At 51.1% G+C, this 56,663-nt stretch carries 55 protein-coding genes, 4 tRNA genes and 1 pseudogene (2 of these 60 cut by a window edge); 39 read left to right on the forward strand and 21 right to left on the reverse strand.

Annotated elements, in window-relative coordinates; all coding sequences use genetic code 11:
* From RSJ68_01305 to RSJ68_01415, 23 genes are all read left to right on the forward strand, one after another.
* Positions 1-1,203, forward strand: partial view of a peptidoglycan DD-metalloendopeptidase family protein gene (locus RSJ68_01305; protein WNU97431.1) — the 3' portion only. It extends 555 nt beyond the left edge of the window; only the last 1,203 of its 1,758 coding nucleotides appear in the window; its start codon lies beyond the left edge, outside the window; the stop codon is at positions 1,201-1,203.
* 265 nt (positions 1,204-1,468) lie between these two features.
* A complete protein-coding gene (locus tag RSJ68_01310; GenBank protein WNU97432.1) occupies positions 1,469-2,971 on the forward strand; it encodes a S41 family peptidase in 1,503 nt (500 codons plus the stop codon).
* Positions 2,972-3,064: 93 nt separating this feature from the next.
* The gene (gene radA, locus RSJ68_01315) at positions 3,065-4,444 is read left to right on the forward strand and encodes a DNA repair protein RadA (protein WNU97433.1); all 1,380 of its coding nucleotides are present in this window, start codon (positions 3,065-3,067) and stop codon (positions 4,442-4,444) included.
* Between the two features lie 484 nt (positions 4,445-4,928).
* Positions 4,929-5,375: an SsrA-binding protein SmpB gene (gene smpB / locus RSJ68_01320; protein ID WNU97434.1), complete on the forward strand. Its 447-nt coding sequence runs from the start codon at positions 4,929-4,931 to the stop codon at positions 5,373-5,375.
* Positions 5,376-5,553: 178 nt separating this feature from the next.
* Entirely contained in the window at positions 5,554-5,892 is a 339-nt protein-coding gene (locus RSJ68_01325) for a hypothetical protein (protein ID WNU97435.1), read from the forward strand.
* 125 nt (positions 5,893-6,017) lie between these two features.
* Positions 6,018-7,583, forward strand: coding sequence for a glutamine-hydrolyzing GMP synthase (gene guaA / locus RSJ68_01330; GenBank protein WNU97436.1), 1,566 nt, complete (start codon positions 6,018-6,020; stop codon positions 7,581-7,583).
* Positions 7,584-8,028: 445 nt separating this feature from the next.
* On the forward strand, positions 8,029-9,615 hold the full coding sequence (locus RSJ68_01335) for an L-lactate permease (protein ID WNU97437.1): 1,587 nt from the start codon (positions 8,029-8,031) through the stop codon (positions 9,613-9,615).
* A gap of 131 nt (positions 9,616-9,746) precedes the next feature.
* Positions 9,747-10,391: an imidazole glycerol phosphate synthase subunit HisH gene (hisH, locus tag RSJ68_01340; GenBank protein WNU97438.1), complete on the forward strand. Its 645-nt coding sequence runs from the start codon at positions 9,747-9,749 to the stop codon at positions 10,389-10,391.
* Positions 10,392-10,552: 161 nt separating this feature from the next.
* Positions 10,553-11,290, forward strand: coding sequence for a 1-(5-phosphoribosyl)-5-[(5-phosphoribosylamino)methylideneamino]imidazole-4-carboxamide isomerase (gene hisA / locus RSJ68_01345; protein WNU97439.1), 738 nt, complete (start codon positions 10,553-10,555; stop codon positions 11,288-11,290).
* A 357-nt stretch (positions 11,291-11,647) separates the two neighbouring features.
* On the forward strand, positions 11,648-11,965 hold the full coding sequence (locus RSJ68_01350) for a multidrug transporter MatE (protein ID WNU97440.1): 318 nt from the start codon (positions 11,648-11,650) through the stop codon (positions 11,963-11,965).
* Positions 11,966-12,109: 144 nt separating this feature from the next.
* Complete coding sequence (gene hisF / locus RSJ68_01355; GenBank protein ID WNU97441.1) at positions 12,110-12,877, forward strand: imidazole glycerol phosphate synthase subunit HisF; 768 nt, start codon at positions 12,110-12,112, stop codon at positions 12,875-12,877.
* A gap of 122 nt (positions 12,878-12,999) precedes the next feature.
* The gene (gene hisI, locus RSJ68_01360) at positions 13,000-13,398 is read left to right on the forward strand and encodes a phosphoribosyl-AMP cyclohydrolase (GenBank protein ID WNU97442.1); all 399 of its coding nucleotides are present in this window, start codon (positions 13,000-13,002) and stop codon (positions 13,396-13,398) included.
* Entirely contained in the window at positions 13,379-13,558 is a 180-nt protein-coding gene (locus RSJ68_01365) for a hypothetical protein (protein ID WNU97443.1), read from the forward strand. The genes hisI and RSJ68_01365 overlap by 20 nt, the downstream gene beginning before the upstream one ends.
* Positions 13,559-13,590: 32 nt before the next feature.
* The gene (locus tag RSJ68_01370) at positions 13,591-13,914 is read left to right on the forward strand and encodes a phosphoribosyl-ATP diphosphatase (protein WNU97444.1); all 324 of its coding nucleotides are present in this window, start codon (positions 13,591-13,593) and stop codon (positions 13,912-13,914) included.
* A gap of 161 nt (positions 13,915-14,075) precedes the next feature.
* Positions 14,076-14,399, forward strand: coding sequence for a histidine triad nucleotide-binding protein (locus tag RSJ68_01375; GenBank protein WNU97445.1), 324 nt, complete (start codon positions 14,076-14,078; stop codon positions 14,397-14,399).
* Between the two features lie 45 nt (positions 14,400-14,444).
* Positions 14,445-14,639, forward strand: a complete 195-nt coding sequence (gene tatA, locus RSJ68_01380) for a Sec-independent protein translocase subunit TatA (protein ID WNU97446.1) — start codon at positions 14,445-14,447, stop codon at positions 14,637-14,639.
* A gap of 3 nt (positions 14,640-14,642) precedes the next feature.
* Positions 14,643-15,320: a Sec-independent protein translocase protein TatB gene (gene tatB / locus RSJ68_01385; protein WNU97447.1), complete on the forward strand. Its 678-nt coding sequence runs from the start codon at positions 14,643-14,645 to the stop codon at positions 15,318-15,320.
* 8 nt (positions 15,321-15,328) lie between these two features.
* Entirely contained in the window at positions 15,329-16,105 is a 777-nt protein-coding gene (gene tatC / locus RSJ68_01390; protein WNU97448.1) for a twin-arginine translocase subunit TatC, read from the forward strand.
* Between the two features lie 157 nt (positions 16,106-16,262).
* Positions 16,263-16,547 (forward strand): PepSY domain-containing protein, encoded by a 285-nt coding sequence (locus RSJ68_01395; protein WNU97449.1) that lies wholly within the window; start codon positions 16,263-16,265, stop codon positions 16,545-16,547.
* A 232-nt stretch (positions 16,548-16,779) separates the two neighbouring features.
* Positions 16,780-18,744: a DUF5706 domain-containing protein gene (locus RSJ68_01400; GenBank protein WNU97450.1), complete on the forward strand. Its 1,965-nt coding sequence runs from the start codon at positions 16,780-16,782 to the stop codon at positions 18,742-18,744.
* A gap of 512 nt (positions 18,745-19,256) precedes the next feature.
* Positions 19,257-19,910: an isochorismatase family protein gene (locus RSJ68_01405; protein ID WNU97451.1), complete on the forward strand. Its 654-nt coding sequence runs from the start codon at positions 19,257-19,259 to the stop codon at positions 19,908-19,910.
* 324 nt (positions 19,911-20,234) lie between these two features.
* Positions 20,235-20,310 (forward strand) — tRNA-Ile (locus RSJ68_01410).
* A 261-nt stretch (positions 20,311-20,571) separates the two neighbouring features.
* Complete coding sequence (locus tag RSJ68_01415; protein ID WNU97452.1) at positions 20,572-21,909, forward strand: sodium-dependent transporter; 1,338 nt, start codon at positions 20,572-20,574, stop codon at positions 21,907-21,909.
* Between the two features lie 119 nt (positions 21,910-22,028).
* On the opposite strand, the gene RSJ68_01420 is transcribed toward RSJ68_01415, so the two are convergent.
* The 6 genes from RSJ68_01420 to hemN form a co-directional block, all read right to left on the reverse strand.
* Positions 22,029-23,036 carry an FAD:protein FMN transferase gene (locus RSJ68_01420; protein ID WNU97453.1) on the reverse strand — a complete coding sequence of 336 codons (1,008 nt, stop codon included), beginning with the start codon at positions 23,034-23,036 and terminating at the stop codon, positions 22,029-22,031.
* A 300-nt stretch (positions 23,037-23,336) separates the two neighbouring features.
* Entirely contained in the window at positions 23,337-24,413 is a 1,077-nt protein-coding gene (gene prfA, locus RSJ68_01425) for a peptide chain release factor 1 (protein WNU97454.1), read from the reverse strand.
* Between the two features lie 138 nt (positions 24,414-24,551).
* The gene (locus RSJ68_01430; GenBank protein ID WNU97455.1) at positions 24,552-25,238 is read right to left on the reverse strand and encodes a methionine ABC transporter permease; all 687 of its coding nucleotides are present in this window, start codon (positions 25,236-25,238) and stop codon (positions 24,552-24,554) included.
* A gap of 1 nt (position 25,239) precedes the next feature.
* A complete protein-coding gene (locus RSJ68_01435) occupies positions 25,240-25,977 on the reverse strand; it encodes a methionine ABC transporter ATP-binding protein (protein ID WNU97456.1) in 738 nt (245 codons plus the stop codon).
* A gap of 227 nt (positions 25,978-26,204) precedes the next feature.
* On the reverse strand, positions 26,205-26,405 hold the full coding sequence (locus tag RSJ68_01440) for a hypothetical protein (GenBank protein ID WNU97457.1): 201 nt from the start codon (positions 26,403-26,405) through the stop codon (positions 26,205-26,207).
* A gap of 77 nt (positions 26,406-26,482) precedes the next feature.
* Positions 26,483-27,904 (reverse strand): oxygen-independent coproporphyrinogen III oxidase, encoded by a 1,422-nt coding sequence (gene hemN, locus RSJ68_01445; GenBank protein WNU97458.1) that lies wholly within the window; start codon positions 27,902-27,904, stop codon positions 26,483-26,485.
* A gap of 143 nt (positions 27,905-28,047) precedes the next feature.
* Between hemN and fnr the strand changes: the two genes are divergently transcribed.
* Positions 28,048-28,782: a fumarate/nitrate reduction transcriptional regulator Fnr gene (gene fnr, locus RSJ68_01450; protein ID WNU97459.1), complete on the forward strand. Its 735-nt coding sequence runs from the start codon at positions 28,048-28,050 to the stop codon at positions 28,780-28,782.
* Between the two features lie 223 nt (positions 28,783-29,005).
* On the opposite strand, the gene RSJ68_01455 is transcribed toward fnr, so the two are convergent.
* From RSJ68_01455 to ampD, 7 genes are all read right to left on the reverse strand, one after another.
* Positions 29,006-29,317, reverse strand: coding sequence for a hypothetical protein (locus tag RSJ68_01455; GenBank protein ID WNU97460.1), 312 nt, complete (start codon positions 29,315-29,317; stop codon positions 29,006-29,008).
* Positions 29,318-29,489: 172 nt separating this feature from the next.
* Entirely contained in the window at positions 29,490-30,149 is a 660-nt protein-coding gene (locus tag RSJ68_01460) for a hypothetical protein (GenBank protein WNU97461.1), read from the reverse strand.
* Between the two features lie 29 nt (positions 30,150-30,178).
* Positions 30,179-30,589, reverse strand: coding sequence for a hypothetical protein (locus tag RSJ68_01465; GenBank protein ID WNU97462.1), 411 nt, complete (start codon positions 30,587-30,589; stop codon positions 30,179-30,181).
* Positions 30,522-30,824: a hypothetical protein gene (locus RSJ68_01470; GenBank protein WNU97463.1), complete on the reverse strand. Its 303-nt coding sequence runs from the start codon at positions 30,822-30,824 to the stop codon at positions 30,522-30,524. Before RSJ68_01470 ends, RSJ68_01465 begins: the two co-directional genes overlap by 68 nt.
* A gap of 161 nt (positions 30,825-30,985) precedes the next feature.
* Positions 30,986-33,457 carry an NAD-dependent DNA ligase LigA gene (ligA, locus tag RSJ68_01475; GenBank protein ID WNU97464.1) on the reverse strand — a complete coding sequence of 824 codons (2,472 nt, stop codon included), beginning with the start codon at positions 33,455-33,457 and terminating at the stop codon, positions 30,986-30,988.
* Between the two features lie 302 nt (positions 33,458-33,759).
* Entirely contained in the window at positions 33,760-35,016 is a 1,257-nt protein-coding gene (locus RSJ68_01480; GenBank protein ID WNU97465.1) for a cell division protein ZipA C-terminal FtsZ-binding domain-containing protein, read from the reverse strand.
* Between the two features lie 234 nt (positions 35,017-35,250).
* Complete coding sequence (gene ampD, locus RSJ68_01485; GenBank protein ID WNU98327.1) at positions 35,251-35,823, reverse strand: 1,6-anhydro-N-acetylmuramyl-L-alanine amidase AmpD; 573 nt, start codon at positions 35,821-35,823, stop codon at positions 35,251-35,253.
* A gap of 128 nt (positions 35,824-35,951) precedes the next feature.
* On the opposite strand from ampD, the gene mltG reads away from it, so the two are divergent.
* Positions 35,952-36,947 (forward strand): endolytic transglycosylase MltG, encoded by a 996-nt coding sequence (mltG, locus tag RSJ68_01490; protein ID WNU97466.1) that lies wholly within the window; start codon positions 35,952-35,954, stop codon positions 36,945-36,947.
* Positions 36,948-37,027: 80 nt separating this feature from the next.
* Here the strand turns inward: mltG and recJ are convergent, their stop codons facing one another.
* From recJ to RSJ68_01505, 3 genes are all read right to left on the reverse strand, one after another.
* A complete protein-coding gene (gene recJ, locus RSJ68_01495; GenBank protein WNU97467.1) occupies positions 37,028-38,728 on the reverse strand; it encodes a single-stranded-DNA-specific exonuclease RecJ in 1,701 nt (566 codons plus the stop codon).
* 146 nt (positions 38,729-38,874) lie between these two features.
* Positions 38,875-39,150, reverse strand: a complete 276-nt coding sequence (locus RSJ68_01500) for a DUF1289 domain-containing protein (GenBank protein ID WNU97468.1) — start codon at positions 39,148-39,150, stop codon at positions 38,875-38,877.
* 407 nt (positions 39,151-39,557) lie between these two features.
* Entirely contained in the window at positions 39,558-39,929 is a 372-nt protein-coding gene (locus RSJ68_01505; GenBank protein ID WNU97469.1) for an adhesin, read from the reverse strand.
* A gap of 542 nt (positions 39,930-40,471) precedes the next feature.
* Here RSJ68_01505 and RSJ68_01510 point away from each other — a divergent pair.
* Entirely contained in the window at positions 40,472-41,740 is a 1,269-nt protein-coding gene (locus RSJ68_01510; protein WNU97470.1) for an Nramp family divalent metal transporter, read from the forward strand.
* A 229-nt stretch (positions 41,741-41,969) separates the two neighbouring features.
* Here RSJ68_01510 and RSJ68_01515 read toward each other — a convergent pair whose 3' ends face one another.
* Entirely contained in the window at positions 41,970-42,434 is a 465-nt protein-coding gene (locus tag RSJ68_01515) for a universal stress protein (GenBank protein ID WNU97471.1), read from the reverse strand.
* A gap of 193 nt (positions 42,435-42,627) precedes the next feature.
* Between RSJ68_01515 and RSJ68_01520 the strand changes: the two genes are divergently transcribed.
* The 5 genes and pseudogenes from RSJ68_01520 (at position 42,628) to pncB (ending at position 46,691) form a co-directional block, all read left to right on the forward strand.
* Positions 42,628-43,404: a tRNA threonylcarbamoyladenosine dehydratase gene (locus tag RSJ68_01520; GenBank protein ID WNU97472.1), complete on the forward strand. Its 777-nt coding sequence runs from the start codon at positions 42,628-42,630 to the stop codon at positions 43,402-43,404.
* A gap of 37 nt (positions 43,405-43,441) precedes the next feature.
* A complete protein-coding gene (locus RSJ68_01525; GenBank protein WNU97473.1) occupies positions 43,442-43,864 on the forward strand; it encodes a hypothetical protein in 423 nt (140 codons plus the stop codon).
* 105 nt (positions 43,865-43,969) lie between these two features.
* On the forward strand, positions 43,970-44,857 hold the full coding sequence (locus tag RSJ68_01530) for a ScpA family protein (GenBank protein ID WNU97474.1): 888 nt from the start codon (positions 43,970-43,972) through the stop codon (positions 44,855-44,857).
* A gap of 220 nt (positions 44,858-45,077) precedes the next feature.
* Positions 45,078-45,227, forward strand: a pseudogene (locus RSJ68_01535) (branched-chain amino acid transport system II carrier protein).
* Between the two features lie 240 nt (positions 45,228-45,467).
* Positions 45,468-46,691: a nicotinate phosphoribosyltransferase gene (gene pncB, locus RSJ68_01540; GenBank protein ID WNU97475.1), complete on the forward strand. Its 1,224-nt coding sequence runs from the start codon at positions 45,468-45,470 to the stop codon at positions 46,689-46,691.
* 387 nt (positions 46,692-47,078) lie between these two features.
* Here pncB and RSJ68_01545 read toward each other — a convergent pair.
* A tRNA-Pro gene (locus tag RSJ68_01545) sits at positions 47,079-47,155 on the reverse strand.
* Positions 47,156-47,405: 250 nt separating this feature from the next.
* Between RSJ68_01545 and RSJ68_01550 the strand changes: the two genes are divergently transcribed.
* The 3 genes from RSJ68_01550 to RSJ68_01560 all read left to right on the forward strand — a co-directional run bounded on the left by RSJ68_01550 (position 47,406) and on the right by RSJ68_01560 (position 49,901).
* A complete protein-coding gene (locus tag RSJ68_01550; protein ID WNU97476.1) occupies positions 47,406-48,785 on the forward strand; it encodes a mechanosensitive ion channel in 1,380 nt (459 codons plus the stop codon).
* Positions 48,785-49,234 carry a dihydroneopterin triphosphate diphosphatase gene (gene nudB / locus RSJ68_01555; protein ID WNU97477.1) on the forward strand — a complete coding sequence of 150 codons (450 nt, stop codon included), beginning with the start codon at positions 48,785-48,787 and terminating at the stop codon, positions 49,232-49,234. The genes RSJ68_01550 and nudB overlap by 1 nt, the downstream gene beginning before the upstream one ends.
* A 133-nt stretch (positions 49,235-49,367) precedes the next feature.
* Positions 49,368-49,901, forward strand: coding sequence for an inorganic diphosphatase (locus tag RSJ68_01560; GenBank protein WNU97478.1), 534 nt, complete (start codon positions 49,368-49,370; stop codon positions 49,899-49,901).
* 216 nt (positions 49,902-50,117) lie between these two features.
* On the opposite strand, the gene RSJ68_01565 is transcribed toward RSJ68_01560, so the two are convergent.
* Both RSJ68_01565 and RSJ68_01570 read right to left on the reverse strand, forming a co-directional pair.
* Positions 50,118-50,192 (reverse strand) — tRNA-Glu (locus RSJ68_01565).
* Positions 50,193-50,210: 18 nt separating this feature from the next.
* Positions 50,211-50,287, reverse strand: a tRNA-Arg gene (locus RSJ68_01570).
* Positions 50,288-50,405: 118 nt separating this feature from the next.
* Here RSJ68_01570 and RSJ68_01575 point away from each other — a divergent pair.
* The 3 genes from RSJ68_01575 to thiD all read left to right on the forward strand — a co-directional run bounded on the left by RSJ68_01575 (position 50,406) and on the right by thiD (position 53,912).
* Positions 50,406-51,809 carry an exonuclease domain-containing protein gene (locus RSJ68_01575; GenBank protein ID WNU97479.1) on the forward strand — a complete coding sequence of 468 codons (1,404 nt, stop codon included), beginning with the start codon at positions 50,406-50,408 and terminating at the stop codon, positions 51,807-51,809.
* 209 nt (positions 51,810-52,018) lie between these two features.
* Complete coding sequence (locus tag RSJ68_01580; GenBank protein WNU97480.1) at positions 52,019-52,816, forward strand: Cof-type HAD-IIB family hydrolase; 798 nt, start codon at positions 52,019-52,021, stop codon at positions 52,814-52,816.
* 289 nt (positions 52,817-53,105) lie between these two features.
* The gene (thiD, locus tag RSJ68_01585) at positions 53,106-53,912 is read left to right on the forward strand and encodes a bifunctional hydroxymethylpyrimidine kinase/phosphomethylpyrimidine kinase (protein WNU97481.1); all 807 of its coding nucleotides are present in this window, start codon (positions 53,106-53,108) and stop codon (positions 53,910-53,912) included.
* 79 nt (positions 53,913-53,991) lie between these two features.
* Here thiD and RSJ68_01590 read toward each other — a convergent pair whose 3' ends face one another.
* A complete protein-coding gene (locus RSJ68_01590; protein WNU97482.1) occupies positions 53,992-54,873 on the reverse strand; it encodes a carbohydrate kinase in 882 nt (293 codons plus the stop codon).
* 458 nt (positions 54,874-55,331) lie between these two features.
* On the opposite strand from RSJ68_01590, the gene alr reads away from it, so the two are divergent.
* Both alr and RSJ68_01600 read left to right on the forward strand, forming a co-directional pair.
* Positions 55,332-56,390, forward strand: a complete 1,059-nt coding sequence (gene alr, locus RSJ68_01595; protein WNU97483.1) for an alanine racemase — start codon at positions 55,332-55,334, stop codon at positions 56,388-56,390.
* A 27-nt stretch (positions 56,391-56,417) separates the two neighbouring features.
* Positions 56,418-56,663, forward strand: partial view of a topoisomerase DNA-binding C4 zinc finger domain-containing protein gene (locus tag RSJ68_01600; GenBank protein WNU97484.1) — the 5' end (the start) only. The gene runs 291 nt beyond the window's last position; the window shows 246 of its 537 coding nt (coding positions 1-246); the start codon lies at positions 56,418-56,420; its stop codon lies off the right edge, out of view.

The following is a 56,663-nucleotide window of genomic DNA, read 5'->3' on the forward strand; positions in this document are numbered from 1 at the left end:
TTCAAAGCCGCAGTAACTGCCGCCGCCAATGATTTGGAAAGCAAAAAATCGCTGCGCAGCCTCAACGAAGGTTTCATCATTCACGTCAATACCACGTTGAAACAGTTGCAGCAAAGCCGTATCAACTTATCCGCCATCAACCGCCAACAGCGCGACGCATGGGACAAGTTTCAAAAACTCAATGCTGATTTGAACCACCTGAAAACTCAGGTTTCCAACACGCGCGCGCAAATTTCCCGCTTTGTTTCGGGCAATTATAAAAACAGCCAGCCCAACGCCGTTGCCCTGTTCCTGAAAAATGCCGAGCCGGGTCAGAAAACCCGCTTTCTGCGTTACACCCGCTATATCAACACCGCCAACGATCAAGTCATCAAAGACCTTGAGAAGCAGCAAAAAGAGCTGGCAGCGCAAGAGCAGAAAATCAACAACGAGCTGGCATACCTGAAAAAACTTCAGGTCAACGTCCAGTCCTCGCTGCGCCGCCAAGGTGTAACCAACACTGCCGAACAGGCGGAAAGCCGCCGCCAAAACGCGCAGATGGCAAAAGAGGCGCAGAAAAAAATCAACCACAAAGAAAACGAACAACGCCTGAACAACTTGCTGAAAGACTTGGAAAAGCGTAAAGCCGAGCAACGCCGCCAGGAAGCCGAAGCGCGTAAAAAAGCCGCCGAAGCCCGTCTTGCCGCCGCTGAAAAAGCGCGCAAAGACCGCGCCGCCGCCGCGCAAAAAGCCGCCGACGAACGCGCCGCCATGTCCAACCTGACCGCCGAAGACATGAACATCCGCGCGCCTTCCTACGTCAGAATCAGCAATGCCAACAGCTTCAGCCGTATGCAGGGTCGTCTGAAAAAACCGGTCAGCGGCACGCTTGCCGGACTCTTCGGACAAGACCGCGGCGACGGTGAAGTTTGGAAAGGCGTGTTCTACCAAACGACTCCGGCAATCGTCAGCAGCATCGCCGGCGGTACGGTTACCTACGCCGATGAATTGGAAGGTTTCGGCAAAGTCATCGTCATCGATCACGGCGACGGCTATATCAGCATTTATTCAGGCTTGAGCGAAATCGAAGTCGCCAAAGGCTATGCCGTAGCCGCAGGCAACCGCCTAGGCATCAGCGGAACTCTGCCTTCGGGCATGGAAGGCCTGTATTTGGAAGTCCGCTACAACGGGCAGGCAATGAACCCGCTCTCCTGGATAAGTTGACCTGCAAACAGGTTTGATGTTTTCAGACGACCTTTTGCCGTATCACAGGGGCGTCTGAAATTTAATAACTGAACCCAACGGCCTTATATTCAAAAGCTTTTACACCCGCGCAGATATTTTTTACGCGAATCCGGTTGTTTATCAAGCGTAAATCGCATACAGTCTTGCGGACGTGTATTCAGGTCGTCTGAAGCAATATTTCCATACTCCGTTTCACAGTCATTACGGTCTGAAATGAAATAAGACAAAAAGAAAGCTATTCATAATGTCAACATCCACTTTGAAAAAAGTCGCACTCTACACACTCGGCGCATTCAGCGGTGTCGTCCTCAGCTTGAGCGTTCAAAGCTTTGCCGCCGAAAAAGACAAAAAAGACAACGAAACCCTGCCCGTACAATCCATCCGCAACATGGCGGAAGTTTACGGACAGATCAAAGCCAATTATTACCAAGATAAATCCGATGCCGATCTCTTTGAAGGCGCGATGAAAGGCATGGTATCCGACCTCGACCCGCATTCCGAGTATTTGGATAAAAAAGGCTTTGCCGATATGAAAGAATCTACCAGCGGCGAATTCGGCGGCTTGGGTATGGAAATCGGGCAGGAAGACGGATTTATCAAAGTCGTTGCCCCGATTGAGGATACGCCCGCCGAGCGCGCAGGCGTGAAAAGCGGCGACTTCATCGTCAAAATCGACAACGTTTCCACACGCGGTCTGACCACCAGTGAAGCCGTGAAAAAAATGCGCGGCAAACCGGGTACCAAAATCACCCTGACCCTTTCGCGCAAAAATGCGGACAAACCCATCGTCGTCAACCTGACCCGCGCCATCATTAAAGTCAAAAGCGTCCGCCATCACCTGCTCGAACCGGGCTATGGCTACATCCGCGTGTCCCAATTCCAAGAGCGCACCGTGGCAGCCATCAATGAATCCGCCAAGGCATTGATTAAAGAAAACAAAGGCGCGCCGCTCAAAGGCCTCGTCCTCGACCTGCGTGACGACCCGGGCGGTCTGCTTGACGGCGCGGTCGGCGTGTCTGCCGCCTTCCTGCCTGCAGATGCAAAAGTCGTCAGCACCAAAGGACGCGACGGCAAAGAAAGCTCGGTATTGAAAGCCCGTCCCGAAGACTATATCCGCGTGAGCGGCAAAGACCCGCTGGCAGATCTGCCTGCCGAGTTGAAAACCATCCCGATGACCGTGTTGATTAACTCAGGCTCCGCCTCCGCTTCCGAAATCGTCGCAGGCGCGCTGCAAGACCACAAACGCGCCGTCGTCGTCGGTACGCAAAGTTTCGGCAAAGGCTCGGTACAAACCCTGATTCCGCTGTCCAACGGCAGCGCAGTCAAACTGACCACCGCCCTGTACTACACGCCGAACGACCGCTCGATTCAAGCGCAAGGCATCGTTCCCGACGTCGAAGTCAAAGATAAAGACCGCGCTTTTGAAAGCCGCGAAGCCGACCTCGCCGGACACATCGGCAACCCGCTCGGCGGCGAAGACGTCAACAGCAGCAACGAAATCAGCACGCCTGATTCAAACGAAGCCGCCAAAGCCGACGAAAACGCCAAGTCCAAAAAAGGCAAGGACAAAGAGAAAGACGAAGACCTCTCCAGCCGTCGTATTCCTAATCCTGCCAAAGATGACCAGCTCCGCAAAGCCTTGGATTTAGTCAAAAATCCAGCCGAATGGCAGAAGTCTTTAGGTTTGGCGGCGAAAAAACCGGCTCCGAAAAAAGACAAGAAAGACGGTAAAGACGAAAGCAAATAAGCTCAGTTCGAATCCTTGAAAAAAGGTCGTCTGAAAACGATATCAGTTTTCAGACGACCTTTTCACACTTCAAAAACCCATAGGGAAAACATCATGGCAAAAGCCCCCAAAACCATCTACCAATGTACCGAATGCGGCGGCACTTCCCCGAAATGGCAAGGAAAATGCCCGCATTGTGGCGAGTGGAACACGCTTCAAGAAAGCCTGGCCGCGCCCGAGCCGAAAAACGCCCGCTTCCAATCTTGGGCGGCGGATACCTCGACCGTCCAATCCCTATCTGCCGTGACCGCCACCGAAGTGCCGCGCAATCCGACCGGTATGGGCGAACTCGACCGCGTATTGGGCGGCGGTTTGGTCGATGGCGCGGTCATTCTGCTCGGCGGCGACCCCGGCATTGGCAAATCCACGCTGCTGTTGCAAACCATCGCCAAAATGGCGCAAAGCCGCAAAGTGCTGTACGTTTCCGGCGAAGAATCCGCCCAACAGGTCGCCCTGCGCGCGCAACGTTTGGAACTGCCCACCGAAGGCGTGAACCTGCTTGCCGAAATCCGCATGGAAGCGATTCAAGCGGCCTTGAAACAGCATCAGCCCGAAGTCGTCGTCATCGACTCCATCCAAACCATGTATTCCGACCAAATCACCTCCGCCCCCGGCTCCGTATCGCAGGTGCGCGAATGCGCCGCCCAACTGACGCGCATGGCGAAACAGATGGGCATCGCCATGATACTGGTCGGACACGTTACCAAAGACGGCGCGATTGCAGGCCCGCGCGTGCTGGAACACATGGTCGATACCGTGCTGTATTTCGAGGGCGACCAACATTCCAACTACCGCATGATACGCGCCATCAAAAACCGCTTCGGCGCAGCAAACGAACTGGGCGTGTTCGCCATGACCGAAAACGGTTTGAAAGGCGTATCCAACCCGTCCGCCATCTTCCTTGCCAGCTACCGCGACGACACACCCGGTTCGTGCGTTTTGGTCACGCAGGAAGGCAGCCGCCCGCTTTTGGTCGAAATTCAGGCATTGGTCGATGATGCGCACGGCTTCACCCCCAAACGCCTCACCGTCGGTCTCGAACAAAACCGCCTCGCCATGCTGCTTGCCGTCCTCAACCGCCACGGCGGCATCGCCTGCTTCGACCAAGACGTGTTCCTCAATGCCGTCGGCGGCGTCAAAATCGGCGAACCCGCCGCCGACCTCGCCGTCATCCTCGCCATGCTCTCCAGCTTCCGCAACCGCCCTCTGCCCGAAAAAATGGTCGCCTTCGGCGAAATCGGTCTCAGCGGCGAAGTCCGCCCCGTCGCACGCGGACAAGAGCGGCTCAAAGAAGCGGAAAAACTCGGCTTCAAACGCGCCATCGTTCCCAAAGCCAATATGCCGCGCAACGAAAAAGAGTTTCCGAATCTAAAAATCTTCGGCGTTTCCAGCCTTCAGGAAGCCATCGAAATCTGCCGCGATGCGGAAAATTGACAGACAGCAATCGGAAAGGTCGTCTGAAAACCTATTCCCAGTTTCAGACGACCTTCATCGAGGAGCGTGTGGTGCATTTGATATGCTTCTTGCGAAAATCAGTATGAAGCAAAATTCCAGCCTATTCTTTTGCTTTTTAGGAAGAGAGGGGAAGGGCGATAGGTTGGGGATTTTCTATTTCACTTTGCCATACTATACGAATGTGAGGCTAGGGTAGTCTGGTGTTTCTGATTTTATAGTGGATTAAATTTAAATCAGGACAAGGCGACGAAGCCGCAGACAGTACAGATAGTACGGCAAGGCGAGGCAACGCCGTACTGGTTTAAAGTTAATCCACTATAATTTGCCGTATAGAGCGGCATACGTTTAAAGATTGAAAAGCGGAAGAGGGTGGAAAATACAGTCGGTTTGAGAAGCAGTTCGCACTACCCCCGCATCCTGTTAAAATACCCAGTCTGAAAAGACAGAAGACAAGAATAGAATTATGAGTATTGCCAATAATAAAAAAGCCTTTCACGACTTCTTTATCGAAGATCAGCTCGAAGCCGGCCTGGTATTGGAAGGTTGGGAAGTCAAAGCCATCCGCGCAGGGCGGGTACAGTTGAAAGAAAGCTATATCTACTGGAAAAAAGACGCTTTTTATCTGGTCGGCTGCCATATTACCGCGCTGCCGACTGCCTCGACGCACGTCAAACCCGACCCCGTCCGTCCGCGCAAGCTTTTGCTCAAGCAATCCGAAATCAACAAGCTCATCGGTAAAACCGAGCGTGCGGGTTATACCATCGTCCCGTTGAACCTGCACTTCACACGAGGCAAAATCAAAATGGAAATCGGTTTGGCGAAGGGTAAAAAACAACACGACAAACGCCAAAGCCTGAAAGAAGCCGACTGGAAACGCGAAAAACAACGTTTGATGAAAAATGTACACTGAGGCTGATAACAGCTTGAATGGAACGCCGGGCGCTGATGCCGCTGCAAACTTGTGCCCGCCGTTTACACATCAAGCCCTATGTTTGCAAAAACATACCCAAGATTGCTTTCTTCAGGCTTTTCAGACGACCCCTGCGACCCAATAATCAGGGTCGTCTGAAATTTTACGGAGTAACGCCATGTCCCGCTCTTCGCTTTTCCTGCCGCTGTTTTTGATTATCTTCGGTGCCGTTTGGTTTTTGAAAACGACGGACATCCTGCCCGCAACTTCGACCATCGTGTCCGCCGGTATGGTGCTGGCGGGGATTGCGGTTTTGGTGATGGACGGTGTCAACAAGCAGTCTATCGTTTCCGGCCCGCTGCTGGTGTATATCGGCGCGGCGGTATATCTGCACAATCAATACTGGCTCGGATATTCGCCGCTGGTTGCTTTGGGAATGATGGTACTGGGCTGCCTGCTGCTGCTTTCGCGCAGCGATATGGTGCCTTATAAGCAGCATAAACAGCAGGATAACTAAGCCTCCTCCCTGCAAAGGTCGTCTGAAAATGGTATAATCCGCCGTTTTCAGACGACCTGTTTTGTTATCGGAATCCCGTTTTGAGACAGTCAGACCGTTCCCTATTACTCTGCAAAGTTCCCGCCATGACCCAAGACAAAATCCTCATCCTCGACTTCGGTTCGCAAGTTACCCAGCTTATCGCCCGCCGCGTGCGCGAAGCCCATGTCTACTGCGAGTTGCATTCTTTCGACATGCCTTTGGACGAAATCAAAGCCTTCAATCCGAAAGGTATCATCCTCTCCGGCGGCCCCAATTCCGTTTACGAATCCGATTATCAAGCCGATACCGGCATTTTCGATTTGGGCATTCCGGTTTTGGGCATCTGCTACGGAATGCAGTTTATGGCGCACCACTTGGGCGGCGAAGTTCAGCCCGGCAACCAGCGTGAATTCGGTTACGCGCAAGTCAAAACCATCGATAGCGAACTGACCCGCGATATTTACGATGACGCGCCGAATACGCTGGACGTATGGATGAGCCACGGCGATAAAGTATCCAAACTGCCCAACGGCTTTGCCGTTATCGGCGATACCCCGTCATGCCCGATTGCCATGATGGAAAACGTCGAAAAACAATTCTACGGCATCCAATTCCACCCCGAAGTGACCCACACCAAACAAGGCCGCGCCCTGTTGAACCGCTTTGTCTTGGACATCTGCGGCGCGCAACCCAGCTGGACGATGCCGAACTACATCGAAGAAGCCGTTGCCAAAATCCGCGAACAGGTCGGCAGCGACGAAGTGATTTTGGGTCTGTCGGGCGGCGTGGACTCTTCCGTAGCCGCCGCGCTGATTCACCGCGCCATTGGCGACCAACTGACTTGCGTGTTCGTCGATCACGGCCTCTTGCGCCTGAATGAAGGCAAAATGGTGATGGATATGTTCGCCCGCAATTTGGGTGTGAAAGTGATTCACGTTGATGCCGAAGAGCAATTCATGGCGAAACTCGCCGGCGTTACCGATCCCGAGAAAAAACGCAAAATCATCGGCGCGGAATTTATCGAAGTATTTGATGCAGAAGAGAAAAAACTCACTAACGCCAAATGGCTGGCGCAAGGCACGATTTACCCCGACGTAATCGAATCCGCAGGTGCAAAAACCAAAAAAGCCCACGCCATCAAATCGCACCACAACGTCGGCGGCCTGCCTGAAAACATGAAGCTCAAGCTGCTCGAACCGCTGCGCGACTTGTTCAAAGACGAAGTGCGCGAACTGGGCGTTGCCTTGGGCTTGCCGCGCGAAATGGTGTACCGCCATCCGTTCCCCGGCCCTGGTTTGGGCGTGCGTATCTTGGGTGAAGTGAAAAAAGAATACGCCGACTTGCTGCGTCAGGCAGACGATATTTTCATCCAAGAATTGCGCAACACCACCGATGAAAACGGCACATCTTGGTACGACCTGACCAGTCAAGCCTTCGCCGTATTCCTGCCCGTCAAATCCGTCGGTGTAATGGGCGACGGGCGCACTTACGACTACGTCGTCGCACTGCGCGCAGTCATCACCAGCGACTTCATGACCGCACACTGGGCAGAACTGCCATACTCGCTGCTCGGCCGCGTCTCCAACCGCATCATCAACGAAGTCAAAGGCATCAACCGCGTAGTTTACGATGTAAGCGGCAAACCGCCTGCCACGATCGAGTGGGAATAAAAGTAAAGATATAGTGATTAACTTTAAACCAGTACGGCGTTGCCTCGCCTTGCCGTACTATCTGTACTGTCTGCGGCTTCGTCGCCTTGTCCTGATTTAAATTTAATCCACTATATAAACGCATAAAAAGGTCGTCTGAAATGGTTTCAGACGACCTTTTGGTTTTTAAACAACAAATTCTTTTACCGTGTAATCAACACTCTGCTCTTAATCGGCGGCTATATGCCGAAACCAATTTGCAAACCCTGAAAACCTTGTCTGGTAGATGCCTAATGTACATAAACCACTTGACCGATTACATCGGATTACGTAAAGTATGCGGCGTTCTTTTAAATTGGTATTACCAATTTATTTGATATCTGCTCTCAGATTAAGGTTCGATATCTTTCTCGCATCCGACATCACTAGAAAAATTGATAAACAATGCCGATTTTAAGGATTCACCATGGCACTATTCCTTAGTATTTTCCCTATCATTCTGCTGATTTGGCTGATGGTTAAGAAAAACAGCATGCCTTCCTACATTGCGCTGCCGATTACTGCCGCGCTGATTTACGCCATCAAGCTGTTTTATTTCAAAGACGACGCTATGCTGCTCAACGCAACCGCAGCGTCCGGCCTGGTTTCCACACTGACGCCGATTACCGTGATTTTCGGTGCGATCATGTTCAACCGTATGATGGAAACCACCGGCTGTATCGACGTTATCCGCAAATGGCTGGCGACCATCAGCCCAAACCCTGTGGCGCAGTTGATGATCATCGGCTGGGCGTTCGCCTTTATGATTGAGGGTGCATCCGGCTTCGGTACGCCTGCTGCGATTGCCGCCCCGATTCTGATGAGCTTGGGTTTCAACCCGTTGAGAGTGGCGATTTTTACGCTGGTCATGAACTCCGTGCCTGTATCATTCGGCGCGGTGGGTACACCGACTTGGTTCGGTTTCGCTCCTTTGGGTTTGGATCAAAAGAGCATTATGGAAATCGGTATGCAAACCGGCGTGATGCACTTCTTCGCGAGTTTCGTCATTCCCGTCATCGGCTTGAGCTTCATCGTGCCTTGGTCTGAAATCCGTAAAAACCTGGGCTTCATCGGCATCGCCGTCTTCTCTTGTACCATTCCTTATGTCGCCTTGGCGATGGTTAACGAAGAATTCCCATCACTCGTTGCCGGCGCAATCGGTCTGATGGTGTCTGTATTCGCCGCCAACCACGGCTGGGGCTTGAGCAAAGACCATCCGAAAGACCCGAATGCCGAAAAAGTACCTTTCGCCCAAGTCGCCAAAGCACTTGCCCCCCTGGGTATGCTTATCGGCATGCTGGTGGTTACCCGCATCAAACAGCTCGGCATCAAAGGCCTGTTGACCAGCAAAGATAAATGGTTCAGCTTCCAACTGCCGTTTGATTTGAGCAATATCACCGTCAGCGACTCTTTGACCATTACTTTCAGCAATATTTTCGGACAAGGCGTCAATGCGTCCTACCAAACCCTCTACGTTCCCGCATGGATTCCGTTTGTCTTTACCGTTTGGATTTGTATCCTGCTTTATAAAACCAAATTCAAAGACGCCTGGGCTTTCTACGCTGCAACGTTCAACCAAACCAAAAAACCGCTGCTTGCCTTGATGGGCGCGCTGATTATGGTTCAACTGATGATGGTTGGCGGCGACGACTCCATGGTGAAAATCATCGGTAAAGAGTTTGCCGCGATGGCAGGCGAACACTGGGTTTACTTCTCCCCTTACCTTGGCGCTATCGGTGCATTCTTCTCCGGTTCGAACACCGTATCCAACCTGACATTTGGTCCGATTCAGCAACAAATCGCCCTTGATACCGGCCTGTCCGTTACCCTCATCCTCGCCCTGCAATCCGTCGGTGGCGCAATGGGCAACATGGTCTGCATCAACAACATCATCGCCGTATGTACCGTACTGGACGTGAAAAACGCCGAAGGTGCGATTATCAAGAAAACCGTTATTCCGATGGCGATTTACGGTGTGATTGCTGTCGCCATAGCAGCTATTTTCTTCATGTAAGAACCTTATAAAGCAAAAGGTCGTCTGAAAAATGTTCAGACGACCTTTTTCTTTTGTCCTTCCGGTACGATGTTTTGTTACAATATTCATAACCATACCGATAAGCACAAGCTGCAAACCAAGGAGAAAACATGAAAACCGCTATTGTCGATTACGGCATGGGCAACCTGCATTCCGTCCTCAAATCAGTACAAGCCGCGCAAGCCTTGTCGGGAAAAGCCGGTGAAGTTTATCTGACCGACCGCCCCGAAGACATCCTCGCTGCCGACAAAATCATTTTCCCCGGTCAGGGTGCGATGCCCGACTGTATGGCTGCATTGCGGCAAAGCGGTTTGGGCGAGGCAGTGGAACATGGATTGAAAAACAAACCGTTTTTCGGCATCTGCGTCGGCGCGCAATTATTGTTCGAACACAGCGAAGAAGGCGATACCGCCGGACTGTGTTGGTTTAAAGGCAGGGTCAAACGCTTCTCCGCCAATCAAACCGATGAACACGGAGGTCGTCTGAAAGTGCCGCACATGGGCTGGAACACAGTACGCCAAACCCGCCCGCACCCGCTGTTTAAAGACATCGGACAAGAAACGCGCTTTTACTTTGTCCACAGTTACTACTTCGCTCCCGAAGACCCCGAAACCGTCCTTGCTACCAGCGAATATCCTAACGAATTTGCCTGTATCGTCGGCAAAGACAATGTCTTCGCCACCCAGTTCCACACGGAAAAAAGCCACGACGCAGGATTGTTGCTGTTACGCAATTTCTTGGACTGGACAGTTTGAAAAGGCTTGCACTTTGATTTTTATAAATTAATCGGGTCGTCTGAAAAGGATTTTCAAGCGATTTTGATCAGGATTCCGTATTATTGTTAACTTAAATTATTCAAATATGCTAAAACTCGATAATTTGTGTAAAATACACTCCGCATAAGGATAGGATTCCCATGCTGCTGATTCCCGCAATCGATTTAAAAGAAGGCCGCTGCGTGCGCCTGAAACAAGGTTTGATGGAGCAGGCGACGGTGTTTTCCGATTTGCCCGCCGAAACTGCGCTGCATTGGTTCAAACAAGGCGCGCGCCGTTTGCATTTGGTGGATTTGAACGGTGCATTTGCCGGCGTTCCGCAAAATTTTCCCGCCATCAAGGACATCCTCGCTGCTGTTGCCAAAGACATTCCCGTACAGCTGGGCGGCGGAATACGTGACTTGGAAACCATTGAAAAATATTTGGATTTGGGATTGAACGACGTCATTATCGGTACGGCGGCGGTAAGAAATCCTGACTTCGTGCGCGAGGCGTGCAAAACGTTTCCGGGGCAGATTATCGTCGGGTTGGATGCCAAAGACGGCATGGTGGCGATAGACGGTTGGGCGACTGTAACCGAGCATCATGTGATTGATTTGGCGAAACGTTTTGAAGACGACGGCGTCAACAGCATTATTTACACCGACATCGGCCGCGACGGCATGATGAGCGGCGTGAACATCGACGCAACCGTCAAACTGGCGCAAGCCGTTGCCATTCCGGTTATCGCATCGGGCGGTTTGACCAATTTGGACGACATCCGAGCTTTGTGTGCCGTTGAGAAACACGGCGTGGCGGGTGCGATTACCGGTCGTGCGATTTACGAGGGCAGTATTGATTTTGCCCAAGCGCAGCAGTTGGCGGATTCGCTGGCATAATTTGTATTGGCGGAACCCGTCGCACTCGTTTTGGCGAAATTCGTTACACTCATTTTAGCGAAACTCGCTGCGCTCGTTTTCAGACGACCTTATTTAAAAACAACCATCCAGGTCGTCTGAAATGACCAAACGTTTTCTTACTCACTTGTCCCGCCGTTTTCAAACAATATAGCGGGGCGAAGATACACAATACTCGGTTGAACCTGTTTGCTTTCATTGTTGTCCTGTCTGCACAGGCAGGACAAAAGACGGGTTCGTCCATTTTTCTTCACAATAAAAGGCGGCTGACCGCCGAATATTGTTTGGGACTCACCATCCCACACTCACTAGTTTTATTTACTTTTCAAGGGGTATTTCATGTTTGAAGCATTTATTTTGGGCTTTTGGATTATCTGGTCGTCCGGCCGCAACGTGCGCGCCGTCAGCGAAGGTTTGGGATTTACCATCATCGCCATCCTCGTCCGCCAGCTTTCCGCGTTCGATATGCCGATGATCGACACCTATTGGATGGTGTTTAATGGCGCGTTGTGGGCATTTGCCAGCACAGTGTTTTATATCGTCGGACGCTTCAGCGGCAGCTTTATGACTTCCTGCGTATTCGCCGCCATTGCAGGCGTCGGCTATTTCCAACTGCTCCAACATCTGCCCAAATGGGTGCACAACTGGCTGGCGTAACACCTGCCTTGCCGGTATCAATGATTTGTAAGGTCGTCTGAAACGGATTGTCCGTTTGGGTGGAATCCGTTGTATGGGTTTTAGCGAAACCCGCTGCGCCCACTTTCAGACGACCTCATTCCTAGGTTTGGAAAGGCATTCAAAATGGCACTGGCAAAACGCATCATCCCCTGTCTCGACGTTAAAGACGGCCGCGTCGTCAAAGGCGTAAACTTTCTCGGTTTGCGCGATGCGGGCAATCCCGTCGATGTCGCCAAACGCTACAACGACGAAGGTGCGGACGAGCTGACCTTCCTCGACATCACTGCCTCCTCCGACAACCGCGACACCATTTTGCACGTCATCGAAGACGTTGCCTCACAGGTTTTCATTCCGCTGACCGTCGGCGGCGGTGTGCGCACCGTAGCCGACATCCGCCGCCTGCTCAATGCAGGTGCGGATAAAGCCAGCATCAACACCGCCGCCGTCACCAATCCCGATTTAGTCAACGAAGCCGCCGGATTTTTCGGCTCGCAAGCCATCGTCGTCGCCGTCGATGCCAAAGCCGTCAATCCCGAAAACACCCGATGGGAAATCTTCACCCACGGCGGGCGCACGCCGACGGGCTTGGACGCAGTCGAATGGGCGGTTGAAATGCAGCGGCGCGGCGCGGGCGAAATCCTGCTCACCAGCATGGACAGGGACGGCACGAAACAAGGCTTCAACCTGCCGCTGACCCGCGCTGTCAGCGAAGCAGTCGACATTCCCGTCATCGCCTCAGGAGGCGTCGGCAATGTTCAGCATCTGATTGACGGCATCAAAGAAGGCAAAGCCGATGCCGTGCTTGCCGCCAGTATTTTCCACTTCGGCGAAGTCAGTATCCGCGATGCGAAGCTCGCCATGCGCGAAGCTGGAATCGAAGTGCGGCTGTAAGTTGAACTTGATTGACTCGAGGTCGTCTGAAAACGAGCGCAGCGAGTTTCGCCAAAACGAGTGTAACGAGTTTCGCTAAAATGAACGAAGCGAGTTCGTCAAAATAAATAAGGATGCCGAATATGGATAACAGCCTGCTTGAAGCCGTCAAATTCGACGAAAAAGGCTTGGTCTGCGCCATCGCCCAAGATAGGCAGACCCGCCGCGTATTGATGGTCGCATGGATGAACGCCGAAGCGCTGCAAAAAACCGTAGAAACCGGTTTCGCCCACTATTACAGCCGCTCGCGCCAAAAACAATGGATGAAGGGCGAAGAATCAGGGCACACGCAAAAGGTGTACGAATTGCGCCTCGACTGCGACGGCGACTCCATCGTGATGCTGATAGACCAAAACGGCGGCATCGCCTGCCATACGGGACGCGAAAGCTGTTTCTACAAAGTTTGGAAAGACGGCGCATGGCAGACGGTTGATGCCGTGTTGAAAGACGAAGAAGCCATTTATGGGCAGACACATCCTTAGAGGTCGTCTGAAAATGAGCGCAGCGAGTTTCGCTAAAATGAGCGCAGCAAGTTTCGCCAAAACGAGCGCAGCGAGTTTCACCAAAAATCGGGCGGATGATTATCTGTTGTCAGAAACAGCGTTACGCGAAGCCAAGCAAACCGATGCCTTATCCGAATAATCCTTATCCTTCAAAGCAAAGCCGAAAATCCCATGTCCGACACCATCCTCACCCAAATCCAAAACACCATCGACTCCCGCAAAGGCGGCGATTCCGAAGCTTCCTACGTTGCCCAGCTTCTGCACAAAGGTGAAGACAAAATCCTCAAAAAAGTTATCGAAGAAGCGGGCGAAGTCCTGATGGCGTCGAAAGACGGCGGCGGCGAACACCTCGTTTACGAAGTTGCCGACTTATGGTTTCACACTATGGTTCTCTTGGCGCACCACGGTTTGCGCGCCGAAGATGTCGTCAACGAGCTTGCGCGCCGTCAAGGTTTATCAGGCTTGGCGGAAAAAGCCTCTCGCAAAGAGTCTTGAATTTATATTACAATCCGACCTTATTCGTTTTTCTGCCGTCTGTTTGACGAAACGCGCTGCACACGTTTTAGCGAAACTCTATTCTCTCGTTTTAGTGAAACTCGTTGTACTCGTTTTAGCGAAACTCGCTGCGCTCGTTTTCAGACGACCTCGGAGCCATTATGGACAACTGTATTTTCTGTAAAATCGCCGCCAAAGACATTCCGGCGCAAACCGTGTACGAAGACGACGAGATGTTGTGCTTCAAAGACATCCGCCCCGCTGCGCCGGTTCATCTGCTGCTGATTCCGAAAGTCCATTTCGACTCGCTGGCACACGCCGCGCCCGAACATCAAACCCTCTTGGGCAAAATGATGTTGAAAGTCCCTCAAATCGCTGAAGCGGCAGGTTTGACTGACGGCTTCAAAACCCTGATCAATACAGGCAAAGGCGGCGGGCAGGAAGTCTTCCACCTGCATATCCACATCATGGGTACGCCTGCATAAACCAACATTCCCACCATCCATTTTCAACTATATCAAGGATTTATTATGGGTAGCTTCTCTCTGTGGCACTGGATTATCGTATTAATCATCGTTGTTTTGGTTTTTGGTACCAAAAAACTGCGCAACGTCGGCAAAGACCTCGGCGGTGCCGTGCATGACTTCAAACAAGGCCTGAACGAAGGCACTGACGCCAAAAAAGACGAAGTCATCGAACACAAAAAAGACGAAGACAAAGCATAATCTATGTTTGATTTCGGTTTGGGCGAGCTGCTTTTAGTCGGCATCGTCGCCTTGATTGTACTCGGCCCCGAGCGTCTGCCCGAAGCCGCCCGTGCCGCCGGACGGCTCATCGGTAAGCTGCAACGCCTCGTCAGCAGTGTCAAGCAGGAATTCAACACCCAAGTCGAATTGGAAGAGCTGCGCAAAGCCAAACAGGAATTTGAAGCCGCCGCCGCACAAGTGCGCGACAGCCTCAAAGAAACCGGTACGGATATGCAGGACAACCTGCACGACATTTCCGACGGACTCAAACCTTGGGAACGCCTGCCGGCGCAACGCACGCCTGCCGATTTCGGTTTGGATGAACATGGCAACCCGCTTCCTTCGTTAAGCACGGAAGTTTCAGACGACCCGGCTGTTTCCACGTCGTCTGAAAACGCTACGGAGCAAGCAGGCAATCCGACGGATGCTGTCGAAACCGACACGCCTGCAGAATCCGAGCAAGACCGCGCATGGCGCGAATACCTGACCGGCAGTGCCGCTCCGGTTTTCAATAATGCCGTAGAAGTCAGCTATATCGACACTTCCGCAGACGCGCCCGTGCTGCATATCACCTCCCTCAAAAAACAAGCGATGAACCGCAAGCGCGACCTGCGTCCGAAATTTCATGCCAAACCCAAACTTCGCGTCCGTAAAAAGTGAGTAAACCGGTGTCCGAACCTCAAAACGAACAATCCGTCCAACCTCTTATCGAACACCTTATCGAGCTGCGCCGCCGCCTGATGTGGATCGTCATCGGCATCGTCGTCTGCTTTCTCGGCATGATGCCGTTTGCCCAGCAGCTTTACACCTTTGTTGCCAAACCATTGATGGTGAATCTTCCCAAAGACACCAGCATGATTGCCACCGACGTCATCGCGCCGTTTTTCGTGCCGGTGAAAGTGGCGCTGATGGCGGCATTCCTCGTTTCCCTGCCGCACACGCTCTACCAAATCTGGGCATTCGTCGCGCCCGCCCTCTATCAAAACGAAAAACGCCTGATCACCCCGCTTGTCCTCTCCAGCGTCAGCCTGTTTTTTATCGGCATGGCGTTTGCCTACTACCTCGTTTTCCCCGTCATCTTTAAATTCCTCGCAGGCATCACCCCCGTCGGCGTCAACATGGCGACCGACATCGACAAATACCTGTCCTTTATTTTGGGCATGTTCGTCGCATTCGGCACGACTTTCGAAGTCCCCGTCGTCGTCGTCCTGCTTGCCAAAATCGGCATCGTAACCACCGAACAACTCAAAAAGGCACGACCCTACGTCATTGTCGGCGCATTCGTCGTTGCCGCCATCATTACACCGCCGGACGTGATTTCCCAAACCCTGCTTGCCGTCCCGCTTATCTTGCTTTACGAAGCAGGTATCTGGTGCAGCCGCTTTATCAAACCCAAATCGGACGAAACCGACGAACACCCGCCCCTTCCGCCTGCAGAAACGTAAATCTGCCTGCAATGGAGAGCGTAAATATTAAAAGGTCGTCTGAACCGTTTCAGACGACCTTTACTACGTTTAACGAAGTGCTAAATGACTGCTAATTTTGCCGTGTTTAAATACACCCATCAAAACCCCAATGACACATTTCGAAAGGAAGTCGAACATGAAAAAATTATTATTGACCGCTATTGTTGCTCTGACTGCCGCTACTGCTGGTGCAAGCGATTACATTGAACACCAAATTTACAGCGACAGAAATTTTGAACAAAACCGTGCAAAAGCCATCAGAATGCTTGAACAACGCGGTTACCGCGTTCACGATATCGATGCCGACGACTATCGCGGAAGACCCGTGTTGGAAGTAGAGGCCTACAAAGGCGGTCGCGAATACGACATCAAATTGTCTTACCCCGACTTAAGAATCATCAAAGAGCGCATCGATTACTGATCTGATTAAGAATGCTTTAAGACTGCCGCAAACATCAAGTTTGGCGGCAGTTTTTGCTGAAAAAATAGAATTTATATTACGTTATCAACAATTACTAAAAGTATTATTCCGATAAATGTAATGTTTTGAATAACAATGTTTATCGATATGTAAATTATTTTGGCTAAAGGAACTAAAAAACGCTTTTCCTTTCCATCTAAACTGATTCACTTAAACGGAGTATAAAGGTAATATGGATTACCACAATAAAAATAAAGAAGGTCAAGAGACGCAAAATATGCAAAATACAGTTTCTGATTGGGACCAACCTATTGAGCGTCCAGCCCCTGATGCCCGGCAATCTGTTTCAGAGCAGCCTGTTTCTGAAATCTGGGAGAGGGCAGATGAAGCTTTTGAAAACGGTGATGAAGCTCTGAAAACCAAAGAACCCTTAAAAACTGAAGAAACGTTAAAAGTTGAAGAGGCAATGCAATTTGAAACGGAAGATAATCTGCAAGAGTACAATACTGAAGAAGCTTTGACGAACAACACGAACTTTGAAGGCATAGGAACGTCGTCTGAAAAAAAGAAAAAGAAAAAGAAATATAAAAAAAAGAGGGGAACAAAGCAAAGACAACTCGCTGATGTGCCACCCTCCGATCTTTTGGGTACGAACAAAGGTGTGGAAACCATGTTCCGCAATGCCGTTCGCTCAGAGATGGAGTTGCTCGCACTGGCAGCGACCAAGGCGAACATTATGATTTCGCTGAATGGTTTTATCGTGTCTGCGCTGATGATTTCGGGCGCATTTATTTTCTCATCATCGCCCGAATTCCTAATTCCGGCGAGCACCTTTATGATTACCGCCGCTGCATCCATTGTGTTTGCGCTGTTGTCCGCTTCGCCTGACCGTATCGGTAAAATGCAGGCAGCTCGTACTTGGGTTAAGGATTTTTTCCGCGGACGCGCCAAACTGCGTGATTTGAAAACCCGCCTCAGCAGTACTGAAACGCGCTTTTTCAGCGGCAGCCAGCCCAATATCCTGATTTACGAAGACCGTGTAAAGGTGCAAAAAGATCAATATTGGGAAATGATGCAAGAGATTATGGGCGACCGTAAACAAGTCTATCAAAAGATGAGTGATCATCTTTACTGGCTGGGCTTGCTGGCGGACAAACAGTTCAAATACATCAATTTGTCTTATGCCGTATTCCGCTGGGGGCTTTTGGCTTCGCTGGCGGCGTTTATCGGCGTGAAGACATTGCCTTCTCTTTTGACTAAGCCTGCCGCCAACAATGTGGCAGAATTGCGCTCCTTGGGCATTAATATGTTCAACGGCGTATACGAGCCTTCCGCCGTCCAACAGCTTCCGGACGGCAAACTGCTGATTGCCGAAGACGAACCCAACCACGCGTTCAGCATTGTCAGCATCGATCCGTCAGGCAGATTTGTCGAAGACGAAGCCTTGGATACGCGCGTGATTACTGGCTTCAAACGCCGCCTGAGCGACTTGGAAGCATTGGCACGCGACGATGAAGGCTTTATCTACGCACTCACTTCGCACTCGCGCACCCGTAAAGGCAACCGCTCGCCCGACCGCGAACACCTGATGCGCTTTAAAATCCAAGACGGTAATGTGTTGGGGCTGACCAGCTACGACAATCTGACGCAGGTTTTGGAAACCGACCACAAATTGCACGACCTCATCCGCGAACGCACCAAAGCCGAAGTTTCCTTTGAAGAAATCAATATCGAAGGCATGGCGTTCGACCCTGTGAAGAAACGCCTCGTCTTGGGCTTCCGCGATCCCGAATTCAACAATATGGCCTTGGTGGCGTTTATCAGCAACCCGAAAGACGTATTCGAACGCAACGCCCAACCCGAATTTGACGAAGTGGCCGTCCTCGACATCGACGGCGGCGGCATCCGTTCGCTCAATTACGATCCCGTGTTGAAAAATTACGTTATCGCCAACGAAGTGAAGGATGAAAACGGGCAGAAATTCTCGCAACTGTGGACTTGGAGCGGCAACCCGACCGACGAGCCGCAAAAAATCTTGCTGCCCAACCTACATCACATCACCAACGTCGAAGCCGTCGATTCGATTACGGTCAACGGCAAGCCGCAGATGATTCTGATGGGCGACGAAGGCAACGCCTCGCAGAAAATTACTGCCAAATATATGTTGGTGGACTACAGTCAGTTCGGTAAACAATAGTTTAAAGCTGATTAAAGGTCGTCTGAAACTGAGATTTAAGGTTTCAGACGACCTTTTTGTATTTGTGGTTTTAGATTTTTCGGTCTAAGGTGGAATGACTGCTGTTTATCTAAGCGTTGCGTTTTAATCTGTTTTAGCAAGAAGTCTTGGTAAATACATGTGAAAAGGTCTATTAAGACAAAATATAACTATATTCGTCTCGGATTGTTGTTTTTAGACAACATTGAATTTAGGGTGAAAGCCGGGAAAGAGTTAATAAGGAGAATTAAAACAGAAATAATTTTCAAATATTTATGCTTACTGAGTTGATATTCATTGTGAAATTTCTGAAAGTGAATTCTACAAAACAGATATTTGCGGTATAAATTGTTACTATTTGTTAAATATTTCTGGCGATTTGCCGATTATCCTGATAATATACCGTTCATCATAAATACACCGATTATCTTGGATAAAAACCATTTGTCGAAGGTAATGTTCCGGATTTATCCGGATTTTTGTGGAGTCACATCATGACGACTGTTGCTATCGATATTCAACCTCAATTCCGCTTTACCTGCATGGCAGCCAATGCCAACCATTTCCTGCATCAACCGGAAAACATGGTTAAAGAATTAAACCGTCAGGCAGCTATCGCAGATAAGCGTATTTTGGTCGAGAACGTCAATATTGATCCGGAGAGTATTTGCGCCGCAGTCGTTAAACGCAACGGAATTATGTTTGCGCGGGAAAGTGGCTATTTTAGCCAGTGTGCAGGTGGTTGCCGTGGTGCAAATTTGCTGGATGGTTTGCCGGCATCTGCTGATTATGATCATGTAATCGAATTAGGCGGGGAGAATGGTTTTGGCGCATGCTTCCATGATGATAATGAAGCCCGCAGTACCGGTTTGATTGAATGGCTTTATGCACAAAAAGCCGATACCGTCATTATCGGTGGTTTGGCAACGGAAGAAGCAATCAGCCGTACCGCCGAACAATTACTCTGGTACAACGACAGCCTGCACATTATCGTCAATCTTGCCGCCTGTCACGGTTATGCACCTGAAAGCACTATTCAGGCTGTCTATAAAATGCGTAAATCCGGTATCTCTGTTGTCAGCAACGCTGAAGAGATTCCCGAACAAATGCTCCGTTATGCTAACGAAGCTTGGTTTAAAGTGTCGTAACCTCTTGCTATCACTCCCAGCTGCAAGAGTTTTTCAGGTCGCTTTTAGCGGCCTGTTTTTTGGGTTATATGGTATGAATGAGAAAAGGTCGTCTGAAAGTGTAATTTTTGTTTTCAGACGACTTGAGGCAAGGTGCTTATGGATAAAATATACGGTGATATAGTGGATTAAATTTAAACCAGTACGGCGTTGCCTCGCCTTGCCGTACTATTTGTACTGTCTGTGGCTTCGTCGCCTTGTCCTGATTTAAATTTAATCCACTATAAAAGCCAAGCGGTCCTTGTCTCTATAATATTTTATGATACAATATACCCTTTCTCTTGAGGGTCTGTAGCTCAGGGGTTAGAGCAGGGGACTCATAATCCCTTGGTCGTGGGTTCGAAACCCACCGGACCCACCAAATATCGAAGCCTGGACAAATGTCCAGGCTTTTTCTTTTGTGCTTTTTATCATGGTAGTGTTTGTTTGAAATAAAATATCAAAATTACCTATTTTTTGTATTTATGTTTATTCAAAAAACAAAATCTCAGATTTTTTATTCAATATTGTCTTTTTAAGCGCACCTTATGTGCGAAATTTTGAAGCAGGCCATTATGGCTGTGCTATATGCGGTTACGCTTTGCTACAATGCGGTTTCTTCACATTTCTTAATACAATAATCATGAATCATTCGGTTTCTTGGTCGTCCAAACTTGGTTTTGTGCTAGCTGCGGCAGGTTCGGCAATCGGCTTGGGCGCAATTTGGAAATTTCCGTACACCGCGGGGACAAACGGTGGGGCGGTGTTTTTCCTGCTGTTTTTGCTTTTTACGATTTTGGTGGCATTACCCGTACAGCTTGCCGAGTTTTATATCGGCAGGACGGGCGGTAAAAATGCCATCGATTCTTTCAAAACCTTGCGTCCCGGTTCGCAATGGCCTTGGGTGGGGCGTATGGGGGTAGCAGCCTGCTTTATCTTGCTTTCTTTTTACAGTGTCGTCGGCGGCTGGGTGTTGAACTACGTCGTCCATAGCTTTACCGGAGAAATCCATGCCGGTGCGGATTTTGAGGCATTATTCGGTGCGACCATTTCCAGTGCTGCAGGGTCATTGTTTTATCAAGGGCTGTTCATGCTGATTACCATTTGGGTAGTTCAGGGCGGTGTATCCGACGGGATTGAAAAAGCAAACCGTTACCTGATGCCGGGCCTGTTTATCCTGTTTATTGTTTTGGCCGTCCGTTCACTGACGCTGCCCGGGGCGACGGAAGGGGTATCCTTCCTGCTGAAACCCGACTGGTCGCATCTGAAGCCGCAAACCATGCTTACGGCTTTGGGGCAGGCATTTTTTGCGTTAAGTATCGGCGTGTCTGCGATGATCACTTATGCGTCTTATTTGGGTAAAGACCAAGATATGTTCCGTTCGGGCAATATCATTATGTGGATGAACCTTTTGGTTTCTCTGCTGGCGGGGCTGGTTATTTTTCCAGCAGTATTTGCTTTCGGCTTCGAACCGAGCCAGGGGCCGGGTTTGATCTTCGTTGTTTTGCCTGCCGTGTTCATGAAAATGCCGTTGGGGCAGATTTTGTTTGCCGTCTTTATGCTTCTGGTGGTGTTTGCGACGCTGACTTCGGCGTTTTCGATGTTGGAAACCGTCATTGCCGCTACGATTCGTCAGGATGAGCGTAAACGCAGCCGCCATACTTGGTTGATTGGTACGGCAATTTTTATTGTCGGTATTCCCTCCGCCTTGTCTTTCGGCGTTTGGGGTGAGTTTAAAATCTTCGGAAAAACCGTTTTCGATTTGTGGGACTACCTGATTTCGGCAGTCATTATGCCGATTGGCGCATTGAGCGTTGCCGTGTTTACTGCGTGGATTCAGGATAGGGAGTCCGTATTGGCGAATGCCGGTGCAGGCAGCAGCGTACCGAAAACCATTATCCGTCTTTGGTTGATGGTGTTGCGCTATGTTGCACCTTTGGCGATTGTTGTTGTATTTATCAATTCCCTAGGCTTGATTTAAAAACTGTCCGGAAATGGCAAAGGTCGTCTGAAAATCTTGGTTCGAGGTTTTCAGACGACCTTTTTACTTTTAAGTTTTGTTGTATTCGGGAGAAACTGCTTTTTTGCCAAATACGACCTTCAGGCTAGGGTTTCGATGCGGTTGTCGGGCATGACCAGCCAGACTTTTGTCTGTTTGGCTCGGGCGGTGGTACGGATGGCGGATTCGTCCATGATGGAGAACGCGGTGGAGAAGGCATCGGCAACGGCGGCGGTCGGCGCCATGACGCTGACGCTGCGGTAGCGCGGTGTGGCAGTGCCGGTGCGCGGGTCGAAGAGGTGGGTGAACTTGCCGGCTTCGTCCATCACGGTACCGTAGCCGCCTGAGGTGGCGAAGGCTTGGTTTTGCATGGGAATGGTCAGGAGGGTGGCTTCTTCGTTTTGGGGATTGCGGATGCCGACGTTCCATGTGCGTTGGTTGTCGGTGTCGAAGCCGCGGATTTCGCCCATATCGACGAGGGCTTGGCGGATGCCGTGTTGTTGCAGCAGGGCGGTGATTTTGTCGGTGATGTAGCCTTGGGCAATGCCGTTGAGGGATAAGCCCATGCCTTTTTGTTCAAAGAGGATGGCTTTTGGGTCGAAGACGACGTGTTTGAAGCCGACGAGTTTGAGGGTGTGCCGGATGTCCGGTTCGGACGGAGGTGTTTCGGCACGCGGGTTGCGGCGGAAATGGTCTGCGTAGAGGTTCCACAGCACCTGGACGGTGGGGTCGAACGCGCCGTCGGTCAGGGCATGGATGTCGCGGCAAATGCTCAACAGGGCGAGGAAATCGGGCGGCGGGTTGTTCAGACGACCTTCTTTGTTCAGTCGGTTGATCAGGCTGTCTTCGCGGTAGAGGCTGAAGATTTTTTCGAGGCGGGCGACTTCGGCGAGAACTTTGTTGACAAGGATTTCAGCTTCTTTGCGGTCAACGCCGAAGAGGCGGAGCTCGGCGCCGGAACCCAGCGCGATGCCTTTCCAAATGACGGGCTCGCCGGTAGTTGGTAACGGGGTAGGGCGGTTGCGGTTCAGGAGGAAGGGCGCGGCCGCTCCGGCAGTAGTCAGGGCGGCGATGGCGAAAAAACGGCGGCGGGTGAGCGGGGTGTTCATGGGTTGGAATGGGTCGTCTGAAAAAGGGCGGGGTGTTGGAGGACTGCGTGGAATCGGTTTATCCGGGCTTGCGTTTGAGTGGGAAGGCTTTTTAGGAGCGCCGTCATTTCCGCATAAGATTTTTATGGTTACGGAAAGGGCAGCGGGCGACGGCTGAGGCTTGATTTATAGTGGATTAACTTTAAACCAGTACGGCGTTTTGTCCTGATTTAAATTTAATCCACTATATGTCTTGGCAGAACTTGTTTTCCCGCCATCAAGCCTGCCTTCACGCTTTGAAACCAAGCGTCAACCGTCCCATTAATCGCCCATTGCCGCCAGAAGCTCAGCCTGATGTTCGGCAATCAGGGCGTTGGTGATTTCTTCCAAATCGCCGTCCATGACAAAATCCAGCTTGTGCAAGGTGAGGTTGATGCGGTGGTCGGTCACGCGGCCTTGCGGGTAGTTGTAGGTGCGGATGCGCTCGCTGCGGTCGCCGCTGCCGATAAGGGATTTGCGTTCAGCGGCTTCTTTGGCTTGGGCTTCGCGTTTTTGCGCGTCGTTCAAGCGGGCGGCGAGGACTTTCATCGCCTGCGCCTTGTTGGCGTGTTGGCTGCGGCCGTCTTGGCATTCGACCACCATGCCGGTGGGCAGGTGGGTGATGCGGACGGCGGAGTCGGTTTTGTTGATGTGCTGACCACCCGCGCCGGATGCGCGGAAGGTATCGATGCGCAGGTCGGCGGGGTTCAACTCGATGTCTTCGAGTTCGTCCGCTTCGGGCATGACGGCAACGGTGCAGGCGGAGGTGTGGATACGGCCTTGGCTTTCGGTAGCGGGGACGCGCTGCACGCGGTGGCCGCCCGATTCGAATTTCAGACGACTGTACGCGCCCAAACCGACAATACGGGCGATGACTTCTTTATAACCGCCCAACTCACTTTCGTTGGCGGAAACGATTTCGACTTGCCAGCGGTTGCGTTCGGCGTAGCGGCTGTACATGCGCAGCAAATCGCCTGCAAACAGCGCGGCTTCGTCGCCGCCCGTTCCGGCGCGCACTTCGATGAAGATGTTTTTGTCGTCGTCGGCATCTTTGGGTAGCAGCAGTTTTTGCAATTCGGTATCGAGCGTGTCGATCTTGGCTTTTGCCGCTTCGATTTCTTCGGCGGCGAAGTCTTTCATTTCAGGGTCGGACAGCATTTCTTCGGCATCCGCCAAGTCGCTTTGAGCCAACTGATAGTTTTGGAATACTTCGACCACGGGCGTCAATTCGGCGTGTTCGCGCGTGAGCTTGCGGTAGTTGTCCATGTCGGACGTGGCTTCGGGCTGTCCGAGAAGGTGGGTGACTTCTTCCAGTCGGTCGCTGAGTTGTTGTAATTTTTCTAAGATAGACGGCTTCATAATTCTTCCATAATAAATGCCGTCGGGAGTCGTCCGCGACGGCGTGAGGAGGCGTTATTATAATGGGTTTGGTTGGAAATTCAAAAGGATATGACTGAAAAGGTCGTCTGAAAACTTTTCAGACGACCTTTTGACGGTTTAACGTTTGTCCAATTTCCGCGCCAATGCGTTGCCGATGCTTTGAATCAGGATAACGAGCAGCACGAGGATGGCGACGATGAAGATGATGACTTCGGTTTGGTAGCGGTAGTAGCCGTAGCGGATGGCGAGGTCGCCCAAGCCGCCGCCGCCTATCATGCCTGCCGCCGCGCTGTAAGAGAGCAGGCCGATGGCAAGGACAGTGATGCTGGAAACCATGCCCGCGCGCGCTTCGTTCAAAAGGACTTTGCGGACGATGGCAAGCGGGGATGCGCCCATGGCGGTGGCGGCTTCAATCACGCCTTTGGGGACTTCGCGCAGGTTTTGTTCCACCAGTCGGGCGAAGTAAAACAGGCCGGACACGCTCAATACCAGCGAGGCGGCAATCGGACCAATGGTGCTGCCGACGATGGCGCGGGTGGCGGGTATCATGGCAATCATCAGGATGACGAAGGGGAAGGCGCGCATCAGGTTGACTAAGTTGTCGAGCAGGAAATTCACCGGCTTGTTGTAATGAAGCTGGCGGTTGGAAGTCACGAAAAGCAAGACGCCCAAGAGCGTGCCGAAGATGACGGCAATCGTGGTGGACAGCCCGACCATGACGAAGGTTTCGCCCAAGGCGCGGACGATTTCGTCTTTCATGCCGACGATGGTGGAAACGGCTTGTTCGAATGTTAAGTCTGCCATATCAGTCCTCCCGAATCAGTTCGCGCCCGATTTCGGATTGGGCGTGGATTTGGTTGCCGCGTACTTCGACGATTTCCACCACTTTTCCTTTATCCAAAAGGGCAGCGCGGTCGCACAGGCGGCGGATGACGCTCATTTCGTGGGTTACGATGACGATGGTAACGTTGAATCGCTTGTTGATGTCTTCCAAACATTCCAAGACGCTGCGCGTGGTGGCGGGGTCGAGGGCGGAAGTGGGTTCGTCGGCGAGGATGACTTGGGGTTTGGGCGCGAGCGCGCGGGCGATGCCGACGCGCTGTTTTTGTCCGCCGGAAAGCTGGGCGGGGTAGTGGTCGGCGCGTTCGGTCAAGCCGACGATTTCAAGGCATTCTTTGACGCGTTCTTTAATTTTTTCAGACGACCATCCGGCGATTTCCAAAGGAAAGGCGACATTGTCGGCGACGGTGCGATTGCTCAAAAGATTGAACTGCTGAAAGACCATGCCGATATTCTGCCGCGCCTGACGCAATGCGGCGGCATCAAGTGCGGTCAGCTCTTGTCCGCACACATTGACCTTGCCGCTGTCGGGACGTTCCAACAGGTTAATCAGGCGAAGCAGTGTGGATTTGCCCGCGCCGGAATAGCCCATCAGACCGAAGATTTCGCCGTCTTGGATTTCGAGGCTGGTCGGCTCGACGGCGGCAAAACGGGTTTTGTCGCGCGTTTGGTAATGTTTGGAAACGTTGTCCAAAATAATCATAAATACTTCCTGATACTTCCGGAAAAAAAAGAAGCCCGATGCTGTACACAACGGGCTTGGATATAAAGAAAGGAATAAAAACAGCAGAAAATGAAAATACGCTTTAGCTGTTATGCCCGCAAGCTGTGTCAAATCGGCAATGTTAACTCATATACGACTATAATCAAAATCGGTAAATTTGTCAAGTTTTGATATGATTTGTAATTTTAAAATAATAAATTGTCAGTTTATTTGCCGAAAAGCTCCGCCACCATGCGAGCTTCTTCCTCGGTATAAGCCGCGCCGTTGAGCTTCGCAGTCAGGATAAATTCGCCACTTAACCCTTGTTCGGCGCAGGTTTCGCGCCAGCCTTGCAGCTGTTCTTCGTCGCTGGCTTTACGTTTCAGACGACCTATGGTTTGTGCGGCCTGTTTGGTTTGTTCGTTCATTAGCGTTCCTTAACAAAGGGAAACAAAGGGCAAAGGTCGTCTGAAAACGGTTTTCAGACGACCTTTGCTATTCCTCTTTACACCGTTTGCGAATATTGGGCTTTGGTTTCCCTGTGGCGCAGGTGGTAGTCGAACACCATGGCGATATTGCGTATCAGGAAGCGGCCTTTGGGGGTAACGGTCAGTCCGTGCGGTTTCAGGCGGACGAGTCTGAGGGAGGCAAGTTGTTCCAAGTCGGCAAGTTCGTCTTTGAAATAGCGGTCGAACGGGATACCGAACACGCTTTCGTAGATTCGGTAATCCAAGGAGAAACGGCACATCAAATCTTGGATGATATTGCGGCGCAAAAGGTCGTCCTGATTGAGTTGGTAGCCGCGCATGATGGGCAGGTGTCCGGCATCGAGCGCGGCATAGTAGGCGTCGATATCGCGTTCGTTTTGGGAGTAGGTGCTGCCGATTTTGCCAATGGAGGATACGCCGATGGCAACCAAATCGCAGTCCGCGTAGGTCGAGTAACCTTGGAAGTTGCGCTGGAGGAAGCCTTCTTTGAGGGCGATGGAAAGTTCGTCATCGGGTTTGGCGAAGTGGTCCATACCGATGAAGACGTAACCGCGTTCGGTCAGGGTTTGGACGCAGTATTGCAGCATATCGAGTTTTTCTTCGCTGCCGGGAACGGCTTCGGTATCGATACGGCGTTGCGGCTTGAAGATATGCGGCAGATGGGCATAGTGATAAAGGGCAAGGCGGTCGGGATCGAGCGACAAGACAGTGTCAATGGTGGTTTTGATGCTTTCGGCGGTTTGGTGCGGCAGGCCGTAAATCAAATCGACGCTGACGGATTTGAACCCGGCTTCGCGGGCGGCATCGATGACTTCTTTGGTTTCGTCGTAGCTTTGGATGCGGTTGACCGCTTCCTGAACTTTAGGATCAAAATCCTGAATACCGACGCTCATGCGGTTGAAGCCGAGCTTGCCGAGCATGAGGACAGTTTCGCGGCTGACTTTTCGCGGATCGATTTCGATGGAGTATTCGCCGCCAGGGATCAGTTGGAAGTGTTTGCGTATCATGCGGAATACGCGTTCGATTTGGTCGTCGCTCAAGAAAGTCGGCGTACCGCCGCCGAAGTGCAGTTGCGCAAGCTGATGCCGTCCACCCAGATGCGGGGCGAGCAGCTCCATTTCTTTTTCAAGGTATTCGATGTAGGCATCGGCGCGGCTTTTGTCTTTGGTGATGATTTTATTGCAGCCGCAGTAGTAACAGATGGTGTTGCAGAAGGGGATGTGGATATAAAGCGAAAGGGGCTTGTTCAAAGCCCCCATACCGCGCTGATTCAAGGCATTGATATATTCGGCTTCGCGAAATCCGTCATGAAAACGGTCGGCTGTCGGGTAGGAAGTGTAGCGCGGACCGCTGGAAGGAAGGCTGGCGATGAGTTCGCGGTCGAACTCAGGCTTGTCATTGTTTCTATTGTGATTATTTTGTATCGGTATTACTTTCATGGCGTGTGCGTGATTAGAGTAATGATGTTAGGCAATTTTCGGATAGTTTGGTAGAATGCCACAGTATGATAAACCTGTCTTGATATGTGTCAATAACTTACGTAATCATGACAGGATAAAAACCTTAATTTTAAGGGTGTTTTATGACCACACACAATGCTATGCATCAGATGAAAACCCTGTGTTCTTCCTGTTCGCTGCGTGAACTCTGCCTGCCTGTCGGGCTTTTGCCCAATGAGTTTGCACAATTGGACGCGGTCATCCGACAGAGCCGCCGCTTGAAGAAGGGTGAATATCTGTTCCGCACCGGTGAGCCTTTCGCGTCGCTGTTTGCCATCCGTGCCGGTTTTTTCAAAACCACGGTTGCCAGTCAGGACGGTCGCGATCAGGTTACCGGCTTTTTTATGTCCGGCGAACTCATCGGTATGGACGGCATTTGTTCCCATGTCCACAGCTGCGACGCGGTGGCTTTGGAAGACAGCGAAGTGTGTGAGCTGCCCTTCACCCACATCGAAGAGCTGGGACACAACATCCCCAGCCTGAGAAGCCATTTTTTCCGGTTGATGAGCCGCGAAATCGTGCGCGACCAAGGCGTGATGCTGCTTTTGGGCAATATGCGCGCCGAAGAACGTCTGGCGGCGTTCTTGCTTAACTTGTCCCAACGCCTTTACTCGCGCGGATTTGCCGCCAACGATTTCATCCTGCGGATGTCGCGCGAAGAAATCGGCAGCTATCTGGGACTGAAACTCGAAACCGTCAGCCGCACGCTGTCCAAGTTCCACCACGAAGGCTTGATTTCGGTCGAACACAAACACATCAAAATCCTCGACTCGCAAGCCCTCAAAAAAATGGTGTCCGGCTGTTCGCACGCCATCTGATGGATACCGAAACCATTTTTAAACAGAACTCAAGGTCGTCTGAAAAAATTTCAGACGACTTTTCCATGCCTTTAACTTGTAACATCTTCAGCATAATCAGCCCATTGGTCAGCCCACTCTTTCAATAAACAGTGGCGTTTTTCAAATGTCCGACGCAAAGTCGGTAATCCGATTAGCCGGTCAACCGTTTTGCCCAGCCCGAAAATAAATTCCACCGTATCCGTCACGCAGGTACGCCCATCGGGAAACTTGAATTCATGCGTATGGCGGAAGGAGAGTGGTAAATCCCTTCCAGCATCAGGTCGGTAAACGATTGGTTCGGCTCAAGCGAAATGATTTCGGCACGATGCCGCAACCAAATCCTGCAAACTCTGTATCTGAAATCCAAAATATCTCTCCGCGCCCAGTATTCCTTTTCCGACAGCCATTGCACGTCAAACGGGAACTGACAGGCAAATCCGTGTCGGGAAGTGCAGTAGCGGAATATCCGTTCGAGCGGCGCATCCAGCCGGACGCTGCGGGTGTAAGTCAGCATGATATTGACCGTTGTAGGTAAAGATGGGGATATTGATAAGAGTGGTGCAGTTGGTATCAGTTCATAAATTGCATTGAACGGCGTGGTTTGGTGTTGATAATGGAATAAAGGTCGTCTGAAAATTTTCAGATGACCTTTGAGGTAATTAAAATCATAAACTGAAGAGATTGGCTTAGTCGTCTTCAATTTGCAGAAATTCTAACCATGCTTTTTTGTTTTCCTCTATTCGTTTTAACTCAGCATTAGTTTCGTTAATTTTTTCTTCATAATATTTTTTTGCATTTTCCAGTTTCTCAAGATACTCTTGTTTCCATGCGTTGAAATTATCGTCTGGTTGGCGGAAGTAATATTGTCCTCCAGGTAAAAGAAGTAGTTCGTCTCTTTCAGAAGAATTTAAAGTTTCATATTCTTCGCATGACATTGGTTCTATTCTAATAATTTTTATTTTGATATTCCGTAATTCATCTTGTTTGTCGTGTAAGGATTTTGTTTTTACTGCTAGCCAATAATTAAATTTATAGTTAAAAACAGCTTTTGATTTATCAAATATTTTATTGTTCCCGAAAGCAGGGGCTATATCTGCATGGCTGGTTAAAATAAGAAAGTGTATGGCGTCGTCGCCATTAACAAGATAGGACTTATCTATTTTGTTGATGTCTGTAAAGACTAATTGTAATTGCTCCAGTAGTGCATACCGATTTAATAAACCTTGAAAATTGCAAAAAGTTTCTAATTCATAATCTTGTGAAAATTTATCAATCGTCAGGCAGTTTAAAGCCAGTAATTTTAGAATTATATTGGGAATGAAAGAACGAAGAATGTCGCTATACATTCTTTCTTGAGAATTGATATATTCGTGGCTTAATTTTTCTTCAGATCTTTTATGTCTGAGTCAAAATCTTTGATGATAATTTTCAAATCTTCGCTATTATTTGATTCGCTATTTTTTGACAAGCTGATTGATATAAACTTTAGAATTTGAAATAAAAGATTAAAATAGCTTTTGAGCTCGTAATGTTGGTTAATGGATTTTATTGCATGGCTATTGCTTAGTTCTTCTGATGGTTTGCGTGTGGTAATTTGATCAATTTTCTTATTGTAAATATTATGTAATTCTTTATATATTGATTCTACTTCAATCCTTTCAACAACCTTATTATGCTGCTCCAGCAAAGAAAAAAATGTCGATTCGAATTGTTGCAGATTAAAAATATCTGCCTGGCGGTGCTGCTGTTCCGCCGCCTGTTTCAACTCTTCGCGAGTTGCTTGCATTTCCTGCGCTTGTTGATGAATGGTATAGAGCAGGCCGATAAGGGGCTAGGAAGCTGATGATGGGGTTCAGCGTGCCGCCCAGATAGTCGCCGAATGTTCCCCAAGTAGCGGAGTCGTTGGTTATGGATAAATTTTTAAAATAAGCGATATACAATCCCAAAATGATAAGAAATGCAGCGACGGCAGCTCCACCTAATATCCATAATAAGCGATTGGGTTTATTCCCTTTGTTCATGGTTTTTCCTTTTATTTATACCCATAAAGGTCGTCTGAAAAATTTTCAGACGACCTTATTTTATAAATCCGAATCAGCAATTCTATGCCGTTGTTTCCGCATATTGAGGAACTGCGATGCGGGGATTTCTTAGTTTAATCTGCGGCATGTTTGGCGGGTATTCAGCCCAGCATCGCCAAAAGCTCTTCTTCGCTCAACACCGCGACACCCAAGGCATTGGCTTTTTCCAGCTTGCTGCCGGCGGCTTCTCCGGCAACGACGTAATCGGTTTTTTTAGACACGCTGCCGGAAACTTTGCCGCCTGCGGCTTCGATCAAGGCTTGGGCCTGGTCGCGTTTGAGGGTGGGCAGCGTGCCGGTTAACACAAAGGTTTTGCCTGCTACGGCTTCGTTTAGGTCATCTGAAAACACTTCGTCTTGGTTTTCAGACGGCGTTTGGGCGAAGAAGGTTTTCAGGTTTTCGAGCAGGGCGGCGTTTTGTGCTTTGCTGCGCCATGTTTGCCAGTCAGCAGGGAGAGCTTTGTCGGTTTGCAGGCCTTCTATGCTTTTGCCGGCGAGTTCCCACAAGGCTTGGGCTTTGTTTTCGCTGATTTTGAAACCGGGCAGGCGGGCAATCCAGCGTTGCGGCTCGGCGTGGCGGGTAGGCGGGATGGTAACGGCTTGGGTTTGCGGGGCAACGCCTGCGGCGAGCAGCTCATTTATCATCGCCTGCTGCGCGTCTTGGGCGAAGAAGTGGGCGATGGAGCGGGCGACGACGGTGCCGATGTCGGGCAGGCAGGCAAGGATGGGTTCGGGTGCGCGGCGGACGTGTTCCAACGAGCCGAATGCCTGCGCCAGCGTTTTGGCGGTGCGTTCGCCGACGTGGCGGATGCCGAGCGCGAATAGAAAGCGGGAGAGTTCGGGCGTTTTGCTGGCTTCTATGCCTGCGAGGATGTTTTCCGCCCACTTGGTCGGTTGTTTTTTGCTGTTTTGGGTGTTGGATTCAGACAGGTCGTCTGAAACCGTTTCTGCGTCGCCGTTTTCGTTTTCAGACGACCCTTTATCCGCCGTTTCCTTCATTTTTTGCAAGGTCGGGATGTCGAGGCGGTAGAGGTCGGCGAAGTGGCAGACGAGGTCTTGGGCGACAAGTTGCTCGATTTGTTTTTGACCGAGTCCGTCGATGTCCATCGCTTTGCGCGAGGCGAAGTGGATTAAACCTTGCGCGCGTTGTGCCTGACAAAGCATACCGCCGCTGCATCGGGCGACGGCTTCGCCTTCTTCGTGTTCGATTTCGCTGCGGCAGATGGGGCAGTGGGTTGGCAGGCGGTAGGGCTTGTGGAGCGGAACGGATTGGGTTGGGTTTGCGGACGGTGTTTCGGCAAAGAGGTCGTCTTGCTGATGCTTGAGGCCGTCTGAAACGGCAACGGCGGTTTCCTGCATCGGGCGGCGTTCGAAAATCACGCGCACGACTTCGGGAATCACGTCTCCGGCGCGGCGCACGACGACGGTATCGCCGACGCGTACGTCTTTGCGCGACACTTCGTCCTGATTGTGCAGGGTGGCGTTGGTTACGGTTACGCCGCCGACGAATACGGGCTGCAGGCGGGCGACTGGCGTTACCGCGCCCGTCCTGCCGATTTGCACGTCAATCGCTTCGACGACGGTCAGGGCTTCTTCGGCGGGGAATTTGTGGGCAATCGCCCAGCGCGGAGCGCGGGAGATGAAGCCGAGTTCGCGCTGTTGCGCCAAGCTGTTGACTTTGACGACCATGCCGTCGATTTCGTAGGGCAGTTCGGGGCGTTTTTGCTGCATTTGTTCGTAAAACGCCAATACTTCGTCGATATTTTTGAAACAGCCGAAATTGCCATCGGGCAGGCTGAAGCCGAGTTCTCGGAAATAGGCGAGTTCTTGGATGTGTTCTTCCGCGACAAAACCGCCTTGCTGGCGGGCGATTGAGTAGGGGAAAAAGTGCAGTTTGCGTTGCGCGGTGATGCGCGAATCGAGTTGGCGCAGGCTGCCGGCGGCGGCGTTGCGCGGATTGGCAAAGGGTTTTTGCCCGTTTTCGGTTTGTCTTTTATTGAGGGCAGCAAAGTCGGCTTTGAGCATCAGCACTTCGCCGCGCACTTCGATGAGTTCGGGCGGATTATCGCCGTGCAGCCGCAGGGGGATGTTGGCGACGGTTTTGACGTTTTGGGTAACGTCTTCGCCCGTCGTGCCGTCGCCGCGCGTCGCCGCCTGCACCAATACGCCGTCGCGGTAGAGCAGGCTGATGGCGAGGCCGTCGAATTTGGGTTCGATAACGTATTCGGGATTCGCGTCATCCAAGCCGTCGCGCACGCGTTGGTCGAAAGCGTACATTTCGGCATGGTCGAACACGCCGTTTTCATCTTGCGGGGAAAAAGCGTTGGTCAGCGACAGCATCGGCACTTCGTGGCGTACTTCGGCAAATCCCGCCAAAGGCTCGCCGCCGACGCGCTGGGTCGGGCTGTCGGGCAGTTTGAGCTCGGGATGGTTTCGTTCCAACGCTTCGAGTTCGCGGAATAATTTGTCGTATTCGGCATCGGGTACGCTGGGCGCGTCGAGGGTATAGTATTCGTAGGCGTAGCGGTTGAGGAGGTCGGTGAGGTGGCGGATGTGTTGTGCGGTCGGATTCATGGAGGAAGGTTTTCAGACGACCTTTGTCTGATATAGCGGATTAACTTTAAACCGGTACGGCGTTGCCTCGCCTTAGCTCAAAGAGAACGATTCTCTAAGGTGCTGAAGCACCAAGTGAATCGGTTCCGTACTATCTGCACTGTCTGCGGCTTCGTCGCCTTGTCCTGATTTAAATTTAATCCACTATACATGATGGGACGGGCAAAGGTCGTCTGAAAAATGATAGGTTGAAAACAGTTGAATTTTACCCGAAAAAAAGCGGATATGCCGTAACGACATATCCGCTTTGATTACATTTGATTTTAGGAGAACAGGCGCAGGGCTTGTTTGCTGCCGGGTTTGATGCCGACTTTGAGCATTTCTTCCTGACGCGCCAAGACGTAATTGCGAATGTCTTTGAGCCATTGGGTAGAAACTTCTTCCATTTTGTCGTTGACCAAATCCAAGCCCAACTGACCGGAGAGGCGTACCGCCAAGTCCATGAAGAGGTCGAAGGTTTTTTCGCCGGCGGGCGCATGCGGGATGTCGAGCAGCATGCTGAAGCCTTTGTAGGACTGGTTGTCCAACAGGGCGTTGGTAAACGCGTCTCCTGTGAGGCTGTGGATGGCAAACATCGGGCTGCCGGTTTGTCCGGTGTAGTGGAATGCGCCGTCTTCGCCCAACACAAAGCCGAGGTTTTCAACAGAAGCGCGCAGTTCGACGCCGCTTATGTTGCTGTGTGAAACCAAGTGGATGGCGATGGTTTGATCGACGCGGGCGCAGAAGGTGTCCAATGCCTGCGCGACTTCGGTAAACGCTGCCAAATCGGTGTGGAGGACTTTGCCGCCCATCAGTTGGGCGAAGGTGTCAACCTGTTGGTTGAACTGTTGCAATTCTTCTTGGGTTGCCAAACCGTTGCGGCTGACTGCTTGCAGGCCGACGACGAAACCTTGGTAATACACGCTCGGAATCGGTTCGGCAACTTGGAAGCGGTCGTCCATGGTGCAGCCGATGATTTGGAAACGGTGGCGGTTGGACAGGCGGGGCAGGGCGTGCAGCTCTTGCGCTTCAGAGAGGGCGATGTAGGCGAGGTAGTCGAAGCGCGGGTCAAACCACGGCAATTCGACTTGAGACAATTCGTCCAAGCTGACCAAAGGCTGGTTGGCGGCGGACGGCAGGTTAACCGGCTCGTCGCTGGCGGCTTGGGTGGTGATTTCGTTGTTCAGCCCGATGACGGTATGCTGTACCGGCTCGTCGGTAAAGTCGTCTTCAATCGCCAACTCGACATCGGTTTTGATGGCGGAAGGTTTGGCGAGTTTGGCTTTGGCGGCGAAGATTTCGTCTTGTTCTTGCAGATTGCGCAGCGCGGCTTCTTGGGCTTTGCTCGCTTTTTTGACGAACAGGCCTTTGCCGCCGGATTCTTTACCGTCGCGTACATGGCTGGTTTTACTGTTCAGGAGCGCGTCTTTATCGGAGTGGCCGAACTGCTCGCGCACCTGTTTGCGGTATTGGTTTTCTTGGTACATATTGTAGGCGATGACGGCAAGGATGACTGCCAAGCCTAAGACGATGAAAATCATGGGTAATCACTTTTTGTAAGAGCGGCATTCCGTCTTCGTTGCCCGGGGTGGTTTGCCTTTGGGCGTATGCGGAATCGTATTGCCGCGAGTAAGTTCGTCGGAGTCGGACACGGATTGTCCCGTATGGATGCTCGATTATAACGAAAATAAACTTTTCTGACAGCAAATGCCGAGAATGATAGCCCAAAATCGGGCCAGGTCGTCTGAAAAATGCTATATGGCATTTTTGAGCGATTAACGGACAACCGGGAAACCTGCTGCCTGCAATCTTTGCCAGTCGAAAAAGTGTCCGGGGTCGGTTTTGCGGTCAGGGGCGATGTCCTGATGGCCGGTAACAGCGGTGATGGGGTAATGCCCGACCAACGCTTTCAGCAGGGTTTCCAGCGTTTGATATTGTGCTTCAGTAAACGGCTCGAAATCGCAGCCTTCCAATTCGATACCGACCGAAAACGCATTGCACTTTTCGCGTCCGCGAAACGACGACACGCCCGCGTGGTACGCCATATCGTCGCAAGAAACGAACTGCACCGCCTCGCCCTCGCGGGTGATCAGAAAATGGCTGGAAACGCGCAAGGTGTGGATGACGCTGAAAAACGAATGTTCGTCGGGGTCGATGCGGTTGGTAAACAGCTTTTCCACCGCGCCCGTCCCATATTCGAAAGGCGGTAGCGAAATATTGTGTAAAACCACCAGCGACACGGCTTCTGATTCTGCCCGCGGCTCGAAGTTCGGAGAAAACGCGCGGCGTGCAGGCTGCCACCAGCCTTGTTGCCAGTCAATGTCTTGGCATTCGGACGGAAGATTCATATTCAGACGACCCTTTATTTCAGACGACCACTGAGGCGGAAAAAACATACGTCGGGCGGGCGCACAGGGAAGAAGGCGCGCATTTCGGTTATACTGTCGCACGACGTTCACAAATCAAAAATCCTACCATGCTGAAAAAAATGTTGAAATGGTTTGCGGTATTTTTTGTTGCCGTTGCCGCCGTGTTCGCCGCCTTGCTGTTCGTTCCTAAAGACAACGGCAAAGCATACCGTATCAAAATTGCCAAAAACCAAGGCATCTCTTCCGTCAGCCGTACGCTTGCCGAAGACGGGGTCGTTTACAACCGCCACGTTTTGGTCGCAGCCGCCTACATGATAGGCGCACACAATAAACTCAAAGCAGGCTCATACCGCCTTCCTTCCAATATTTCCGCATGGGGCATTTTGCAGAAAATCCGCAGCGGCAGACCTGATGCCGTTACCGTTCAAATCGTCGAAGGTTCGCGTTTTGCCACGATGCGTAAAATCATCGACAACACCCCCGACATCGAACATAAAACACGCGGCTGGAGCGATGCGGAACTCATGCAGGCAGTTGCTCCAGATGCGCTCAGCAGCAACCCGGAAGGCCAGTTCTTCCCCGACAGCTACGAAATCGACGCAGGCAGCAGCGATTTGCAAATCTACCGAACCGCTTATCAAACCATGCAGCGTCGTCTGAACGACGCTTGGGAGGATCGTGAAAGCGGATTGCCCTACAAAAATCCGTATGAAATGCTGATTATGGCGAGTTTGATTGAAAAAGAAACCGCCCACGAAGACGACCGCGCCCATGTTGCTTCCGTATTCGTCAACCGCCTCAACATCGGCATGCGCCTGCAGACTGACCCGACCGTGATTTACGGCATGGGCAGCGCGTACAAAGGCAAAATCCGAAAAGCCGACCTCCAGCGCGATACGCCGTATAACACCTACACCCGCAGCGGCTTAACCCCGACCCCCATCGCCCTGCCGAGCAAAGCCGCCCTTGAAGCCGCCGCACATCCGTCGAATGAAAAATACCTCTATTTCGTCTCCAAAATGGACGGCACCGGCTTGAGCCAGTTCAGCCATAATTTAGAAGAACACAATGCTGCCGTGCGAAAATATATTTTGAAGAAATAGGTTGAATTAAGCCTCAAAAGCATAAAGGTCGTCTGAAACCCGATTTTCGGTTTCAGACGACCTTTTATCTTTCGCAAGCCTTAAGCAGCTTCCCAGTAATCGATGTAAAGCTGCAATTCCATCTGATTGCGCCATTCGTTTGCCACGGGGCGGTAAACCGTACGGATGTATTCGGGGATGTCTTCGCTACACCGCCAGAACATGGCTTCAAATTCGTAGCCGTCTTTTTGCAGCCAGACTTTTTTGTGTTTGCCCTCCGCGCCCAAAGGCTGTTGGCGGATGACGTGAAATTCGTCGGTAAAGCTCGGCGGCGCGAAGCCTTGTCCCCAAACATGGCGGGCGAGGTTTTGCGCCTGTTCCAACGTGATGTCGCAGGCTTTCAAGCTGCCGTCGGTGATAAAAGTTTGCGACAAGTCGTCTTCGCACACCATTTCGCGCACGGCTTCTTCAAAGGCCGTCTGAAACGCGGGAATGTTGTGTTCGAGTATACTCAAGCCCGCCGCCATCGCGTGTCCGCCGAATTTCAAAATCAAATCGGGGTGGCGCTTGGACACCAAGTCCAAAGCGTCGCGCAGGTGCAGGTTGGGAATGGAACGCCCAGAACCGCGCACTTCGCCGTTGTCCGCCGGAGCGAACACGATGGTCGGGCGGTAGAAGCGGTCTTTGAGGCGGCTGGCGACGATGCCGACCACGCCTTGATGAAAATCGTCGCGGTAGGCGACCAGGGTCGTCTGACCTGAAGGCAGGGTTTCGGGAAAGGCGTTCAACGCGTCTTGCAGCATGGACTGCTCGATTTCGCGGCGTTCGATGTTGAGGTCGTTTAACTGCGCCGCCAATGTCTGCGCTTCTGCATCGTCGCGCGCCAACAGGCAGGCGATGCCGACCGACATATCGTCCAGCCGTCCGGCGGCGTTGATGCGCGGCCCCAGTGCAAAACCCATATCGAAAGGCTGAGCTTTGCGCCAGTCGCGCCGCGCCACTTCAAACAGGGCGCGGATGCCGGGCCGCATTTTGCCGGAACGCATCCGTTTCAAACCTTGCGACACGAGGATACGGTTGTTGTGGTCGAGGGGAACGACATCGGCGACGGTGCCGAGTGCGACCAAATCCAAAAGTTCGCCCAGATTCGGCTCTTTAAGGCCGTCTGAAAAATAATCGCGGCGGCGCAATTCGGCACGCAGCGCCATCAATACATAAAAAATCACACCCACGCCCGCCAGACTTTTACTTGGGAAGCCGCAGCCTTTTTGGTTCGGATTGACGATGATGCAGTCGGGTACGGTTTCAGCGGGCAGGTGGTGGTCAGTTACGATCACGTCCAAACCCAATTCCTGCGCCCGCGCCACGCCTGCGATGCTGGCAATGCCGTTATCGACCGTAATCAACAAATCCACGCCTTGCGCGGCGGCGATTTCGGCGAGTTCGGGCGTCAAGCCGTAGCCGTGTTCGAAGCGGTTGGGTACGAGGAAATCCACCGCCGCGCCCATCGCCGCCAAGCCGCTCATGCCGACGGAACACGCGGTCGCGCCGTCGGCATCGTAGTCGGCGACAATCAGGATTTTTTCATTGCGCTCGATGGCATCCGCTATACGGCGGGCGGCGGCTTCGCAATTCGTCAGCGATTGATAAGGCAGAAGGCCGGCGAGTTTGTCGTCCAATTCGGCGGGACTCTGCACGTCGCGCGAGGCGCACAGGCGGGCGATTAAAGGGTCGGCGCCGGCGGTGAGCAAATCATCGAGGACGTTTTGGTTGACGGGGCGGGTTTGGATTTTGACGGGCATGGTGTGTGGACGGGGTATAGTTGTATTTGAGGGGATGTATTTTAAGGCGGGAAAGGTCGTCTGAAAACCTAAAAGCAAACCAAAATCTACTGCTTGGGTTCAGACGACCTTTTATTGTGAAAGAGAAGGGGAACCTCTTTCTCGTTTTAAGTTTCCGGGACAAAGTTGTCGTCAAACAAATTGTCCTGCTGTATTTCTTCCCGTTCTTCCTGTTGTCTCAGCAAATCGAGTTTTTTGTTGCGGATTTTGGTTTTGCGCATATGCAGCAGGCGCATGACTTGGTGTTTTTGATCGTCCGTCATCTGCTGCCAATACAATCTCTCTTCGCGGCTGCGCAGGCAACCTTTGCAATAGCCTTTTTCGTTGGCTTCGCATACGCCGATGCAGGGGCTGGGGATGGGGAAGAAATCAGGTTGTTCCATGATGAAGGTGCGGAAAGGTCGTCTGAAAGAGTATAGCCAAGGTGCAGGGTTTCGGCCAGGTATGGTTGTCGTTCAGACGATTGATGGTCTATTTTAATTGCTTTTAATTGCTTATGAGATATGTTCTCTTATTTTGATGTTCAAAGTGTTATAGGGCGTCATGATGTTTTTAATTTTATCGTTACAGAATAATAATGTTCTCATCCATTAAATTTAAAACTCAAAAAAGCTTAGCTTGACGATACGCCGACTGTGCTGAATCCATCCGAAATTTGCTTATTTTACACGATCGGATAAGTAGCTGAAATCGGATTGGGAGATTTTGAAAGGACAGATAAAACGAAAGGTCGTCTGAAACCTTTTTTAGGTTTCAGACGACCTGTTTTAAATCTCAAATCGTTCCGTTATTAACGGTCGATGTTGACGGGTTCGCAGTTTTTCACGATGAAGCGGTTGCGTGAGTCGGTTACACCCACAACTTCAGAGGTTGTGTGGGTGTTGCGGTCGATGTAACCCGCAGACATAGAAAAACCGCGTTTGTTGGTGAAGGTTGTACCGGTGCTGTCAGAGTGGCTTTTATCAACGCGCAGGCTGATTACTTTGCCGGCTGCATTTGCGGACGCGCCTACTGCTTTGCCACTGCGGTCAAATTCGTAAACGACATTCAGTTTTTTACCGTTGTCGCATTTGTAAGGAACGTAGCCGGCAGGAGCGGCAGCGGCAGTCATGGAAACACCGGCGGTCAGTACGGCTACAATAGCGGCAGATAAGAATTTCATCTGGTATTACTCCATAAAAAAGATTGATGTGTGGCGTGGACTACCCGGCGCCATCTTTGCTTTGAAAGCAGAGCATATTTTATCCCTTCGCAAAAAATATACAATATGCTGATATGCAAAGCTGTACTAAGAAATTTTCGGGAAGGGTTATTCTGGTTGAAAAAATCCAATAAGTTGAAAATTTATCTTAATGAAATTATTAAATTTATTTTTTTATCTATAACATTCAGATATTTAGATTATTGAAAAAGGCTGTTGTACAAGCCGGAAAGCTTTTTTCCAATACGCAGCTTTAAATCATATACAGATGATAGTGTTGTTTTTCGGTCTCAGTTCGGATTTAATATAAAAAGCGATACAAGGTCGTTTAAAAAAGTTCCCCGACCATAAAATGCTGATGATTGGAGATTTTCGATTCGGTACAGCTTATTTTTAAGATGTTCCGGCATGAAATATCCAAAATGTCTGTTAGATAATCTCTTGATTTACGTTAAAATATGATTTTTTTTGTGAAGGTCGTCTGAAAAAGACGGAGAGAATAGATGTCTGAACAACTTACACACGCTTCGACTTGGAAAAGCAAAATCAACGCGCTGGGGCCCGGAATCATGATGGCCTCGGCGGCGGTCGGCGGTTCGCACCTGATTGCCTCGACGCAGGCGGGCGCGCTTTACGGCTGGCAGCTTGCGTTGATTATCATTTTGACCAACCTCTTCAAATATCCGTTTTTCCGTTTCAGCGCGCATTACACGCTGGATACGGGCAAAAGCCTGATTGAAGGCTATGCAGAGAAAAGCCGCGTTTATTTGTGGGTATTCCTGATTTTGTGCGTTATCTCGGCAACGATTAACGCGGGTGCGGTCGCCATCGTGACCGCCGCCATTGTCAAAATGGCGATTCCTTCGCTGACGCTGAATGTCGGCGCAATCTCCGCGCTGATTATGGCTTCCTGCCTGATTATCTTGGCGAGCGGACGCTACAAAGCCTTGGACAACGTTTCCAAAATCATCATCGTCAGCCTGACGATTGCCACAGTTGCCGCCGCTGCCATCGCCATGTCGCGCGGCATGCAGATGAAACCCGACTTTATCGAGCCTACCCCATGGACACTGGCAGGCTTGGGCTTCCTCATCGCGCTGATGGGTTGGATGCCTGCACCGATTGAAATTTCAGCGATCAACTCGTTGTGGGTAACGGAAAAACAACGCATCAATCCTTCCAGCTACCGCGACGGTATTTTCGATTTCAACGTCGGCTACATCACCAGCGCAGTGTTGGCGGTCGTCTTCCTCGCCTTGGGCGCGTATGTGCAGTACGGCAACGGGGAGGCAGTGCAAATGGCGGGCGGAAAATACGTCGGTCAACTGATTAATATGTACGCCGTCACCATCGGCGACTGGTCGCGTCCGATGGTCGCATTCATCGCCTTCGCCTGCATGTACGGTACAACGATTACCGTAGTGGACGGCTACGCGCGCGCGATTGCCGAGCCGGTGCGCCTGCTGCGCAGCAAAGACAAAACGGGCAACGTCGAACTCTTTGCCTGGAACGTTTGGGTCGCAGGTACGGGCTTGGCAGTGATTTTCTGGTTCAACAGCGCGATGGCAGAGCTGCTCAAATTCGCCATGATTACCGCCTTCGTTGCCGCTCCCGTGTTCGCTTGGCTGAACTACCGCCTCGTTAAAGGCGACGAACGCCACAAGCTGACGGCAGGCATGAACTTCCTCGCCATCCTCGGCTTGATTTACCTGACCGGATTTACGGTATTGTTCCTATTGAATCTGACCGGCATCTTGGCTGCACCTAAGTAAGCCCAATCAAAACAAAGGTCGTCTGAAAACCGGATTTTGGTTTTCAGACGACCTTTTTGTTATGGGTTTGGTTTGGGGAAGAAGTTATTTATTGGTATAGGTGAATGATATTACGAAGTTCATGATTATAATCAATAATTCGTAAAACCTATTTGAAATAAGATGAAAGAAGGTCGTCTGAAAATCTTAGTTTGAGATTTCAGACGACCCTCTTCAGTAGGGCAGCCCCTTACGCTTCTTCCGCTTTGCTGCGGATAATCAGAAGCGGCAGGTGGCTTTGGCGCATAACGGTTTCGGCGAAGCTGCCCATCAGGAGGTGCATCAGGCCGGTGCGGCCGTGTGTGCCGAGTACCAGCAGGTCGGCGCCGTTTTCATCGGCGTAATCGACCAAATCCTGCGCCATTTCGCGTGCGCCTTTGTTGGCGACCAGCAGGTGTTTGACAATGTTTTCCACGCCGTTTTCGCGGGCGGTTTTTTCAGCGAAGTCCAAGACTTCGTTGCCTTGGGCGACGGCGGCGGCCTCGTAGCTTTCGTGTTGCAGGAATTCGGGGGCGAGCGCCATGTATTCGGCGGGGTTGGCGACGTGTACCAAAGTCAGGCGGGCGTTGTTGACGCTTGCCAACTCGGCGGCGTGTTTCAGGGCGTTGAGGGAAGTTTCGCTGCCGTCAACGGCTACAACCAGATGTTTGTACATAGTTCAATCTCCTTTTTGCGCCGCAGGCGGCACTTTGTTGGATGCGGTTGGGAGGGGTCAGATATGAAACGATTATAGACTCTTTCGGGCTGCTGAAACAGTCCGTCTGCTTTCCAGTATAATATGTGTCGCATTCGTCCGCAGCGTTTTGCGTTGATTTTCATTCATTTATTGATATATCACAAGGTTGGGTATGAACGACACCGTTTTTCTTCCTTCGCGCCGTTTCGGCGGTATTGCCAGACTCTATGGAGATGAAGCACTGGCGCGGTTTTCGCGCGCGCACGTCTGCGTGGTCGGCGTGGGCGGGGTAGGCTCTTGGGCGGTGGAGGCTTTGGCGCGGACGGGCATCGGTCGTTTGACCTTGATTGATTTGGACAACGTCGCCGAGTCCAATGTCAACCGCCAGCTTCATGCGCTGACCGACGATTTCGGCAAGGCGAAGGTAACGGCGTTGCGCGAACGCATTGCCCAAATCAATCCGAAATGCGAAGTGGAGGAAATCGAGGATTTTGTGACGGAAGACAATCTGGAAACGCTTTTCAGACGACCTTTCGACTTTGTGATCGACGCGATAGACCAAGTGCGCGTCAAGGCGGCGATGGCGGCTTATTTTGTGCAACACAAACAGCCGTTTATCCTGAGCGGCGGCGCGGGTGGACAGAAAAATCCGGCGTTGATTCAAACCGCCGATTTGAGCCGCGTTACCCACGACCCGCTGCTTGCCAACCTGCGCTACACCTTGCGCAAACGCTACGGCTTCAGCCGCGATACCAAAGAAAAAATGCGCGTGCCGTGTGTGTTCTCGACTGAAAACATTACGCCGCCGCAATCGGGCGAAGCGTGTTCGACCGATACTGCGCCGCAAGGGCTGTCCTGCGCGGGCTATGGGGCGAGTATGCTGGTGACGGCTTCGTTTGGGCTGTATTGTGCGCAGGCGGCGGTAGAACATATTGCGGGACGGAAGTGAGAGGAACCGATTTTTTAAAACCTATTTTATCGCCAGCTTGATTTATGCGGTGTGGTTCGGCGTGTTGATGTATGCCGTCGATCCGATGTTTGGCGAAATGGGATGCGACATGCAGTCGGGAGATTATTTGTGTTTTCAGGACGGCTCTCAGCGGCCGTTTACCAATTTCCTTTATCCTTTCCTGTCCGTTCCGATATTCAGCCTTTTGCACGCTGCCATCATGAAGTGGCGCAAACGCTGCTCGGTCGGGATGATTTGGTTTTTGGTCGGCTGCGAGTGGCTGCTGCTATTGGCTTGGATAATTGCGATGCTGGTGCGCGATGGCTTTGTGTTTTCCCGTGATGCCGTTACGGTACTGATCGGTTCGTTTTTCGCCGTTTTGCCGCTGCTGGGCATGGCGTCGGCGCAAACGCTTGCCATTGCCATCGCTTCTTTGAAAAGCCAACGCAAAAAAGGCTGATTTTTGTTTTGCCGCACTCGTTTGGGCGAAGCCCGCTGCGTTTTCAGACGACCCCGTTATTGATTAACCACCCATCAAACCTAATAAGAAAAAGCTCCTCTAATCATGCCTTCAGAACACCTTATCTCTTCCGCTGCGGCAACGTCGTCTGAACACACTGTCGCGTGGGTATTCGGCCAACCCGTAACCGATTTGCCGCAGGATTTGTTTATTCCGCCCGATGCGTTGAAGGTTGTCTTAAGCAGCTTCCAAGGGCCGTTGGATTTGCTGCTTTACCTTATCCGCAAACAGAATATCGACGTTCTCGATATTCCGATGGTGAAGATTACCGAGCAATATCTGCACTATATCGCCCAAATGGAAGCGTATCAGTTTGATTTGGCGGCGGAATATCTTTTGATGGCGGCGATGCTGATTGAAATCAAATCGCGCCTGCTGCTGCCGCGTCCCGAAGAGGTCGAGGATGAAGAGGCGGACCCGCGTGCCGAGCTGGTGCGCCGCCTTTTGGCTTACGAACAGATGAAGCTGGCGGCGCAGGGTTTGGATGCGTTGCCGCGCGCGGGACGGGATTTTGCTTGGGCGTATCTGCCGTTGGAAATCGCGGTCGAAGCGAAGCTGCCGGAGGTGTATGTCGCCGATTTGACGCAGGCGTGGCTGGGCATTTTGTCGCGGGCGAAACATACGCGCAGCCATGAAGTGATTCAGGAAACCATTTCCGTGCGCGCGCAGATGACGGCGGTTTTACGTCGTCTGAACGAGAGCGGGATATGCAAATTCAGCGATTTGTTCAAACCGGAGCAGGGCGCGGCGTATGTGGTCGTCAATTTCATCGCGCTCTTGGAGCTTGCCAAAGAAGGTTTGGTCCGCATCGTCCAGCCGGACAGCTACGGCGAAATCGAAATCAGCCTGAAACAGGAAAATTTAGAACGCCCGGAAGCGGAAGAGGGCATTTCAGACGACCCCGCCGCCGACGTTGAAGGCGAAACGGCATGATGATTTCACGCTTGGCAAACCCATACCCATTTCCATCAACTGCCCTTTATATAGTGGATTGACTTTAAATTAGGACAAGGCGACGAAGCCACAGACAGTACAGATAGTACGGAACCGATTCACTTGGTGCTTCAGCACCTTAGAGAATCGTTCTCTTTGAGCTAAGGCAACGCCGTACCGGTTTAAAGTTAATCCACTATAAACAAACAGGTACGAATTTATGAACAGTGTTTCCCCGTTCAACCGTAAAGCCTCGCTGTGGGCGGTCGGTTTGATGTTGTTCGCTTTGTTTTTCGGTGCGGGCAATCTGATTTTCCCCGCTTATCTCGGACAACAGGCGGGGGAAAGCTGGTTCTCTGCCATCAACGGCGCACTGCCGCTTTACAACGTCGGACTGGGCTGGCTGCTGCCCGCAACCGTCGGCTTTATTTTAGGGTGCATCCTGAACGCCGCGCTCAAGAAAAAACATAAGGCTTAAATCACAAAACAAAGGTCGTCTGAAAGATTTCAGACGACCTTTTCAACGCTTCTCCAACCAAAAAAAGTAACACCCGCCCGTCTAACCGTGTTCTAATAATGCTTTACATTTACGCTGAACGAGAGAAAAGCCATGACCGCACCTCAAACGCCCGTTATCCGCTCCCTGCTCGACACCGACCTGTACAAGTTCACCATGCTTCAGGTGATACTGCACCAATTCCCCCAAACCCACAGCCTTTATGAGTTCCGCTGTCGCAACAAAGACATGGTTTACCCGCTTGCCGACATCCAAAGCGACTTGGAACGAGAGCTCGACGCACTCTGCCAACTGCGCTTCACCCACTACGAACTCGACTACCTGCGCAGCCTGCGCTTCATCAAAAGCGACTTTGTCGACTATCTCGAACTCTTCCAACTCCAACGCCGCTTCGTCAAAGTCAGCCCCGACAATGAAGGTCGTCTGAACATCCGCATCGAAGGCCCCATGATTCAGGCGATGTTCTTTGAAATCTTCATCCTCGCCATCGTCAACGAACTCTACTTCCGCCGTCTCGAAACTCCCGCCGTCATTGAAGAAGGCGAACGCCGCCTCCAAGCCAAAGCGCAACGCCTTAAAGAAATCTCCGCCGCGCAAAATCCCGACGATCCGCCATTCCTCATTTCCGACTTCGGCACCCGCCGCCGCTACACCCTCGACTGGCAGGAACACGTCATCCGCACCCTGCTTGAAGCCGCCCCCGACATCGTGCGCGGTACCAGCAACGTTTATCTTGCCAAAAAAATCGGCATCACCCCCATCGGCACGATGGCGCACGAGTTCCTCCAAGCTTTCCAAGCCCTCGACGTGCGCCTGCGCAATTTCCAAAAAGCCGCCCTCGAAAGCTGGGTACACGAATACCGCGGTGACCTCGGTATCGCATTAACCGACGTGGTCGGCATGGACGCCTTCCTGCGCGACTTCGACCTCTATTTCGCCAAGCTCTTCGACGGTCTGCGTCACGACAGCGGCGACCCCTATGTATGGGGCGACAAAGCGCACGCCCACTACAAAAAACTCAAAATCGACAGCCGCACCAAAATGCTGACCTTCTCCGACGGTCTGGACATCGAACGCTCGTGGGCATTGCACCAATATTTCAAAGACCGTTTCAAAACCAGCTTCGGTATCGGTACCAACCTCACCAACGACATGGGCCATACCCCGCTGAACATCGTTTTGAAACTCGTCGAGTGCAACGGTCAGTCCGTCGCCAAACTCTCCGACTCTCCGGGCAAAACCATGACTACCAACAACACCTTCCTCGCCTACCTGCGTCAGGTGTTTGACGTTCCCGAGCCGAAGGCGGAGGATTGATTAACTGAAAACGGCAAGAGGTCGTCTGAAAACCTTGATTCGAGGTTTTCAGACGACCTTTTTATCAGACAAATTGACAACACGACAATCATCCCAAGCAGCAATCCACCCCTACTCCGTTATAGGTTTCCTGTACGGCGGTTGCCGTCTTTTCTGCCTTTTCATTTATAGTGGATTAAATTTAAATCAGGACAGGGCGACGAAGCCGCAGACAGTACAGATAGTACGGAACCGATTCACTTGGTGCTTCAGCACCTTAGAGAATTGTTCTCTTTGAGCTAAGGCGAGGCAACGCCGTACCGGTTTATAGTTAATCCACTATATAAAATTTGAGATAGGCAAAGACAAAAAACAGCCCGGTCAAAAATGACCGGGCTGTCGAATTTTTGGTCGGAGTGAAAGGATTCGAACCTTCGACCCCTTGCACCCCATGCAAGTGCGCTACCAGACTGCGCCACACTCCGACTCGATAAGTTTCGGATTATAGTTTTCTTGTCCGGCTTTGGCAAGAGTGAAGCCTGACGGTTTCGGCTATCTGTTTGAAGCCGCTTTGAATTTGTTTGGCGTCAGGCAGGACGTGCAGGAGGAATATTTCACATCTGATTTGAATCAGCGATATTTTTCAGAAGACATTCAAATGGCAAACGGATGTGGCGGAATTTTTCGGCTGCTATATAATTACAGCTTTTTATTTTTAATGAAAAAATAGGGCTGATGGATAATATTTTGCATGAATTGTTTGCGCGTCAGGCGTTTACGTCGAGTTTGGTGGAGCGCAATTTCGGACAGGTTTCGGGCTGGATTGAGCTGATCGGCGTGTTGATGCTGATGGCGGCGACGTATTGGCTGTCAAACCGACTCAAAAGCCGTTATTTCTTTGCAGAACAAGGTAACTTCGCGCTATTGCGGCATATCGGCAGACGGATTTTGTGGCCGGTGCTGATGATGATTTTCGGTGCGGCGGCTTTGTTTATCTGCAACCTGACGGAGTTTCGAGCGGTATGGCTGCATCTGCTGATTTTGGCGGCGCGCTGGATGATTCTGATTCGGGTGAGCGTGGCGGTTGTTAATGCCGCTTTGCCGCAGAACAGGCTGACCGATTGGTTGGAGAAATCGGTCTCCATGGTTTTGTGGGTAGGCTTCGTGCTTTGGCTCTCGGGCTTGGACGATAAGATTTTAGAGATGCTGGACGCCATCAGTTTCTCGGTCGGCTCGGGCAGACTCAGCCTTCTGATGATTTTGAACGGGATTTTGTGGGTTGGACTGCTGATGATAGGCGCATCGTGGCTGGCGCGCTTTATCGGCGAACGTTTGGATAAAAGCAGCTTGGACACCAATCTGACCATGATTTTGTCCAAAATTATCAAAACGATGATGATGGTTTTGGCGGTCTTGATTGCGCTGCCGCTGGTGGGGATTGATTTGACCGTATTGTCGGTGTTCGGCGGTGCATTGGGTGTCGGTATCGGTTTCGGTCTGCAAAAAGTGGCGAGCAACTACATTTCGGGTTTCATCATTTTGGGCGACCGCTCGATCCGCATGAACGACCGTCTGACGGTCAATAACTTTACCGGCTATGTCACCAAAATTACCTCGCGTTTTGTCGTGTTGCGCAATGCAAACGGCACGGAGGCGCTGATTCCGAACGAGACATTCGTTACTTCAATGGTGGTTAACGAATCGTACACCAGCCGCGAATTACAGCAGGCATTCAATATACAGGTCGCCTATCATTCCGACTTGATTAAAGCTTTGGAAATCATAAAAAGCGCCGCCGCCGTACAATCCCGCGTATCAGAAAATCCTGTACCTTTGGCAGTAGTTACCAATTTCGGCGACAACGGTATTGATTTGCGCGTGACATATTGGGTAAAAGATCCTGAAAACGGCTTTGCCGCGCTGCAATCGGCGATTTTTCTGGATATTTGGCGGCAGTTTAACGAACACGGCATCGAATTTCCTTATCCGCAGCGCGAAATCCGCATCTTGAATGAAGAACTGGAGCCGAGCAGTATCGCCATGATTAAGGCGGGGATGCAGGCGCGCAGCGATACCAAATCCGATCCTGCGATGGATTCCGGCGGAGACGATTGATGGCAAAGCCTTTGAAGTATCCCGTGTCCGCACTGGTTGTCCTGCATGATGCCGACGGCCATATCCTTTTAATCGAACGCACTTCGCCTCCAGGTTTTTGGCAGTCGGTAACCGGCAGCATCGAGCCGGACGAGACCATAGAGGAAACCGCCAAACGCGAAGTTTGGGAGGAAACCGGCATCCGCCTTGCGGACGGGCAACTCTGCAACTGGTACGAGAGCACGGTTTACGAAATCTACCACCACTGGCGGCACCGCTATCCGAAAGGAGTGTTTGAAAACCGCGAACACATCTTTTCCGCCGAAATCCCGCGCGATTCGGCTATTATTTTGCAACCCGACGAACACGTCGCTTACGGATGGTTCGGCATAGAGGGAGCGGCGGAAAAAGTGTTCTCCCCGTCGAACAAAAGGGCGATTTTGGCATTGGGAAAAAGGTTGGGGAAATAGAACTGGCCTGATTGCTTAAAGGTCGTCTGAAAGAAGGAATTGCGTTTTCAGACGACCTTTTTGCGCATTTTCAGTGAGTCTTTTGTTTGCTATACTTCCGCCGTTCAAACTTCCGTAAAATAAAGGAAACCAAATGGCAGACTTCAATAAAATCTTGACTCCGGGCGATGTGGACGCAGGTATCATCAACGTCGTCAACGAAATTCCCGCCGGCAGCAACCACAAAATCGAATGGAACCGCCGCCTCGGCGCATTCCAACTTGACCGCGTCGAACCCGCGATTTTCGCCAAACCGACCAACTACGGCTTCATCCCGCAAACCTTGGACGAAGACGGCGACGAATTGGACGTATTGCTGGTTACCGAACAGCCCTTGGCGACAGGCATCTTCTTGGAAGCGCGTGTCATCGGTGTGATGAAGTTTGTCGATGACGGCGAAGTGGACGACAAAATCGTCTGCGTCCCCGCCGACGACCGCAACAACGGCAACGCCTACAAAACCCTTGCCGATTTGCCGCAGCAGCTGATCAGGCAAATCGAGTTCCACTTCAACCACTACAAAGACCTGAAAAAAGCAGGTACAACCAAAGTCGAATCTTGGGGCGATGTGGAAGAAGCAAAAAAAGTAATTGAAGAATCCATCGAACGTTGGAATAAACAGGCTTGATGTTTTATTTCAATAAATAAGGAAAGGTCGTCTGAAAATGGTTTTCAGACGACCTTTTGATTGGAATAGGAGCAAGAAATAATACTGAAAAGTTTTGTATGGTAACGTAGAAAGAAACAAGTCAGTTGCTGCCTGCCCTAGGTATTCAAGATGGCGGTTATTCAAGATGGTTCAAAAACTAAAGCCTTGCTAAAACAGCAAAGCTTTAACCAAATCTGGCACGCCCACGGGGAATCGAACCCCGGTTACCGCCGTGAAAGGGCGATGTCCTAACCGCTAGACGATGGGCGCGGATAAATAAATTTTGTTTGGCGCACCCGGAGCGATTCGAACGCCCGACCCTCTGGTTCGTAGCCAGATACTCTATCCAACTGAGCTACGGGTGCGCTGTAACAAAGATTGGGATTATAGGGAGGGGGGGGGATTCTGTCAAGGGTGTTGTTGGAAAATAAACAGGGAAAGTGTAAAATGCGCGGCTATTGATTGAATTTACAGGAAAATAAAATGGAAAGCGTTTCTCGCTGGCCGTTGTTGCAGAAGGCGTTTGCCCGTTTCGGGAGGCCTGTGGTTGTGGTGGATTTGGAATCTACTGGCGGGAATCTGTATCAAGACAGGGTAACGGAAGTTGCTTTGCTGCGTTTCGACGGACAAAGCGTATGCCGTTACGAGTGGTTGGTGAATCCGTGTAAGCCGATTCCTGAATTTGTCGCGCAACTGACGGGTATCAGCGATGAGATGGTGAGAACGGCTCCGTTGTTTGCGGAAATTGCTTTACAGTTGTTGCCGCTTTTACGGGGAGCCGTGGTGGTGGCGCATAACAGCCGTTTCGACTATACCTTCCTGCGCCATGAGTTTCGCCGTGCCGGTATTGATTTTGCTGCGCCTGCTTTGTGTACCGTCCAGTTGTCGCGACGCCTTTATCCTGAGTTTTACAAACACAATTTGGACAGCATTATCGAACGAAACAGAATTGCAGTGGAAAACCGTCATCGTGCGATGACCGATGTCTTGGCTTTGAGCGATTATTTGGAACACAGCTTGCGCGAAAAGAATACAGAAGATTGGGATAATTACTGCCGGTCTTTGATGAATCCGAAAATGCTGCCGAATTGGGTAACGGATGCTTTGGCGGCGCAGCTTTATGCGTTGCCGGACAGCGAAGGTGTGTTGGTCTGGTTTGACGCATTCGGCAAGGCGCAGGCGGTAGTTGCATTGGAGAAGGCGTATAGCGAAACGGCAGAAATGCTGCATGGTAAAAAAGTGCCGCTTTATTTGAAGGCTGCGGCTTCCGTGCGTTTTATTCCTGCGTTGGGCAGTCTGCATTCGGTGTGGCTGAAGGCGCAGGCGATGAGGGAATATGGTATCCGTCCGCCTGAACGAGTCGTTTCCAAGCCTACTGCATTTTCTACTGTTCGTTTTTCTCACGACGAACACGGTGTTTTGCAGGCAAGGATTGTACCTTTGGACAACGGCAGCCGAGCTGTCCGCCCGTATGGGTTGTTCATCCATAAAAAAGCTGCCAAACGCGCGCTTAATAGTTGGGCGTTGGAAAACAGACTTTGTCCTGATGCCTTGAATATCCTGCCTGTTACAAATGGAAAAGGTGTGCCGTGTCCTGTCCAAGCGGTCGGGCAATGCGACGGTGCTTGCCGTACCGAGGATAGGATAGAAGCGCAAAACGGACGTATCCGCGAATTGGCGCATTTGTTGCCCGTTGCAGACTGGGGGAGGGCGCATGAGGTGGAGATTACGGAAACGGACGGCTTATCCGGAAAAAGCATCACTTTGCGTTGTGCCGGCGGGGCGATTGCTATGCCGGACGGCGGCTGGTACTTTGATGACAGTCTGCCCGCTTTGCTGAAAATGAAATTCAGGCGGGAGCGGGAAAGCGTCAAAATCATTGCTTAATGTAATAATGGCGAAAATGGAATAAGCAGGTTTCAGACGATCTCTGATAACCTGCTTATTTTTTAATCAGGTTTGTTTTTCTCTTGGGAATCAATATGAAGTAGGATTTATACACAGCTTGTTTACATCATTGCATGTAGAAATTGTGCATTGTTCCTGTCATTGCACGTTACAATATAGGTCGTCTGAAACCGATTGTATGCCTGATAATGAATATGCCAAAAATTATTTTTTTCGATATTGATGACACGTTATACCGAAAATATACCGATACGCTTCGCCCGTCCGTTGCTAAAGCGATGGAGGTATTGAAAGCGCGGGGTATTTTGACGGCGATTGCGACGGGGAGACCGCCTGTGGCCATTCCGGGTAAGGTGAAAACCCTGATACGCGACAGCGGCATTGATATGCTGGTTACGATTAACGGGCAATACACGACGTTTCACGGAGAGGTGTTGCAGGCTTATCCGATGATTGAGGTCGAAGTTGAGCGGATGTGTGCATTTTTTGACAGTCAATATATTGATTATGCTTTCGTAAATGATGCCGAAATTGTCGCATCGGCTGCCGGCGAAAGGGTGAAAGAAGCCTTGTCGCACATCCTGCCTGCTTTTGAAGTGGATAAAGAATATTTCCGCAAACAATCGGTTTATCAGATGCTGGTGTTTGCAGACGATGCCCAGGAGCAGGAGATTATCGGAAAAATTCAATCCGAAGGCTTCAAATCCGTGCGTTGGCACGAGTCTGCGCTGGACATGCTGCGCCGCGAAGGTTCAAAAGCAAGAGGCATTGCACATGCAGTAGAAAAGTTGGGCATAGGCATGGAAGATGTTATGGCTTTCGGCGACAGCTTTAATGATTTGGAAATGCTCTCATCCGTCGGCTTCGGCGTAGCCATGGGAAATGGCGAGGCTGCGGCGAAGGCTGCGGCGAAATTTATTGCGCCGAGTGTAGATGAAGATGGCGTGTACAGGGCTTTGGTTGAATTAGAAATTATTGATGGATAATGATTTATTTAGAGTTAGGTCGTCTGAAAAGCAGGTTTCAGACGACCTCTCTGTTGGAATAATAAAAAGTCGGCATGGGGATTTCGGGCTGAGTCCAGGAAGATTATAAAAAGATATCCCGAAAATCTCCCATTTCAAACCGCGATAAACCAACTAAAATACAGCTGTAAATATTTCGTTGTAACAATAAAATAAAAATAAAACACCGTCTGAAAACAAGAATGATGGGTTTTCAGACGACCTTCAAACCGCTTCCTAAATTGTCCAACCAAGAAACAGGAGAAACCAAATGGAAGAAACATTTGTCCAAACGCTGACCATCGCCGGCTCGGATTCCGGCGGTGGGGCGGGGATACAGGCGGATTTGAAGACGTTTCAGATGCGCGGCGTGTTCGGCACCAGCGTGCTGACCGCCGTGACCGCGCAAAATACGCTCGGCGTATCGGCGGTGCATCTGATTCCGACCGACATCATCACTGCTCAAATCGAAGCCGTCCGCTCCGATTTTGAAATCCGCGCCTATAAAATCGGGATGCTGGGTACGGCGGAAGTGATTGAATGCGTTGCCGAAAATCTGAAAAAATGCCGTTTCGGCAAGCGCGTCCTTGATCCGGTGATGATTGCCAAAGGCGGCGCGCCGCTGTTGCAGGACTCCGCCGTTGAAGCGATGAAACGCCTGCTTCTGCCTGATACCGACATTCTGACGCCGAACCTGCCCGAAGCGGAAGCCTTGGCGGGCGTGCGCATTGAAAACCGCCAAGACGCGGAACGCGCTGCCAAAATCCTGCAAGATTGCGGTGTGAAAAACGTGGTGATTAAAGGCGGGCATTTGGGCGACAGCCGCAGCGAATACTGCACAGACTGGCTGTTTACGCCGGATGATGTGTTTGAATTTACCGACCGCCGCTTCCCGACGGCGCATACGCACGGTACAGGCTGCACGTTCTCCGCCTGTATCGCCGCCGAGCTGGCAAAAGGTTTCGAGACACTCAAAGCCGTGCAAACCGCCAAAAAATACATTACCGAGGCGATTCGCAACCCTTTGAACATCGGCGCGGGACACGGTCCGGTCAATCATTGGGCTTATCGGGATTGAGGGATATGGAAAGGTCGTCTGAAAACAGAAAATCCGTTTTCAGACGACCTTTTGTTGTGGCATCCGTTGATGACAAACATCAAGCCGGATTCATGAAGCTTTCGATTTCTTGTAAGGAAATGTCGGGCGTCGCGCCGTGTCTGGAGGCGACTAGGGCGCCGAGAGCGCAGGCGAAAGTGATGGCTTCTTGAGGCTCGGCATTGTTGAGCAGTTTGTAAGTCAGTCCTGCTAAGAAGCTGTCGCCGGAGCCGACGGTATCGGCGACTTTGATGCGGAAGCCGCAGTGGCGGTAGAGTTCGCCGTCTTTGTATAAAATCGCGCCGTGTCCGCCTAAAGTGACGCAGATGGTTTGTGCGCCGGTCAAGCGGTTGAGGTAGGCGATGTTTTGTTCGATGCTGTGGTAGGGAGAGCCGTAAACTGCGGACAGTTCGTACAATTCGTCGTCATTGAGCTTGAGCATATCCGCACGCTTCATGGTGGCGAGCAGGCGGTCGGTGTCGTAGTGGGGTTTGCGCAGATTGACGTCGAAGATTTTGAATTTGGCTTTTTCCATCAGTTTGTCTAATGCCGCACGGGAAATCTCGTCGCGGGTGGCAAGGCTGCCGAACACGAAGGCATCGGATTCGGCGACACGCTGCAAGGCGGCATCTTCGACGATGATGCGGTCCCACGCGCAGGGATATACGATTTCGTATGACGCGCTGCCGCATTTGTCCAAGATGACTTTGACAAGGCTGGTATCGCATTCTTTGCACACTTGCAGCAGGTCAGTATTAACGTTTTTCGCTTGGATTTGGCGCAGCAGCTCTTCGCCGTCGGCATCATCGCCGCGGCGGCTGATGATGGCGGTATCGACCCCGAAGGATTGCAAACGGACCAAAACGTTCAGCGGCGCACCGCCCAACACTTTGCCGCTTGGAAAATCGTCCCACAACACTTCGCCGAAACTGGTTACTTTCATTTTAGACCTTCCTTGCTTTGAGTTGATTGGATGGAACTGCTGCGCTGCGTACGGCTTACCTATCATGTATTTGTAGTAAAACTCCAATACTTAGGCGCGTAAGTATTATGTTTTAAAATCTACCGACTGACAAGCAATCGTAGGCTTATCCGTCAGGAAGTTTGATTCATCACAATATTGCGTTACAGGCGGCCTGATTCGGCAAATTAGCAGGGTTTATTTTTCTTTCATTTTATAAGTGCTTTGGGAAGGGGATATGCTGATTTTTGAAATTTAAATACAAATCGGCAGAATATGTTTGAACAGACGGGCCATATATTCCAATTTTCTTCATTTCATTACGATATTTAAAAACCCTCTCTTTAAGCCTATAATGTGGTCGTTAAAAATACCGAAAGGTCGTCTGAAAACGTGAGTATCCATTTTCAGACGACCTTCATTAACAGAAAGAACAAATCATGCGTCCATTAAATGCCCGAATCCGCTTGGACAATCTGCGCCACAATTACCAAACCCTGAAACAGATTCACGGCGGCAAGATGCTTGCCGTCATTAAAGCAGACGCTTACGGACACGGCGCGGTACGGTGCGCCCACGCATTGTCTGACCTTGCCGACGGGTTTGCCGTCGCCACCGTGGACGAAGCCGTCGAATTGCGCGAGAGCGGCATTAGCAGTCCCATCGTATTGCTCGAAGGCGTGTTTGAAGCGTCGGAATACGCTACCGTCGATAAATACAATTTGTGGCCGGGCATCGGCAGCCAATGGCAACTCGAAGCCTTAATCGCCCATCATTGGCAGAATCCCGTTAAAGTCTGGCTCAAAATGGATTCCGGTATGCACCGCGCCGGCTTCTTTCCGCACAATTACACTTCCGCCTACACCGCCCTGAAACAATGCAAACACGTTGACAGCATTGTTAAATTCAGCCATTTTGCCTGCGCCGACGAACCCGACAACGGCATGACCGAAATGCAGCTTGAAGCCTTTGATTTGGCGTGTGAAGGCTTGGAAGGCGAAGAAAGCCTTGCCAACTCCGCTGCCATCCTGAACGTTCCCGAAGCTCGCCGCGACTGGGGTCGTGCCGGTCTGTCACTTTACGGCATTTCTCCGTTCGGCGGCGTGGACGAACGTCTGAAACCCGTCATGCGCCTGACTTCCCGCGTATTCGGCGAACGCGTCCTACAACCTCATTCTCCCATCGGCTACGGCGCGACGTTTTACACCAGCAAGTCCACCCGCGTCGGTCTGATTGCCTGCGGCTACGCCGACGGCTATCCGCGCCGAGCCTCGACCAACTCGCCCGTTGCCGTCGAAGGCAAACGCAGCCGCATTATCGGCAGGGTGTCTATGGACATGATTACCGTCGAACTCGATGCTTCCAAAGAAGGTTTGGGCGCGGAAGTTGAACTGTGGGGCGACGTTGTCAATATCAACGAAGTCGCCGAAGCTGCCGGTATGATTCCGTATGAAATCCTTTGCAACGTTAAACGCGCAAAGTTTACTTATAGCGATTGATTGAAATTTGACGATTAAAGAATACTTATGAAATTAACTAATAAATTTATAATTTTTATTACGGTAATAACTTTCGTATTGCTATTGATGCTTTTCAGTGGGAATAGTTGTAGTGATGGTTTTCTATCTTCTTCAATTGGTAGCCGCGGAGCATGTTCACACCACGGAGGAGTTTCGTTCTTTTCAAAGATAAAAGTACCTTTAATTTTTTCTATAACAGGATTGGTTTGGTATTTCTTAAATACTTTAACAAAAAATAAAAAGAATACTTGT

Source organism: Neisseria sp. DTU_2020_1000833_1_SI_GRL_NUU_006, from assembly GCA_032388755.1.
GTDB classification, from domain to species: domain Bacteria; phylum Pseudomonadota; class Gammaproteobacteria; order Burkholderiales; family Neisseriaceae; genus Neisseria; species Neisseria sicca_C.

Bases quoted from the DNA above. Each gene is read 5' to 3' on its own strand.
- RSJ68_01310 (WNU97432.1), top strand. From the start codon at position 1,469: ATGTCAACATCCACTTTGAAAAAAGTCGCACTCTACACACTCGGCGCA.
- radA (WNU97433.1), top strand. From the start codon at position 3,065: ATGGCAAAAGCCCCCAAAACCATCTACCAATGTACCGAATGCGGCGGC.
- smpB (WNU97434.1), top strand. From the start codon at position 4,929: ATGAGTATTGCCAATAATAAAAAAGCCTTTCACGACTTCTTTATCGAA.
- RSJ68_01325 (WNU97435.1), top strand. From the start codon at position 5,554: ATGTCCCGCTCTTCGCTTTTCCTGCCGCTGTTTTTGATTATCTTCGGT.
- guaA (WNU97436.1), top strand. From the start codon at position 6,018: ATGACCCAAGACAAAATCCTCATCCTCGACTTCGGTTCGCAAGTTACC.
- RSJ68_01335 (WNU97437.1), top strand. From the start codon at position 8,029: ATGGCACTATTCCTTAGTATTTTCCCTATCATTCTGCTGATTTGGCTG.
- hisH (WNU97438.1), top strand. From the start codon at position 9,747: ATGAAAACCGCTATTGTCGATTACGGCATGGGCAACCTGCATTCCGTC.
- hisA (WNU97439.1), top strand. From the start codon at position 10,553: ATGCTGCTGATTCCCGCAATCGATTTAAAAGAAGGCCGCTGCGTGCGC.
- RSJ68_01350 (WNU97440.1), top strand. From the start codon at position 11,648: ATGTTTGAAGCATTTATTTTGGGCTTTTGGATTATCTGGTCGTCCGGC.
- hisF (WNU97441.1), top strand. From the start codon at position 12,110: ATGGCACTGGCAAAACGCATCATCCCCTGTCTCGACGTTAAAGACGGC.
- hisI (WNU97442.1), top strand. From the start codon at position 13,000: ATGGATAACAGCCTGCTTGAAGCCGTCAAATTCGACGAAAAAGGCTTG.
- RSJ68_01365 (WNU97443.1), top strand. From the start codon at position 13,379: ATGGGCAGACACATCCTTAGAGGTCGTCTGAAAATGAGCGCAGCGAGT.
- RSJ68_01370 (WNU97444.1), top strand. From the start codon at position 13,591: ATGTCCGACACCATCCTCACCCAAATCCAAAACACCATCGACTCCCGC.
- RSJ68_01375 (WNU97445.1), top strand. From the start codon at position 14,076: ATGGACAACTGTATTTTCTGTAAAATCGCCGCCAAAGACATTCCGGCG.
- tatA (WNU97446.1), top strand. From the start codon at position 14,445: ATGGGTAGCTTCTCTCTGTGGCACTGGATTATCGTATTAATCATCGTT.
- tatB (WNU97447.1), top strand. From the start codon at position 14,643: ATGTTTGATTTCGGTTTGGGCGAGCTGCTTTTAGTCGGCATCGTCGCC.
- RSJ68_01395 (WNU97449.1), top strand. From the start codon at position 16,263: ATGAAAAAATTATTATTGACCGCTATTGTTGCTCTGACTGCCGCTACT.
- RSJ68_01400 (WNU97450.1), top strand. From the start codon at position 16,780: ATGGATTACCACAATAAAAATAAAGAAGGTCAAGAGACGCAAAATATG.
- RSJ68_01405 (WNU97451.1), top strand. From the start codon at position 19,257: ATGACGACTGTTGCTATCGATATTCAACCTCAATTCCGCTTTACCTGC.
- RSJ68_01415 (WNU97452.1), top strand. From the start codon at position 20,572: ATGAATCATTCGGTTTCTTGGTCGTCCAAACTTGGTTTTGTGCTAGCT.
- RSJ68_01420 (WNU97453.1), bottom strand. From the start codon at position 23,036: ATGAACACCCCGCTCACCCGCCGCCGTTTTTTCGCCATCGCCGCCCTG.
- prfA (WNU97454.1), bottom strand. From the start codon at position 24,413: ATGAAGCCGTCTATCTTAGAAAAATTACAACAACTCAGCGACCGACTG.
- RSJ68_01430 (WNU97455.1), bottom strand. From the start codon at position 25,238: ATGGCAGACTTAACATTCGAACAAGCCGTTTCCACCATCGTCGGCATG.
- RSJ68_01435 (WNU97456.1), bottom strand. From the start codon at position 25,977: ATGATTATTTTGGACAACGTTTCCAAACATTACCAAACGCGCGACAAA.
- RSJ68_01440 (WNU97457.1), bottom strand. From the start codon at position 26,405: ATGAACGAACAAACCAAACAGGCCGCACAAACCATAGGTCGTCTGAAA.
- hemN (WNU97458.1), bottom strand. From the start codon at position 27,904: ATGAAAGTAATACCGATACAAAATAATCACAATAGAAACAATGACAAG.
- fnr (WNU97459.1), top strand. From the start codon at position 28,048: ATGACCACACACAATGCTATGCATCAGATGAAAACCCTGTGTTCTTCC.
- RSJ68_01455 (WNU97460.1), bottom strand. From the start codon at position 29,317: ATGCTGACTTACACCCGCAGCGTCCGGCTGGATGCGCCGCTCGAACGG.
- RSJ68_01460 (WNU97461.1), bottom strand. From the start codon at position 30,149: ATGTATAGCGACATTCTTCGTTCTTTCATTCCCAATATAATTCTAAAA.
- RSJ68_01465 (WNU97462.1), bottom strand. From the start codon at position 30,589: ATGCAAGCAACTCGCGAAGAGTTGAAACAGGCGGCGGAACAGCAGCAC.
- RSJ68_01470 (WNU97463.1), bottom strand. From the start codon at position 30,824: ATGAACAAAGGGAATAAACCCAATCGCTTATTATGGATATTAGGTGGA.
- ligA (WNU97464.1), bottom strand. From the start codon at position 33,457: ATGAATCCGACCGCACAACACATCCGCCACCTCACCGACCTCCTCAAC.
- RSJ68_01480 (WNU97465.1), bottom strand. From the start codon at position 35,016: ATGATTTTCATCGTCTTAGGCTTGGCAGTCATCCTTGCCGTCATCGCC.
- ampD (WNU98327.1), bottom strand. From the start codon at position 35,823: ATGAATCTTCCGTCCGAATGCCAAGACATTGACTGGCAACAAGGCTGG.
- mltG (WNU97466.1), top strand. From the start codon at position 35,952: ATGCTGAAAAAAATGTTGAAATGGTTTGCGGTATTTTTTGTTGCCGTT.
- recJ (WNU97467.1), bottom strand. From the start codon at position 38,728: ATGCCCGTCAAAATCCAAACCCGCCCCGTCAACCAAAACGTCCTCGAT.
- RSJ68_01500 (WNU97468.1), bottom strand. From the start codon at position 39,150: ATGGAACAACCTGATTTCTTCCCCATCCCCAGCCCCTGCATCGGCGTA.
- RSJ68_01505 (WNU97469.1), bottom strand. From the start codon at position 39,929: ATGAAATTCTTATCTGCCGCTATTGTAGCCGTACTGACCGCCGGTGTT.
- RSJ68_01510 (WNU97470.1), top strand. From the start codon at position 40,472: ATGTCTGAACAACTTACACACGCTTCGACTTGGAAAAGCAAAATCAAC.
- RSJ68_01515 (WNU97471.1), bottom strand. From the start codon at position 42,434: ATGTACAAACATCTGGTTGTAGCCGTTGACGGCAGCGAAACTTCCCTC.
- RSJ68_01520 (WNU97472.1), top strand. From the start codon at position 42,628: ATGAACGACACCGTTTTTCTTCCTTCGCGCCGTTTCGGCGGTATTGCC.
- RSJ68_01530 (WNU97474.1), top strand. From the start codon at position 43,970: ATGCCTTCAGAACACCTTATCTCTTCCGCTGCGGCAACGTCGTCTGAA.
- pncB (WNU97475.1), top strand. From the start codon at position 45,468: ATGACCGCACCTCAAACGCCCGTTATCCGCTCCCTGCTCGACACCGAC.
- RSJ68_01550 (WNU97476.1), top strand. From the start codon at position 47,406: ATGGATAATATTTTGCATGAATTGTTTGCGCGTCAGGCGTTTACGTCG.
- nudB (WNU97477.1), top strand. From the start codon at position 48,785: ATGGCAAAGCCTTTGAAGTATCCCGTGTCCGCACTGGTTGTCCTGCAT.
- RSJ68_01560 (WNU97478.1), top strand. From the start codon at position 49,368: ATGGCAGACTTCAATAAAATCTTGACTCCGGGCGATGTGGACGCAGGT.
- RSJ68_01575 (WNU97479.1), top strand. From the start codon at position 50,406: ATGGAAAGCGTTTCTCGCTGGCCGTTGTTGCAGAAGGCGTTTGCCCGT.
- RSJ68_01580 (WNU97480.1), top strand. From the start codon at position 52,019: ATGAATATGCCAAAAATTATTTTTTTCGATATTGATGACACGTTATAC.
- thiD (WNU97481.1), top strand. From the start codon at position 53,106: ATGGAAGAAACATTTGTCCAAACGCTGACCATCGCCGGCTCGGATTCC.
- RSJ68_01590 (WNU97482.1), bottom strand. From the start codon at position 54,873: ATGAAAGTAACCAGTTTCGGCGAAGTGTTGTGGGACGATTTTCCAAGC.
- alr (WNU97483.1), top strand. From the start codon at position 55,332: ATGCGTCCATTAAATGCCCGAATCCGCTTGGACAATCTGCGCCACAAT.